Source organism: Petrotoga sp. 8T1HF07.NaAc.6.1 (genome assembly GCF_016772115.1).
Classification (GTDB): Bacteria; Thermotogota; Thermotogae; order Petrotogales; family Petrotogaceae; genus Petrotoga; species Petrotoga mobilis.
This window is the reverse complement of the sequence record NZ_AUPG01000007.1, coordinates 57672-115342: the sequence shown is the minus strand read 5'-3', so window position 1 is coordinate 115342 and position 57671 is coordinate 57672. Positions and strand designations below refer to the sequence as shown.

The window sequence follows — 57671 nt, the reverse complement described above, 5'->3', positions numbered from 1 at the left end:
TCATTATTAAAGTATTCATTCCCATTTTAGCTGAGGCTAAAGCAGCTTCAATCCCGGCATGGCCAGCTCCTACAACAATAACATCAAAACTGTTTTCTTTGTTTTCCAAAAATCATACCTCCATTTTTTATACTTTCTTTAGCGCCCCTAGGGAGTTTATCTTTTTTCTATGTTTTATTATAGCACACAATGTTTAAAATACCTTTTCACCTTCGAAGATGGTTTCTTTTACGTTCAGGTCTTTGTCTAAAATGACAAGGTTCGCATAGTAGCCAACTTCAATCCTTCCCTTATCGTAAATATGTAGGTCTTGAAGAGCGTTGTATGAGGATACCTTTGCAAGCTCTTGTAGTGTACAATTGGTAAATCTTTTAAAATTTTTGACACCTTCGTTGAAAAGTAGTGTACTCCCAGCGATCGTTCCATCGCTAAGTGTTGCTTTGTTGTTTTTTACTGTGACTGTTAAACCACCTAATTCGTATTCACCGTCTTGTAACCCTGCAGCGGCTATAGAATCGGTTATCAATATAATTTTGTCTGCTCCTTTTATTTTGTATACCAACATCACAAACTCAGGAGAAAGATGAATCCCATCACATATCATTTCTATATTAAAATCAAAATAAAAGCCAGAACCTGTTCCCCCTATGTTACGATGATGTAGCGGTGTTAATGCGTTTGAAAAATGGGTGATTCTGTTAACTCCTGATTCGAAAGCTTTTTTGAAGATATCAAAATTCGCAGAAGTATGACCTAATGAGATCACTACATTCTTTTCTTCAAGATAATTTATTGCTTCAATAAAACCGTTAACCTCCGGTGCCATGGTTATTAATTTTACTTTATCGCTAATTATCTCTTTTAGTTCCTCCAAGGAAGGATCTCTTATATACTGAGGGTTCTGAGCTCCTTTTTTTTCTACATTTATATAAGGACCTTCCAAATGAATCCCTTCGATTGAAGAATTCACATCTTCTATACTGTCCAAAACTTTTAAAATCTGTTCTTTAGTGGCTGAGACCGTTGTTGGTAAAAAAGTAGTTACACCATATGAAAAATTATTTTTTGCCCAACTTTTGAACTCTTCCTTTGTTGCATGCATCGTATCTATACCCTTTTGTGCATGAGTGTGGGGGTCTACAAAGCCAGGCATAATGATGGTATCGAAATCTTTATAACCATAATCTTTTCTTATAACTCCAGAAATCGTTTTGCCTTTTATTTCGATATCTCCGGTATATTCTCCGTTTATAGGATCCACAATTAAAACGTTTTCTAATTTCATATTTATCTCACCCCCCCAATTTGACAGATTTCGAAAGGTTCTTGGGTGAATCTGGATTGTACCCCATTTTTATCGCCTTTTTGTAACCTAAATACTGTATGGGAATGAGCCTTAGAGGAGCTTCAAATCCTTTCATGTTTGGGATTTTTACGTCTCCATCAGCAGAAATCATTAAGACTTTTCCCCCCAACCTTTCGATATCATTGATCAATTCTTTCTCTTCTTTCATACCCTTTGCGTTTATGATAACCAACGTTTTTTTTGTGAGTGTCGATATAGGCCCGTGTCTGTACTCTAACGGCTCATGATATTCAACGTACTGTAAAGCCATCTCTTGTAATTTAAGGGCGCCTTCTTTTGAAATGCCATAATTTTCATCGTACCCAAGAAAGACAAAATGTTCATACTTTTCTAAAGCTAACTGATCAATAATCTTTTCGGAATCTTCTAAGATTTTTTCACTGTAATTATAATAATCATTTTTTTCTATCCCGTTTAGCAACATTGCCAGTATAAAAACAAAAGACCCGGTCATAACAACACTGTTTTCTGCAGTAAAATCTAAAGTTATATTTTCTTCACATTGTTGAGTGATTGAAGAATTCTTTGAAGACGTTATTCCTATGGTTTTCATGCCTTTTTGACTTAATTTTTTTGCCGCTAAAACAGTTTCAGTTGATTCACCGGTTCTGGTTATTAAAATTGCAACATCACTGTCAGGAATATCATCAAAAAGCATAACATGTCCACCGGTGAGCACTTTTGCTTTATAGCCATTTTTGTTCAATATTTCTTTCATTATAAATCCAATGTTGTATGAAGAACCGCAACCAACAAAAAGATATTTTTTCTCTTTTGAAAAAGAAAAATCAAACTCATTTAACTGACTTAAGAGATTGGGGATTCTTCTTATTTCATCTAATGTATAGTGCACTTTTATACTACCTCCTCAGAAAAATCTTATGCCTTTCTGACTATCTTGAATTTGTATTTATCCCCTCTGTAAACTGATTTAACGTATTCAATACACTTTTTATCTTCTATATAGGTATATCTCGTTCTCAATGCAGCAATAGAGCCTTCACTTTGAGCCAAATATTTAGCTTGTTCTTTGTTTAAAGTTGTTACCTCGAGAGTTTCAACAGCATGAGTGAATTTTATGCCGTATTCGTTAGTTAGTATTCTATATAACGATTCTTTTGACATATCCCTTTCTATTACGTTCAATACCCTTATGTCTGCATTGGGATTCAAGTATGCTGTTTCGATTGCATAGGGATCTTCATCTAAAAATCGAATTCTTTTTAATAGTACTACCCTCCCGTCTTTTGGGACTTTAAACTCTTCTACTAACTCGGCAGGAATTTCTATTAGCCTGTTTTCTAACACAACGGATTTAGTTGAATGGCCTTGTTTAATTGCCTCATCGGTAAAACCTGTTAGCCTGGTTAATTCTTCCTCTTGTTTTTGTCCTGTATAAAATGTACCTTGCCCTCTTTTTCTTGTTATTAGGCCTTCTTTAGAGAGTTCTTCCAAGGCTCTTCTTACGGTCAAACGTGAAACTCCAAATTTATCGCATATCTCGTTCTCTGTCAACAATTTATCTCCTTTTTTATAATCTTCCTCTAATTCTCTTTTTAAGTCCAGATAAAGTTTATAATAGAGCGGAATAGGGACTTCTTCCATTTTAATATCACTCCCTTCTTATTGGTATATTCCAATTATATAATAGTTATAACAATAAGTCAAATTGAAGATTGATTTTTCTAAATTATATGTGCTAAAATATTGAATGTTAGAACTGTAGAAAAAAATAATTAAGGAGCCACGCGCAATGTACAAAGATGAACTAGAAATGCTCGTAAAATTTTTAGGGGAAGACCTGTTAAAAGAAGAAAATCAAAAAAAACTTCAAGAACTTGTTTTTAGTAAAATTAAAAGAAAAGAAGATTTTCAGTCAACACATGAATTACTCAAAACACTTGAAAGTTATGAGTTAAGGGATTTTTTATATTCAAAACTTTTAGAAAGCTATTTTTCTATCTTCAATATTATTTATGAAGAAGGTAGCCTAAAATACGGAGATGAAAATTACAAAGTTACCATAGATAACGAAACTTTCGACTCTCTTATTGAACTACTGGATGAATCAGAAATAAATGGAGAAATTCTATTTTATCTGCTCTCTGAGGATTTAAAAAAGAGAGTGGAAATTATACAACAATTGATAAGCGGAAGATCAAAAAAAGAGTGGAATGAAGAAGAATTAAAAAGCTTTGTGAAAAACTTAAAACCACTAACAACAAGGTTTTTTGAATTATTGATCGAAAAAGGAAAGATGAAGTCTGAAGAGATCATGGAAATCTTAGAATTGAAGAACAAAAAATCGGTTTCCGCCTTGGTAAGCGCTGTAATCAGAAACGCCCCGAACGATAAAGAAAAATTAATTTTTAAAGATAATGAGTACATATGTATTAATGAAAAATATAGAAACAAAATTTTTGAAATTACAAATAAATTATAAAAAACAAAAGCAGGATAAAGTTCATCCTGCTTTTTTTAGCAATATATATGAGAAAAGCTAAAAAGTTGAATAAAATTGAATGATGGTGGGTGCGGTAGGGATTGAACCTACGGCCTCTTCCGCGTCAAGGAAGCGCTCTCCCACTGAGCTACGCACCCTTTCTAATCGTATAAAGTATATCATACTTTTTTAACTCTGTCAATAAAAACTAAATTTTATAAACCATGAAAAATTTTTCATATTTTAATTATTCTGGTAATATTTGCTTTTAATTGGTCTTAATCGTTTATAATTCCTTCAGATAAGCTGTAATCGAACTTGATAAAAATCAGATTTTGTGGAATACTATTAATGCGATGATTTGCTTCAAACTTGCAAACAAGAGGCTTTTATTTTCAAATTAAAATTTATTACTTGTGTATTAAGATGAAATGTGATAAAATATAAAAGGAAATTGTTTGGGAAAGTATTGTTAGTGTGTACAAATTCTAATAAATTTGCAAAGGAGGTAGAGGTATGAAAAAAGTTTTTATTGTTCTTATGGTTACTTTGATGGGTGTTTTTGCTTTTTCACAGGTTAAAAACCCTGATATGATCTTCGATGCAACACTAAGTGAGCCAGATACTTTAGACCCTCACCATGCTTATGACACTGCCAGTGGTGAAGTTATTTTCAACGTATATGACAACTTGGTAGCATACGATGGTGAAAGTTTGTCCAAGTTTGTTCCTATGCTTTCAACCGTTGTCCCTACAGTTGAAAATGGTTATTTGAGAGATGGTGGAACAACATATGTCTTCCCAATAAGAGAAGGTGTTAAATTTCAAAACGGTAACGATTTAACCCCTGAAGATGTCGAATACACCTTGGAAAGAGCGCTGTTATACAACCCTGCTGGAGGACCAGTATGGATGTACTTAGACCCTATGTTTGGTGTATTCAGCATTAGAACACTAGTAGAAGACTATGTAGGTGCTTCATGGGATACCATATTTGATGATGATATGAATCCAACAACTCCAGAATACGAAGAAGCTTTAGTTAATTTCTATTATGATGTAATCGATCCTTCAGTAGAAGTTCAAGGTAATGAAGTACACGTCCATTTGGCAAGACCTTTTGCCCCATTTTTGAATGTACTCGCTTCAGGAAGTGGTTGGGGTGCGATATTAGACAAAGAGTACTCTATAGAAATAGGTGCATGGGATGGAAATGCAGAAGGTTGGTGGAAGTATCACGGATGGACGAAAGAACAGTCTCCTTATTTTGATCATGCTATGGGAACTGGTCCGTATAAATTAGTAGAATGGGATCACGCTCAACAAAGGATAACGCTCGAAAGATTCGACGATTACTGGAGAGGTCCCGCACCAATAAGAAGAGTAATTATTCAAGGTATAGATGAATGGTCAACAAGAAGAGCTATGCTTGAAACAGGCGATGCAGACATAGCCTATGTTCCTGCTCAGTATTTAGATGTGGTTCTTTCTATGGATGGTCTGACCGTTATTCCTGGCACACCTGAAGTTTCAATTACTTCTTTAGGATTCAATTGGCAAGTTGATCCTGAGTCCCCATACATTGGCTCTGGTCAATTGGATGGAAACGGTATTCCACCAGATTTCTTTGAAGATCATAATGTTAGATTAGGTTTCGCGTATGCCTTTGATTATGATGGTATGATAAATGAAGTCTTGAACGGTTTAGGCGAAAAAGTTCCTACCGCTTTGCCAACTGGATTCTTAGGGTATAGTGAAGATCTCCCGACATACGAATTGGATCTGCAAAAGGCTGAAAATTACTTTAAACGTGCTTACAAAGGTAGATTATGGCAAACAGGTTTCAAAATGACTATTCTTTACAATACAGGGAACGATTCAAGGAGAGTATCTGCTGAAATATTGAGAGATAATTTAGCACAAATAAATCCTAGATTCCAAGTTGAAGTTAGAGGAGTTCAATGGCCAACTTACTTAGATGAAAGAGAAAACATGATGCTTCCTGTTTACATCATTGGTTGGGTTGCTGATTTTCCTGATCCACATAACTTTATTTTCACTTATTACCACAGTGAAGGTGATTACGGAGGGTACTACGGCGATAACTTTGCGGAATTTGCAAGCTTGCCAAGACCAGAATTTGGTGGAAAATCATTGAACAAAATGATAGAAGACGCAGCCCTTGAATCTGATCCTGCTGTAAGAGAGCAAATGTATATAGATATTCAAGAATTTGTCTTTGATTATGCTCTTGTTTTGCCTCTTTATCAGCCACAAGGTTGAGAGTCCATCGTTCTTGGCTAAAAGGATGGATAAATAATCCAATTTGGCCCGGCGATTATTACTATAACTACACTAAAGTAGAGTAATAATTCTGCTAAGATAATGTAAAAAGAAGTTTTTTTGTAGTAAAATTTGAAGAGAGGGGTTTTCCCCTCTCTTTTTAAGTGATTACTTATTAAGTATAATTCACAGAGCGGAGGTGTTTACTTTTGACAACATACATCATCAGAAGGTTGTTATTACTACCTTTGATTATGTTAGGTGTTACTTTGATAGTTTTTTCTATGCAACAATTACTAGGACCTTTGAAACTTTTATCTACCTATGTTGATCCAAATACTTATGCAAAATTATCCGATCAGGATAAAATCGTTTTAATGGAGCAGTACGGTTTAACAGATCCTTGGCCAGTTAGATATGGAAAATGGATTGGGAATTTGTTCAAAGGTGATCTTGGATGGTCTGTAGTGGGCAAAGAACCTGTTTTAGATGCTTTATTACACAGGTTCCCCTATACGGTAGAATTAGCACTATATGCTATTTTTCCTATAATAGGGATTGGTATATGGTTGGGGGTTACCGCTGCAGTTCATCATAACTCATTTATAGATCAGGCTATTAGAATTTTCGCTTTAATAGGTTGGTCTTTGCCAGATTTTGTTTGGGCAATATTGGTTTTATTGATATTTTATATTGGTTTAGGTTGGTTTCCGCCAGGTAATCTAAGCTTATGGGCAGACGAAGTTGTAAAAAGTGCCTCCTTTAATAATTATACTAATCTTTTGACTATAGATGCATTACTCAACGGAAGAATTGATATATTTTGGGATGCTTTAAGGCATATTTTAGGACCCATAATTGCCATTTCTTGGTTATGGTGGGCTAATCTATTGAGAATTACCCGATCTTCAATGTTGGAAGTTCTTAGAAGAGATTATATAAGAACTGCAAGATCAAAAGGTTTACCAGAAAGAGTAGTCATAAACAAACATGCCCGAAGAAATGCTCTAATTCCAGTTGTAACAACCGCAGGTCAAATGGTTATTGGTTTATTGGCAGGCGTTGTTATAGTAGAGATGGTTTTTGTTAGAACAGGTTTGGGATCATTTGCGGCAACAGCGGCTCAGACTCTAGATTATGCTTCTATAATGGGTGTTTTATTATTTACTTCTTTCATACTTATTGTTGGAAATCTTATAATCGATATATCGTATGCATTTATTGATCCAAGAATCAGGTTAGGGTGAGGTGAAAATTGTGAATGAAGAAACAAAAAGGGCTTTAAAGCGTTTTTTTACTAATCCTTCCGCCATTATTGGCTTTTCTATATTAGTTTTTTTCATAATTGTAGCAATATTTGCACCAGTGATTGCACCTCCTCAATTACCAAATGAAAGAAACTTGGAAAGGGCCCTTGAATTAGTAAATGAAGATCCAACAGGGAATAAAGATTCTATTATTCAAGAGTTTCAAAACTATTGGGAAGATACATATTTTTTCGCTGAAATGGATTATCAAGATATATCAAGATTGATGGAAAGTGTTGAAAAGTTTGAAGATGGAGAGATTGAAAAAGAAATATTAAAATCTCAAATTGAAGAATTAGTTGATATGTACGTTCTAAATAGGTCCTACTATGAAGATTTTGATGAAGATACCAATGGAGTAATTAGAAGGTTGAGAAATGAATATGAAAGTGTTGTAGAAAGATATGAAAGGTCTTTACAACTTTCTGAAATGATCAGTGATCTCCAGTCACTCGAAGGGCAAGATTTCAAAAATGAAGCTTTAAACGTTTATGAAACCTTAAACAAAGATTTTTTGAACTCAATTGATTTTGATCCCTACATGATCCCCAATGCAGTTTCAACATTAGAACCTATACCACCATCTCCTGAACATCCCTTTGGGATAGTAAATCAAAAGGATATTTTTTATGGTGTTGTATGGGGAAGTAGAACCGCTTTTCAGATAGGGCTGGTAGTAGTTTTAATTTCAACCGCTGTTGGGCTTTTTATAGGTTCAGTAGCTGCCTATTTTGGTGGTTGGCTTGAAGAAGTTTTGATGAGAATTACAGATATTTTTATGTCCATACCTTTTATGCTTGCAGCTATGGTTTTAACAACTATTTTAGGTCTTGGAGTTAGAAATATGATGATTGCTTTGATAATTTTTGGGTGGATGGTTACGGCAAGATTGATCAGAGGGAACATACTTCAAGCCAAAAACGAACAGTATGTTATGGCCGCAAAAGCCCTTGGGGTTAGAGATGCGGCAATTATAGTCAAACATATCTTACCTAATACGATATTTCCCGTTTTGATAAACGCTACCATGAGGATCGGATCGATGGTTATCACCGCCGCAGCTTTGAGTTTCTTAGGTTTAGGTGCTCCACAAGGATACGCTGATTGGGGATCTATATTATCGTATTCAAGAGACTGGATCATTGGAGGTACAAGCCCAGGCCAATACTGGTTCACGATCTTGTATCCTGGCGTGGCTATGATTCTTTTTGTCATGGGTTGGAATTTACTGGGAGATGCCCTAAGAGATGTTTTTGATCCAAGAATGAGACGATAAAGTGAGAGGAGGAAACTTTTTGAAAGATAATAATAAAGAACCTATACTTCGTGTTAATAATTTGCATGTCCATTTTAAGACAGAGGACGGCATAATAAAGGCGGTCAATGGTGCCAGTTTTGAGCTTTATCCAGGTGAAACCTTGGCAATAGTTGGAGAATCAGGGTCAGGTAAAACAGTTACAGCGCTAAGCACTATAAGGCTATTAGACGAAAACGGATGGATCGCTGAAGGCGAAATACAGTACAAAGATATGGATGTTTTATCTTTATCGGACAATCAACTTAGAAAGATACGTGGTAATGAGATTTCCATGATCTTCCAGGAACCTATGACCGCTTTAAACCCAGTTTACACCATAGGAGAACAAATCATGGAATCTATTGAATTACATCTTAATATGAGCGAAAAAGAAGCCAAAAAACGAGCGGTAGATTTATTGAGAAAAGTTGGTATTCCTGAACCAGAAAGAAGAGTAGATCAATATCCTCATGAATTGTCTGGAGGAATGAGACAGAGAGCTATGATCGCTATGGCTTTAGCTTGCAATCCTTCCATCCTTATAGCGGATGAACCAACTACCGCATTGGATGTTACCATTCAGGCACAGATACTGGAACTTATGAAGGATTTACAAGATGAGTTTAAAATGTCGATAATCTTTATAACACATGATCTCGGAGTAATTGCAGAGATGGCTGATAGGGCTATAGTTATGTATGGTGGTGAAGTGGTTGAAAGCGGAGAAATAAAAACCATTTTTAAGAGACCACGTCATCCTTATACATGGGGATTGATGAATTCTATTCCCAGAATAGACAAAGAAGAGGAGAGGTTGCTTTCTATTCCTGGAGTAGTTCCAAACCCCCTGAACTTTCCAAAGGGTTGTAAATTTTCAAACAGGTGTTTCTTCGCTGACCAGAAATGTGTAGATGAAGATCCTAACTTGGAAGAAATTGAACCTCGCCATTTTTCCCGTTGTTGGCACATAGATAAATTATTAGACGAAATGAACAAGGTCAAAGAAGGTGAAGTATAGTGCCAAATAGTGACAAAATAATCTTAAAAGTTGAAAATTTGAAAAAATATTTTCCAGTTAGAGCCGGGGTCTTCAAAAGAACAGTCGCCCAAGTGTTAGCCGTAGACGATATCAGTTTTGAAATAAAAGAAGGCGAAACTCTCGGGCTTGTTGGTGAGTCCGGTTGCGGTAAAAGTACAACTGGTATGACAATTCTGAGATTATACGAACCAACAGATGGACGAATTATAATGGGAGAACAAGACACCACACCGTGGTTCATGAAAAATACCACCATCAACAAGTATATTAAAAAGATTTATGCAGACAGATTTGAGAAAATGAAAAAAGAATTAGGTTCAGAAGAAGAAGTAATTAAGAAATTAGATAACGAAATAGATAAAAAGTACGCACAGTTATATTTTCAAGATGGGATAAGAGAAATAAAGAAAGATTTGTTATCCAATTTGGACGAAAAAAGAAGATCCTTTAGAAAAAATGCCCAAGTCATCTTTCAAGACCCATATTCCTCTTTAAATCCAAGAATGAGAGTCTTGGATATCATAGGAGAAGGTATGAAAGTGAATAAAATGGGTACATCCTCCGAAATAAGGGATAGAGTTGCCAACTTAATGGAAACAGTTGGATTATCTAAAGACTACGTTTATAGATATCCTCACCAATTTTCTGGTGGGCAAAGACAAAGAATAGGAATAGCACGTGCTTTGGCATTGGATCCAAAATTAATCATTTCTGATGAAGCTGTTTCCGCCTTAGATGTTTCCATTCAATCTCAGATCATAAATTTAATGGTTGACTTGAAAAACGATTATGGCTTAACCTATGTTTTTATAGCTCACGATTTAGCCGTTGTGAAACACATAAGCGATAGAATAGCGGTTATGTATTTAGGAAAGATAGCTGAATTAACAACGAAAAAGGAGCTCTTTGAAGAGCCTTTGCATCCTTATACGGTTTCCTTGATGTCTGCTATTCCAATACCAGATCCGGAAGTTAAGAAGAAAAGAGTGGTTTTACAAGGTGATGTACCAAGTCCTCTAAATCCACCCTCGGGTTGTAGATTTCATCCTCGTTGTCCAATTGCTAAAGATATTTGTAGCAAAGAAGAACCACCACTTAAAGAAGTTAAGCCAGGACATTTTGTATCATGTCATTTTCCTGGTGAGTTTAAAATTTAAAAGCTTGGGTTTTACCCAAGCTTTTAAATACTTTAAATTTCTCCTTTTTCGTGCAACTTTAGATCTATTTTCTTCTCTAACTTTTGAAGTATGACTGGTAAGTATCTGTCTTTTAATTTTTTTCTATCGTATTGATGAATTAAAAAATAAGTAATTCCCAATCCTAAAATGCCAGCCAAGAAAGAGAAGATATCTGAAAAGCCCAAAGTATAGAGAATGGAAACTATAGACAAGAAAACTATTAAAGGAATCCCATAAGCTAAAAAAGAAAGTTTCACTACTGGAACTTCAGGTAATTCTACAACTACTTTATCTCCTTTTTTTACATCGACTTTTTCGGTGTTTTTAGCTTTTAAATTTAGTTCGTTTGCCCCACCTAATAGGGTACAGCCACCTTTCATTGCACAGCTCTCACATTCTTGCGTTCGTGTGGTTCTCAAATACACGTAACTTTCGTCTTTATCGATAACATCCATTACTTCCCTCATCGTTTATTACCTCCAATCCATTATGACATACGTCCAAAACCGTTACTTTATAACCTTGATCAAAGTGAGAAAGAAAACTAACCATCTCATCTTCTATATTTTTATAATCTCCATCTAAAATTCCCATGATTGTTGGCCCAGAACCACTCAAAAAATACCCCTTTGTACCTATTTTCATCAATTTAGATGTTATTTCTTCCCAGTAGGGGATAAAATCTTTACGATATGGCTGATGGATTTTATCTTTCGTGGCTTCTGACAAATTTTCAAAATGGGAGGTTACAAGAGATGCAACAAGGAGGCCAACTCTGCTTATATTAAACACCGCATCTTCAATGGGCACATTTTTTGGTAAAAGTGAACGAGCTTTTTTGGTAGAAAAATGAAAATCGGGGATAATTGCCAATAATTTCAACTGAGTTGGTAAATCCATTTTTACATACTTAACTTCGTTTTCCAACAAACTTCCTACTGTCAATCCTCCAACGAATGCAGGTAGAATATTATCCGTATGTCCATCCATTGTAGCTGCTAAATATATTATCTCTTCTTTCTTCAAAGGATTATTAAGCAGTTCGTTGGCAACTACTAAGCCTCCGACTATACAGGCTGCGCTACTTCCCAAACCTCTTGCTATGGGTATATTATTTATAAGATTTATGCGAAGACCCTTCGGATGAATATTTACTGCGTCAAACAATCGCTTCATAGCCTGATAAACTAAATTATGCTCATTAGTTTCTATATATGCTTGATCTTCTACCGGAATATTAATTTCTAGGCCAAAGTTTATTTCTTCGACTTCTATGATATTGTACAATTGTAAGGCTATCCCTAAACTGTCAAATCCTGGTCCTATGTTGGCAGTTGTGGCTGGAACTTTGACTCTTATCATTTCTTCAGCCCTTTCATTAAGTGATTATCCAAGATTAAGTTTGTTTTTAACATTGTTGATAACAGAGTTTTCGCAGGAAAAATATGTTTTTATAATGCCCCTATATATATCGATCATTTTCTTGCAATTTTCGTTCAACTCATCTTCCTTGATTTTTCCCTCAAAAAATTCATTCAACAATTCTTCTTCTTTTTCGTTCATACGAAGTTAGCCTCCTCTATCAATTGTCTCAATTTTTTCCTCGCGTAATGCAACCTACTTTTCACCGTCCCAAGAGGGATTTCCATTATCTCAGCAATTTCATTGTAACTAAGCCCATCGATATCTCTTAATTTAATCAGTAGTCTTTCTTCTTCGTCTAATTTTTCCATTATATTTAAAATCATTTGGTAATCGAGTTCTTCTAATACTTCATTTTTAACATTGGTATTGGAAATTGCTTGGATATTATGATTTTGCTCCGTTTCATCTTCAAAATCCACCGAAGTTTCTTTACTTCTTTGATATTTGCGAGAATAATTTTTTCCAACGTTGACAGCTATTCTATAAATCCAAGTAGATAACTTGGAAAGGCCTTTAAATCCATTTATCCCTCTAATAATTCTTATAAACACTTCTTGAAGGGCATCTTCTATTTCATCGTGGTTAACGTAATTTCTTAAAACCCCATAAATTTTTGGCGCATACTCTTCATATAATCTTTTAAAAGCATCAGGATCATTTTTTTTAAGATCTTCAATGAATTTTTCCTCTGTCAATTTGACTCTCTCCCATAATAAATTGTTCATTTTATTATATCATAAATTGTTGAAGAGATTCTATGAAAAAATTTTCTTTGAAATTTTTTTCATAGTTGACAAAAACCTTGATATTCGGGCATAAATTACTATAATTGCTTCTAATCGCCTAAGAATAGATTTCTTTGGATTTGAAACTTTGAGAAAAAAGGGATAAAATATTTATGTACAATAATAATGAAGTTCTATAGTAGTTTATAGAAAGAGAGAAACAATTAGAAAAAGGAGGATTCTAAAGATGGAAGAAACAAAGAAAGTAAGCTTATTTGATAACGCAGTTAAGCAATTCGACAGAGCCGCTAGAATCATGGAATTAGATAGAAATTTAAGAGAAGTATTAATCAAACCTAAGAGAGAACTTACCGTTAATTTTCCAGTACGTATGGATGATGGATCAATCAAAGTTTTTACAGGTTACAGAGTACAACACAATGTTTCTAGAGGTCCAGCAAAAGGTGGAATTAGATACCATCCAGATGTCACATTAGACGAAGTTAAAGCTTTGGCTTTTTGGATGACTTGGAAGTCTGCTGTAGTGGACATCCCCTATGGTGGAGCTAAAGGCGGCGTTACAGTGGATCCTTTTAAACTTTCGGATTCTGAATTGGAAAGATTGTCGCGAAGGTTCTTCTCTGAAATTCAAATCATAATAGGTGAAGAAAAAGATATCCCCGCCCCAGATGTAAACACTAATGGTCAAATAATGTCTTGGTTTATGGATACATATTCTATGAATATAGGACATACAACTTTAGGCATAGTTACAGGGAAGCCTTTAGAGATTGGAGGTTCTGAAGGAAGAACAGAAGCTACTGGAAGAGGAGTAAATATATGTATCGAGGAAGCTGTAAAATATTTGAGAGACAGGGGAAGACTAAATAAAAAAGATGAAGCGATAACCGTCGCCATTCAAGGTTTTGGTAATGTCGGTTCTTACTTAGCTTTGACTCTAACAGAAGAAAGTAGATATAGGTTGGTTGCAATATCTGATTATAGTGGTGGTTTTTATAAAGAATCCGGTTTCACCGCAGAAGAGATTCGTTATCTGATGGATAAAACTAGAGATAGAAAAGCCTTGTTATTGGATGTTAACGAAGAAGGTTATAAAGAGATAACCAACGAAGAGTTATTGAAGTTAGATGTAGATGTTTTTGCACCTTGCGCAATGGAAAATGCAATTAACGAAGATAATGCGGATGATATAAGGGCAAAACTCATCGTTGAAGGAGCTAACGGTCCACTAACTCCAGAAGCTGACGATATCTTGTTGTCCAAAAATGTCTTCATAGTACCAGATTTCTTGGCAAATGCTGGTGGCGTGACGGTTTCGTACTTCGAGTGGGTACAAGGACTTCAATGGAATTTTTGGGAACTTGAGGACATTAGAAAAGCTCTACAAAAAAAGATGAAGAACGCATTTTGTGACGTTGCTCAAACAATGGATAAGTATGAGGTCGACATGAGAACAGCTGCATATGTGAGAGCCATAGAACGTGTGGCAAACGCTACAAAGTTAAGAGGCATTTATCCGTGATGATAAAATAACAAAAATTACCCCTTTCTTAACTATTTAGAAAGGGGTAATTTTTTGGTTACTTAAGTCGAGTAAAATAGAACGAGTTTATTTGAAAAAGGGGTGGAAAAATGGCTTTTACTTTAATTTCAACATTCATAAACGCTACAATTGGTTTTTTTCTAGCTGATATGCTGTTTTGGATTTTGTCACTAGTAATCTTAGGTATTATATTGTACATTTCCTGGAAAAAAAGTATGTACAGCAAATTGGGCAACTTTATTTTGTTAGTAGGGATTTTATTTTCTTTTTTTGGGTATTTAAATAATTTTAATCCGTCTTATTTTTATTTGTTGATTAACCTGTCTGCCTTTTTTGCTGTTCTTTATACAGCGTATAACAAAAAATTGTTAATTATTCTATCTTGGATGTTAAATGGTTTTTCCCTGGGGTACATTATAGCATCATTGAGGGACTTAAATTTAGGCATCGTGTTTGGGATAATTATTTTCCTTATAGGATTAAGAGATGCATTTTTGCCTAAAAAGTTTGACGAACATTTAAACGACTAATTCGTGTATTGTAGAAGCTAACCTTTTTATACCTTCTTCAATACTTTCTTCATTTGAACAGGAATAATTTAATCTCAAGGTATTTACATTTTTCTTGTCGATGTAAAAAGGGTCTCCGGGGACGAAGGCAACCTTTTTTTCTATAGCTTTGTCAAACAACTCAAGAGCAGAAATATTGTTAGGCAAAGTTACCCAAAGAAACATTCCTCCCTGTGGATTCGTATATTCTACATCTTTGGGGAAATATTTTTTAATACTTTTTATCATCGCATTTTTTTGAGCACCATATCTCATTTTTATGTTCATTATATGTTTGTCTAGGTCGTTCTCTTTCAAGAACTGGTATAGTATTCTTTGCCCTACATAATTAGAATGTAGATCAGCCCCTTGCTTAGCAGTCACAAGATTTTCCAGTACATCTTTGGGAGCAACTACCCAACCCAGCCTAAATCCTGGGGCAACAATTTTTGAGAAAGATCCTAAAAGTATCGTTTGTTCAGGAATCAATTTTTTGAATGAAACACTATCTTCCCCTTCAAATCTTAACTCTCCATATGGGTCATCCTCTATTAGGTAAATATTGTGTTTTTTCAACATCTCAGCTATCTTTTCTCTATTTTTATTTGTATAAGTAATTCCTGAAGGGTTTTGAAAATTTGGGACGGTGTAAAGTAATTTTGGTGAAAATTCTTCCAAAACATCTTTTAATTCTTCTAAATCAAGACCCTCTTGGGATAGTTTTACGGTTTTAAAGTTTTTTGTGTATACTGCTAATGCTTGTATAGCTCCCAAGTATCCAGGTTCTTCAATTGCAATGAAATCATCTTCATTTAAAAAAAGTTTTCCGAGTAAGTCGAGGGCTTGTTGAGAACCATGAGTTATTAAAACATCATCTTTTGTTATGTTTAAACCTTTTTTTTCGTTGTACCTATTGGCGATGAATTCTCTTAAAGGTGGATATCCTTCTGTGGAACTGTATTGAAGTATCTCTTTACCGTGATTATCAAACTGAGAAACAGCGGCATTTTTTATCTCGTTGACTGGAAACAAATCAGGATTTGGTAAACCACCTGCAAATGAAATTATTTCGGGGTCATCAACTACTTTAAGTATCTCTCTTATAAAAGAACGTGGAACGTTTTTCATACGATTAGCGTATATATTTTCCATTTTTTATCTCCTCCTGAAAAGTTTTATAGCCTTTAGCGCCCCTTCGCCCCGCAGCCCACCCATAAGGATAAAAAAGTATACCTCTCGATACTACCTTTTTAAAATCTTTTATTTTAAAAGTTATGTTAGTTTTCTTTTACGGGGAACAGATTATCCACAAACAATCCGTATTCCACGCTGTCTAACAATGCTTTCCAGCTGGCTTGAATTATGTTAGTTGAAACACCCACAGTAGTCCAAGTTTTATCTGTGTCTGAAGTTTCTATTAAGACTCGTACCTTAGCAGCGGTTCCAGAAGCACTGTCAAGCACCCTTACTTTGTAGTCTATCAATTTCATGCTTTTCAGGGATGGGAAAAAGTCTTCTAGAGCCTTTCGCAACGCCATATCTAAAGCATTCACAGGGCCATCACCTTCAGCAACGGCATGGACGGTTTCATCGTTTATTTTTAATTTGACAATAGCTTCGGTTCCCGTACCTTCGCCAAAATTGTAATGAAGAATGTTGAAATTTTCCACTTGAAAATTCGGTGTGTAATCAAAAAATTCTCTTAATACTAAGAGTTTCAAAGAAGCATCTGCACCTTCAAATTGATATCCATCATGCTCATATTCCTTGATCTTCAATGTTAACTTTTTGAACTGTTCTTCAGAAAATTGTGTAATATCAAAGCCCAATTCTTCCAACTTTGATTTCAAATTGCTTTTTCCTGATAACTCAGAAACTAATATTCTTCTAGTGTTCCCAACCCATTCCGGAGATATGTGTTCATAAGTGAGTGGATTTTTAAGAATGGCGCTAACATGGACACCACCTTTATGTGTGAAGGCACTTCTTCCCACGTAAGGGATCCTGTTGTCAGGAGTTAAGTTAGCAACTTCAAATACGTAATTATAAAGTGAAGTCGTTTTTTCTACATTTATTTTCGGTAATCTAAATCCGTATTTAAACTTCAAGTTAGGTATTATAATACAGAGGTCTGCATTACCACATCTTTCCCCTAAGCCTCCAACCGTTCCTTGTATTTGTTCAACTCCTTCTTGTAAGGCTGTAAGAGAATTCGCCACAGCTAGGCCAGAATCGTTGTGAGCATGAATGCCCAAAGGTATTTTTATTCTCGCTTTTACCTCTTCTATTGCCTCTTTGATCTTTGAAGGGGTTTGTCCTCCGTTTGTGTCACATAAAACAGCGATCGAAGCGCCAGAGTTTTGTGCAACTTCTAATGTTTTAATGGCATATTGTTGATTATGGTAAAAACCATCAAAAAAGTGTTCGGCATCAAAAAATACTTCTATACCTTTTCTTTTTAAGAAGGTTATCGTATCTTCTATAAGTTTCAGGTTGTCATCAAGAGAAATGCCCAAGGCTTGAGATACATGGAAGTCCCAACTTTTTGCAAATATAGTAACGATTTTTGCCCCAGAAGAAACCAATTTTAAAATATTCGGATCATCTTCTGCCTTTATTCCGTATCTTTTTGTAGAGCTAAATGCAACTATCTCACTGTTTTTGAATGACATACTTTGAACCTTTTTAAAAAACTCTTCATCTTTAGGATTGGATCCTGGCCAACCACCTTCGATGTAGTCTATTCCGTACTCATCCAATTTTTTTGCTATCTTTAATTTATCTTCTACAGTTAGAGAAACATTCTCTCCTTGGGTTCCATCTCTTAAAGTGGTATCAAACAATTTAGGTTCTTTCAATTTGGTTCACCCTCTTTTTAAAATTTTGACAATTTCGTCTCCTACTTCACTGGTGCTTAAATTTCCCCCCATGTCTTGAGAAAGTAAGTTTTCATCGATCGATGTTTTAATCGCACCTTCAACTTTTTCAGCTAAATCTTTTCTTCCAAAATATTCTAACATCATTGCTGCAGCTAAAATAGCAGCTATAGGATTGGCAATACCTTTACCAGCAATATCGGGAGCTGAACCATGAACGGGTTCAAACATGGAAACACTGTTGGGATTAATATTTCCTGAGGCAGCCAACCCCATCCCCCCCTGAAGTTCTGCACCCAAATCTGTGATGATGTCCCCAAACATGTTACAGGTTACTATCACATCAAATATTTCGGGATTTCGTACCATTTTCATCGTTATAGCATCTACGTAGTAATGATCAGTCTGAACGTCTGGGTATTCCTTCTTTAACTCTTCAAATACCCTCAACCATAAGCCGTGAGAATAAGTTAGTACGTTACTTTTATCACAGAGTGTTAGTTTCCCATTGAGATTTTTTGCATACTCAAAAGCGTACCGGATGATACGCTCTACACCTTTTCTAGTTGAAATCATCTCTTGTATTGCTACTTCGTCTTGAGTATCTTTTTTTAAAATTCCACCAACACCTGCATAGAGTCCTTCAGTATTTTCTCTTATTACTGTAAAATTGATCTCATTAACGCCTTTCTTTTTCAAAGGCGAAAACCTGTCGTTTAGTAGTTTTATTGGTCTTAAATTGACGTATTGATCAAAATGAAATCGTAATTTTAATAGTATCCCATGCTCTAAGACACCTGCTGGTACTCTTGGATCCCCTACTGCACCCAAATATATGGCATCGAAGGTTTCTAATCGTTTCAATAGAGAGTCTGGGATTAATTCTCCAGATTTTAGATACCGTTCGGCTCCAACCTCGAACTCTTCAAATTTGAGATTCAAATTATACTTTTCTCCCATAAAATTTAATATTTTAAGACCTTCGTTGATTACTTCCTTCCCAATTCCATCCCCTGGTAGAACAGCTATCGACGGCATCTATTGAGCGACCTCCTTTTTGATCTTCTCTATCAATCCCCCGGAAGATATTATTTCTTGAAGAAATTTAGGATATTTCTCTGAATAGTATTCTTTCTTGTTTTTTAGATCTTTGATGATTCCATTGTCTAAGTCTACCTCTATTTCCGAACCATCTTGGATATTATGAGAAGCCTCTTTAGAAATAAGTATAGGTAATCCAATATTGATGGCGTTTCGATAAAAAATCCTTGCAAAACTTTCTGCTATGACACAAGAAACACCTGCCGCCTTAATCGATAATGGAGCATGTTCACGAGAACTTCCAGAACCGAAATTCCTTCCGGCTACTATAATGTCTCCTTTTTGAACTTTTTTTACGAAATCTTTATCTATATCTTCCATACAATGTTGTGCCAATATCTCTGGTTCAGGGTTGTTTAGATATCTAGCTGGTATAATAACATCGGTATCAACGTTGTCACCGTATTTGAAAACTCTCCCTCTGAATTTCACCTTATAACCTCCTCAGGATGAGTGATGTATCCAGTAATAGCAGAAGCTGCCGCCACCGCAGGATTGGATAAATAAACTTCACTTTCTGGATGACCCATCCTTCCAACAAAATTCCTGTTAGTTGTAGATATCGCCTTCTCACCTTTTGCCAAAACTCCCATGTGTCCACCTAGGCAAGGTCCGCACGTTGGTGTACTTACGGCGGCTCCCGCTTCGATGAATATTTCAATTAAACCTTCTTTTAGTGCCTGCATGTATATATCTTGGGTGCCAGGAAAAATAATGCATCTTACATCAGAGTTAACTTTGTGTCCCTTAAGTACGTGAGCAGCGATTCTTAAGTCTTCTATTCTTCCATTGGTGCAAGAACCAATTACCGATTGATCAATTTTTATCCTCTTTGCTTCAGTAACAGGTTTGGTGTTTTCTGGCAAATGTGGGAAAGCCACCTGTGGTTCAATATTTGATACATCATATTCGATAACTTCTTCATATGAAGCATCGGGATCGCTACTTACCGGTGTATAATCTCTTACTGCCCTTTCTTTTAAGTACTCTTTGGTTTTTTCATCGTATTCAAATAATCCACATTTAGCCCCTGCTTCTATCGCCATGTTCGCCATAGTCATTCTCGAATCCATAGAAAGGTCTTCGATCGTTTCTCCAGTAAACTCAATAGATTTATACAGGGCTCCATCCACTCCTATATCTCCTATCGTGTAAAGTATCAAATCCTTTCCACTTACCCATGGGTTTAACTTTCCTTTGTATACGATTTTTATACTTTCTGGGACTCGGAACCATAAGTAACCGGTAGCCATTGCCGCAGCCATATCGGTGCTTCCAACACCTGTACCTAAACAGTTAAGAGCACCATAGGTACACGTATGGGAATCTGCTCCTACAACGATTTCACCTGGTAAGGCTAGTCCTTTTTCAGGTATTAGACAGTGTTCTATTCCCATTTTACCTATCTCAAAATAATTAAGAATATTCATCTCTTTTGCAAAATTTCTTATAAGTAGAGCATTTTGCGCGGATTTTATATCTTTGTTTGGGGTAAAGTGGTCTGGAACTATTGCAATTCTTTCATTATCAAATACTTTGGATAATCCTATTTTTCTAAATTCTTTGATGGCAACAGGAGTTGTTACATCGTTCCCAAGTACAAGATCCACTCTCGCATTAACAATCTCTCCGGGTTTAACTTCACTTTTATTTGAATGAGATGCAAGGATCTTCTCTACAATTGTCATTTCTTTATTTCCTCACTTTATTATTTTATTTTTTTGTAGTTTGGAGTTTCTTAGTCATATATTTATTCAAGGCATTTAGATAAGCCAAAGTACTCGCTTGGGTAATATCTGTTTCAACAGAATGCCCAACGTACACATCTTCTCCAATTTTGAGTTTAACGGTTGTTTCTCCTAAGGCATCGGTCCCCTCTGTAACCCCTTCAATCTTATACGAAATCAAAGTGATATTTTCTTCTTCAGCGATTTCGTTTATGGCTTTAAATATTGCATCTATTGGCCCGTCTCCACTGCAAGCTGCTTTTTCTATCAAATCTTCTCCTCTTGCTATCTTTATAGTCGCTGTCGGTAGTGTAGTGTTTCCAGTAGTAACGGATAAATATTTGAGTTTGAAATAATCCTCGGTTTTATATAGTTCGTCGTTTATCAATGCTTCAACATCAAGCGGATTTAAATTCTTTTTTTTACTGGCTAGATCTTTGAATTTAATGAATAACTTTTCAAAGGTTTCTTCATTCACGGTGTAACCAGATGATGTTAAGAACTCCTTTAAGGCATGTCTTCCCGAATGCTTCCCTAAAATTAGTTTATTTGAATTCAACCCTATACTTTCTGCTTTCATTATTTCGTAAGTAGTTCTCTCTTTGATAACACCATCTTGATGAATACCAGATTCATGTGCAAAGGCATTTTTACCTACTATTGCTTTATTAGGTTGAACAACCATTCCAGTAAATTGTGAAACCATGTTGCTTAATTTTAAAATCTTAGTTGTATCCTGGGTTACGACTAAATCTTCAAAATAATCTTTTCTGGTAACTAACGCCATTAAAACTTCTTCTAAGGCAGCGTTGCCTGCCCTTTCTCCTATTCCATTGACTGCAACCTCTGCCTGATCGGCACCCTCTTTCAGAGCAACGAGTGTGTTAGCAGTTGCCATCCCTAAATCGTTATGGCAATGTACACTTAATTCAATCTTGTCTAAGTTCCTTGTGTTTTCTTTTATCTTTTTAATAAATTCACCAAATTCTTGAGGAATTGCATATCCCACCGTATCAGGCACGTTAATTACCCATGCACCAGCTTCGATGACTTTTTCAAAGAGTTTGTACAAAAACTCTAACTCGCTTCTTGAAGCATCTTCTGCTGAAAATTCAACGTTATTAGTATACTTTGCTGCATACTTTACGGCCTCAACTGCTCTTTCCAAAACTTGATCTTCATTCATTTGCAGCTTATATTTCATGTGAATAGGAGAAGTGGCAATGAACACATGAATTCTTGGTTGTTCTGCTTCCTGAAGTGCTTCCCAAGCACAATCGATATCTTTGTAATTCGCCCTTGCTAAAGCGGCAATCTCAACATCTCTGATTTTTTGGGCGATGTTTTTCACACTTTCAAAATCACTACTTGAAGAAATAGGAAAACCAGCCTCTATTACATCAACTTTTAACAAGGAAAGCTGTTCGGCTATTGCCAACTTCTCCTCCATTGTCAAACTTACTCCTGGAGATTGTTCACCATCCCTCAACGTAGTATCAAAAATTTTTATTTTTCTCAAATTTGATCACTCTCCCACTTGCCTATATTTTTTAGCTTTCTATCCAAGGCATCATCGCTCTCAACTGCTCTCCCACTTGCTCTAATAAAGAATTATTATCTTTTTCAGTTAAAGCATTGAATACAGGCCTATTGGCTTTGTTTTCTAATATCCAGTCCTTTGCGAAATTCCCATTCTGTATGTTTAAAAGTACATCTTTCATGGTTTCTTTAACCCTATCATCGATAATTTTGGGACCGATGGTAATATCTCCGTATTGTGCAGTGTCACTTATGGAGTATCTCATCTTTTTTAATCCGCCTTCATACAAGAGATCTACGATTAATTTTAGTTCGTTCAAACATTCAAAATAGGCTATTTCTGGTTGATACCCCGCTTCAACGAGTGTTTCAAAACCTGCCTTGATAAGTGATGTAGTTCCACCACATAAGACCGCTTGTTCTCCAAATAGGTCTGTTTCTGTTTCCTCTTTAAAAGTTGTTTTGATGACACCTGCTCGTGTACAACCTATTCCTTTGGCGTAAGATAAACCCAACTCTTTTGATTTTCCTGAAAAATCTTGATGAACAGCTAATAATCCTGGAACCCCTTTACCTTCTAAATACATCCTTCTAACTAAATGGCCAGGACTTTTGGGAGCAACCATGAATACATCTACGTTTTTTGGAGGCACAATTTGTCCAAAATGGATATTAAAACCATGAGAAAATCCAAGTGCATTACCCTCGTCTAAGTTGGGTTCTATGTCTTTTTTGTACACCTCACTTTGAACTTCATCAGGGATCAATACTTGAATAATATCTCCTTTTTTAACGGCTTCAGATGTCTCGTACACTTCAAAGCCATCTTTTTGAGCGGTTTCTTTGCTTTTACTATCTTTCTTCAGACCTATAATTACTTTTAACCCGCTATCTTTAAGATTTTGTGCCTGAGCGTGACCTTGACTCCCGTAACCCAAAACCGCTATAGTTTTATCCTTCAATAAACCTAAGTCGGCATCTTTTTCATAAAATGTTTCCACCATGAACTATCACTCCTTTATTTTTTGATTTTTATGAATTTGTCAAAGCGTTGTTGTTCATTTCTCTATCTATAGCTACGATCCCTGTTCTCACGACTTCTTTAATGCCAAAATCCTTCATTATTTCGATAAAGGCATTTATTTTATTTTCATCCCCCGTAATTTCAACTGTTATTGTGTCAAGGGAAAAATCGACAACCTTACCCCTAAAAACGTCTACCACCTGAATAACTTGGCTTCTTTGATTTTTTCCACAATTTACCTTAATTATCGCCATATCCCTCTCTATCATATTGCTTTGATTCAATTCAGTGATCTTTATAACATCTATAAGTTTGTAAAGCTGTTTTTTCACTTGTTCGAGTGTGTCTGTGTTTCCTTCGACAACTATGGTCATTCTTGAATACTCAGGAAATTCTGTCTCCCCTACATTTAAACTCAGTATGTTGAAATTTCTCCTACTGAATAGACCAGATATTCTTGCCAAAACTGCAGGTTGATTATTCACCGTTACTGATAAGATGTGTCTCATGCAACCTCCCCCTGTTTTTCCTTTTCTCTCTTTTTCTTTTTTAGTTCCAACATCTCATTGATCGATGCCCCTTCTGGAACCATTGGGAATACGTTCTCATCTTGAGGAATAATGACGTCAAGTAAAACTGGGCCATCATAATTTAGAACCTCTTTCAAAGCCATCTCTACATCGTTTGTTTGATCGATTCTTAACGATTTTATTCCATAAGCCTGAGCCAATTTAACAAAATCAGGATTTTCAAGTATAGTGGCAGAATATCTTTCATCAAAAAATAACTCTTGCCACTGTCTTACCATCCCTAAGGTTCCATTGTTTAAAATAATTATTTTCACGGGGAGCCTGTTAGAACTTATTGTAGCCAACTCCTGGAGATTCATTTGAAAACTTCCGTCACCAGATATGTTGATAACCGTTTTATTGGGATTTCCTACCTGAACACCTACACTGGCTGGTAAACCGTATCCCATAGTTCCAAGACCTCCAGAGGTTATAAATGACCTAGGTTTCGAAAAACGAAAGTATTGGGCTGCCCACATTTGATTTTGGCCAACTTCTGTTACTATTACCGTATTTTCATCAGTTAACTCATCCAATTTTTCAATCAAGTATTGTGGTTTAATACTGTTATCATCGTATTCGTAGTTAAGTGGAAATCGTCTTTTCCATTCTTTTATTTGTTCAAGCCATTCTTTTCTTTCGATCGTCTTTATTAGTGGAATTAATTTATCTAAAACGTTTTTCGCATTACCAACAATGGGGATATCCACTTTAACATTTTTATTTACTTCAGCTGGATCGATATCTATATGGATGATCTTTGCATGTGGAGCAAACGTTTCCAACTTCCCCGTTACCCTGTCATCAAAGCGTACTCCAATTCCTATTATCAAATCTGCTTCAGATATAGCGTAGTTGGCATACATTGTACCGTGCATACCTAACATCTTTAAAGAAAGCTCATGATCTTCTGGAAAAACACCAAGCCCCATGAGAGACGTAACTACTGGTATTCTTCCCTTTGTTGCCATATTTGTTAGTTCTTCTGAGGCATTAGAATTTATAACCCCTCCACCGGCAAAGATGACAGGCCTTTGCGAAGAGTTAATTGCCTCGGCAGCTGATTTTATTTGCATATAGTTTCCTTCGTATGTTGGTTGATATCCTGGGAGATGAACACTTTCAGGATACATGAAATCAGCATGAGATTTAAGAACATCCACCGGTAAATCAATTAAAACGGGACCTGGTCTGCCGGTTCTTGCTATGTAAAAAGCTTCTTTTATTGTCTTGGCTAAATCCTTCACATTTGTCACCATGTAATTGTGCTTAGTTACAGGCAAGGTTATTCCTCTTATATCTATTTCTTGGAATGAATCCGTACCTATTAGGCTCGTCGGAGCTTGACCTGTAAAAGCAACAACTGGAACGGAATCCATGTATGCTGTTGCTAACCCTGTAACTAGGTTCGTAGCTCCAGGCCCAGAAGTGGCTATACACACCCCAACCTTCCCTGTACTCCTTGCATAACCATCTGCAGCATGTGCTGCCCCTTGTTCATGACGAACTAATATATGTTTTATAGGTGCGTCGTACAGTTCATCATAAAGGGGAATAACCTTCCCTCCTGGATATCCAAATACAACTTCAACCTTTTCCCTCAAAAGTGATTCAACGAATATTCTTGCCCCGGAAAGAATCGGCATAAAATCACCTCTCTAATTTTTTTATTCTAAAAACGCCCCTTTATCCGCTGATTGTACAAACCTACTGTACCTGTCTAAATACCCACTAGTTTTTGGAAGTATCGGTTTAAAAGTATTCAATCTTGCTTGTAATTCTTCTTCTGATATTTTTAAATTTAGAGTCTTTTGTGGTATGTTTATCGATACCATATCCCCATCCCTTACAACCCCTATTGGACCTCCTGCCGCAGCTTCGGGAGACACATGACCTATGGCAGAGCCGCGTGTTGCTCCTGAGAATCTACCATCGGTGATCAGCGCAACCTTCTTATCCAATCCCATACCAGCTAATGCAGAAGTAGGTGCTAACATCTCTCTCATACCTGGTCCTCCCTTTGGCCCTTCGTACAGGATAACTACTACATCTCCTTCTTTAATTTTTCCCCCATAAATAGCTTTGATGGCTTCTTCTTCCTTGTTGAAGACCTTTGCAGGTCCTTCATGTACCAACATCTCATCCGATACAGCTATCTGTTTAACGATTGCCCCGTTAGGAGCTATATTACCTTTTAACACCGCTAGTCCTCCATCTTTATGGTACGGATTATCTATAGGCCTTATCACTTCCTGGTTGACATAACCAACGGTTTTGAGATTCTCACCTAATGTTTCCCCAGTTACGGTCAAACAGTCTAGATGGAGCAAATTCTTCTTGGACAATTCTTTTAGTACAGCAGGAATACCACCGGCATAATGTAAATCTTCAATGTGATGAATCCCTGCAGGGGATAAACTACATAGGTGTGGGGTTTTTGAGCTAATTTTATTTATAATATCTATGTCAAAATCGATTCCAGCTTCGTGAACAATTGCCGGCAAATGTAAAGCCGTGTTGGTAGAACAACCTAAAGCCATATCTAAAGTAAAGGCATTTTCTACTGTTTTTTCGGTGAATATATCCAACGGTTTAATATCTTTAGCTACTAACTCCATTATCTTTTCTCCACTTTTTGTTGCCAAAGCCCTCCTACTAGAAAAAACTGCCGGAATCGTCCCATTTCCCGGCAGCGCAAGTCCTAAAACCTCTGTTAGGCAGTTCATTGAATTGGCAGTAAACATCCCAGCACAAGATCCATACCCAGGACAGGCGTTCATTTCCATTTCATTTAACTCTTCATCAGAAATCTTATTGGCAACTCTCGCACCAACCGCTTCAAACATATCGTGTAAATCGATTTTTCTTCCTCTGTAATTCCCCGCAAGCATTGGACCTCCACTTACAACAATGGCAGGAATATTTAGCCTCAAAGCGGCCATTAGCATCCCTGGAACGATCTTATCGCAGTTGGGAATAAGAACCAATCCATCGAATTTGTAGGCTCTAGCTACAGATTCTATAGAATCGGCAATTAATTCTCTACTCGGTAATGAATAGTTCATACCGCTGTGTCCCATAGCGATACCATCACAGATTCCTATTGTTGAAAAAGCTAAAGGCAAACCTCCAGCAGCGTATACTCCATTTTTTACACTTTCGCATATTTCATTCAAATGTTTATGTCCTGGTATTATATCGTTCGCAGAGTTAGCTATCCCTATTATAGGTTTATCGATCTCATCTTTTGTCAACCCTAAGGCATAAAGCAAAGAACGATGTGGAGCTTTTGATACTCCTTTTTTAATTTCGTCGCTTCTTTGTTTATTATCGCTCATATAATCCTCCCTTTTCATAATGTTTAAAAATGTTGAAAAAATCCCCGGTAGAATTCATTCCCGTTCTTTCCATTTTGGATAACTTCCAAGAATTTTAAAGAAAGAACTCATTTTTTCTAATTTAACTAATGCTGTTATTACATCTTTATCTTCTGTATAACCTTCAAAATCTATATAAAAAGAATATTCACCTAATTGCTTTTTGGTTGGTCGAGACTCAATCCTTGTTAGATTGATGTTCTTTTCTTTGAAAGCTTTTAACATATTGTATAGAACACCAGGTTTATTTTGCTTGGGAGAACATATTATCGAGGTTTTGTAATTTTGTTCTGGATCTTTAATATTTGTAAAGCCATCACGATTTGCAATCACAAAAAAACGGGTTGAATTACTTTTTGAGTCTTGAATATCTTTAGCTAAGACCTTTAAATTATAGATATTAACAATATTTTCCGAACCTATAGCCGCACTTTTTGGCACATCTTTTATTATTTCGCATGCATTTGCGGTACTTGCGGTAAATATAACTTCAGGATTATTCAATCTATTTTTTATAAACTTACCACATTGTCCAATAGCTTGTTGATGGGAAAAAAGCTTTTTAATCTCTGCCAAGTCTAAATTTTCATAAGATAGAAGAAAATGTTTTATTGGAACAACACACTCTCCTACTACCTGAATATCTGATTTCTCGAATAAAAGATCCATTGTAATATTCACTGAACCTTCCACGGAATTTTCAATAGGTACAACTCCAAAATCTACTTCTTTACTTTGAACCATCTCAAAAACATCTGAAATAGATTGTAATGGAATCAAAGAAACATTTTCACCAAAATATTTCCCCACGGCAATTTCACTATAAGTCCCTTTGGGTCCCAAATAACCACATTTTTTTAATGCCTGATCTTTATCCAAAGCATCTAACTCCTTAATTCAAAAAAATTACGAAAATATTTTCAGAGTTGTAAGAAAATGAAAAAAATTTCATTTTTCCTAATTATTGGTAACTATTTAAGATTAGCGTAAATTATTAGCGATTATACTCTAAAATCTCTGTTTTTGCAAGATTTGAAAAAAATTTCATTAAAAGCCTTTCTAATTCCTTCTTTTGAGGGTTTAGGAAAATAAGATTAAAACTGTCGTGTTTAATTTTAATCTAAAATTTACTTAAAACAAATAAAAAATTTACTAATTCGTTTTCTAAAAAAATTGTACAGGAGGAAATGAAAGGTGGCAAAAATGGTACAATTTAATATAGTGGTTCTACCAGTTGATAAATTAAATTTTTCAATTACATCTTAAATCGCAGATAGTGGCAATAATCCTTTTAAAACACTATATCTTCTTTATGGTGGATTTGGTAATTATACTAGCTGGGTGTCAGAAACAAGCATTCAAAGATTAGCTGAGGGAAGGAACCTGGCTGTTGTGATGCCTTCTGGGAATAATTCTTTTTATCTGGATCAACCAGAATCTGGAAATTTTGGGATACTTATATTGAAAAAGTTCTTGACTGGCTTCCATTGAAAAATTGATCGCCAGCCGTTGAATGTAATTTAATTCAAGGAGAGGAAACTAAAATTACCTTTTAAAAATCATAAAATCGTATTCAATATAACACCATACGAAATAAAACCCTTTAAAGTGTGATTAAAATGAAAAAAATAATTTTTGTAATGGGAATTACTTAGAAGGTGTAAAAAATGAAAGTGTTGGGGATAGATTTTGGGACAACTTCTTACAGTGCATGCTTATACGACAGTAAAAGTAAAGAAATTGCCTTCGCAAATAAACAAAATACAAGTTTAATTTTCGATGGTTTAAAAAGTGAATTTGACATAAAAAAATTAGAAAGTGATTTTGATTCTTTTATAAAATATCTAACTAAAGTTTTTGATTTAAAAGGAACCAAAGCTATTTCGGTCACCGGAAATATGCATAGTTTTTTTCTTGTGAAAGATAACACCCCAATAACAAATATAATTACTTGGCAAGATCAAAGAGCTTTAGAGAAAAATGAAAATGGAATTACATATGTAGATTATATTAATAAAAATTATAAATCGCTATTTTCAAAATTTCAATACTTTCTAAGCCCAGGGTATGCTGTCACAACTTTACTCCCTTTACAAAAATTTCTACGTACTTCGGGGTTTTCTCTCCATTTTGCTCCAGATTTCATTGTAAAAAAGCTCACTGGAGATACTACATACGATTCAATACCTATAGATCCTACTATAGCGCATAGCAGTGGATTTTACGCATTAGAAAACAAAGATTGGAATTGGAAACTAATCAATGCATTGGGATACAGCGAAATTCACCTTCCCAAAATTGCTGAACCTGGAACTTTTGTTGGGAATGTTGGAAAGTACATCCCTCAATTAACTGGTACCCCGATTTTTTTAGGGATGGGTGACAATCAAGCGTCAGTTTTAGGCGCAATTTTTGAAAAGAAACTTGAAACTTCTTACAATAAAATAAATTCGATGGTTATAAGCATAGGAACAAGTGGGCAAATATCTGCTGTAGTTAAGGAAATAAAAAGGATTTCAAAATACATAGATTATCGACCTTTTTTAAATAATTATTATTTATTAGTTGGAGCTAGTTTATCCGCTGGTAAGACTATTGACACTATTAAAGATTTTATAAAAAGCTTTATAAGCTTGGCTTGTAAAAAAAACGTTGAAGACGATTATGTTTACGAATTCATCAAGAATTCAATGTTACCTGTTTCACCTTTAAAATTTCGCACTACATTAAACGGTACACGTTATAATCCTCAATTGAGAGGAGCCATTGATAACATAAGTTTAAACAACTTTACAATTCAGAATCTAGTTACAGCAGCTGCATATGGAATAGTGGAAGAACTCTACAAATATTATAGAGAAATGAATATTGATTATGAAGATATCTTAGGGGTGGGGAATGGTCTACAGAAAAATAAATATTTTATAAGCATCATAAAAAAAGTCTTTAATAAAAATTTTTACCTAAGTAAATTGGAAGAAACTACAAGTTTTGGCGCTGCTGTGTGCGCAATGGAAGGAAAAACGAAAGGGGAGGTCGACATTCAAGGATGAATAAAGAGAAAATTCAAGAACAACTAAAGAAACCGTTGATAATTAAAGAAACAAGGTACACTTACTAATCAAAACGTTGTTCTTTCCACTGATTGTTGAACCCTATCAATTATTCTCAAGAAAAAGAATTTCTTGTCTCAACATCTCAAATCTATTTCTTCCATACATTATCCTCTTAATAACTTTCAATTTATTCACAGAACCATCTGCTAATCTTTCGATGTATAAAATTTCTAACCGCTTGCATATCCCGTTTTAAACTGTTCACAAATTGATCTATCTTTTGAAATAAGTGGTTCTGCTTCTTTGAACAGTATCGTATGCACTGTAATATTTTTTGTGTATTCCTTCCTCTAAGGTTAAAGTTATTACAAAATGATTTGTAATTGCCGGACTGATAAAAATCAAGAAACTTCTAAATATGTATTTCTCAAAACATTATTTGAAAACTCTTGGTTCTACTAAACTGTGTGACTATTTCAATTTAAATTCAGTATGTTTAGTAGACGAAATCGAAATACAGTTGAGAAGAATTACCATATAATGAGCTTTGTATGGTAAATGATAAAAACGTGGTATCAAATAAATTATAATATAAAGAAGGTAAACCTTTAATATTGAATGTATAAAATGTATAAAAGGTAGTTAAAGTACGTGTTTTAGAATTTCTATAGACAATAAAAATTATAAAGAGGAGAAGTGTTAAAATGTTAAAAAGAGGGGTAATCCTTGAGCCTAATAAAATTGTTATAAAAGAATATTCACTAGATCGTGATCCAAAAAATGACGAAAGCCTTTTAAAAATCTTATATTGCGGAATCTGTGGCTCAGATGTTCACGTTTTCAAAGGGAAACATCCTTTTGTAGAATTTCCAGTTTCGACTGGGCATGAAGTTATTGTAATCATTGAAAAGTCTGATATATTTAAAAAAGGCCAATATGTTGCTATTAGGCCCTCCATTTGGGATAATGAATGTTACTATTGTAAACATGGAATGCCTCATATATGTGAGAACTTAAAAGTTAGAGGATTTCAAGAAGAGGGTTTATTAGCAGAAAAAGTTATAATACCAAACGAAGCGATTTTCCCAATTAATCCTAAAAACGATGAAGTTGAAGCCTTCACATTAACTGAACCATTGTCAACAGCTGTTCATGCCGCAAAGCTATCGTGTCTAGCTGGAAAAAGAGTAGCCGTAGTTGGTTTGGGAACAATTGGAATTCTTACGGCTGCAGTTGCTAAGGTCTATGGTGCAAAAGAGGTAATAGGTTTTGATGTTAATTCTTGGAAGGTGCAAAAAGCAAAAGAATTCAACTTCGTTTCAGATGCATTGAGCCCTCAAGAAACTAATGCCTATAAAGATTTTGATGTTGTTTTTGAAGCTGTAGGGATACAATCGTCAATTGATACAGCTTTTAACTTAGTTAGAAAACATGGTACAATTATTGTAATAGGTGTTTTCGCTGGTCCTGGTACTGTTCCACTACATTTAATTCAAGATAGAGAGTTTATTATAAGGGGGGCCCTAATGTATACTGATGATGATTTTTCAGAATCAATAAACTTAATTTCTCAAAAGAGAATTAATACTCAATTATTAATATCAAAAATTTTCGATGGAATAGATCAAGTACCTGATGCATTTCACTACGCAAGTAATGAAAAAAACTCATTTAAAACTTTGATTAAATTATAAAGAAGGTGTGCTTATGGAAGCTATTTATATAAAGCAACCTCATCAAATTGAAGTAATTAATAAAGAGGAACCATCTACAAAGGAAAATGAGTCATTGATAAGGGTATTAGGTTGTGGGGTTTGTGGGACGGATTTAAAAATCTTTAAGGGGGAAACTTTGGCTACTTATCCTCTTATACCAGGACATGAAATCGTTGGAGAAATAGTAAAATCTAAGATATTTGAGAAAGGAACCAAAGTTACCATTGATCCAAATAGACCTTGTGGTGTTTGTCAGTATTGTAGGGAAGGTAAAATTCATCTTTGTGAGAATCTAAACGCAGTTGGGGTAAATAGAGATGGTGGTTTTGCTGAATTTCTTTCGGTTCCAAATGAACAGATCTATACATTAAACGAAAATATACAAGTAAAAGATGCGATATTTGCAGAGCCTCTTTCCTGTATAATCCATGGAATAGACCTTTCTAATTTCTCTTACACTGATGATATAGCAATAACAGAAGGAGGAGCAATAGGTTTGATTTTCGCTATGCTGTTAAACAGATTTTCAGTAGGAAAAACTGTTATATTTGAGATTTCTCAAGAAAAAATAGAATTTATAAAAAACGAGTTTCGCTTGGAAGTAGAGCATCCTAACAATAATCGTCAATCTAAAAAATTTGATATAGTATTTGAATGTTCTGGGACTGTTTCAGGTTTTGAAACAGCTTATAACTTAGTAAAAAAAGGTGGAAAAATTATAGATTTTGGAGTCACACCAAAGGGATTGAAATCAAAGGAAGTAGAGCCTTTTAAAATATACAGTGAGGAAATTTCGATCACCGGCTCTTATGTAAATCCTTTCACCATGCAAAGAGCTGTGAAAATTCTTAATAGCAATGAATTCCTTTTTCAAAAATTATTAACCGATGTTGGTGATCTTTCAGAGCTAAAAAAGTATATATCTTCAGACAAAAAGCCTTTCTTAAAAGCAGCATATATAAATCAATAGAATCAAAAAATCATAACCTATCCCATCTAAAATTTAGATGGGATTTTTATTTACACAAAATTTACAATACATATTTCTTGGTTCCCTTCCAAAAAGTATGGATAGAAAAAATTAAATATGAATAAATGATCAAATAATCTGGTATCATGTAAAAAAACACAAAATAGGTAAGAGTATCTTTTTTCTTTATTTCCGTTGGTAAGCTTGATTTAATTCCAGGTTATTTACCCAATATTTTCGTGATATAATTTAAGCTTTTTACCAAATAAAATTCGAAAGGACATTATACAATGAATACAAATTATATTGAAATAATACCTAAGATCATACCGGTTTTCATCTTGTTAGGTGTTGGTTATTTTTTAAAAATCAAGAAGTTCATCTCTAACAATTCCGTCGGTGAAATCAAGAAATTGATCGTTAACATTTCACTTCCTGCACTATTATTCATATCGTTTCTGGATGTTAATTTAACTATAGAGTTCTTTTTTGTCATTCTAATTGTTTTTTTGATCAATCTTTTGATGTTATTAATAGGTAAGGGTTTTGCATTTTTTACAAAGTTAAAGGATCCTCACTTACCTTTGCTTTTCACCGGTTTTGAAGTTGGTATGCTTGGCATACCCCTCTTTGGAGCAATATACGGTACGGAAAGCATTAAATATATGGCTGTGGTTGATCTTGGCCAGGAGATATACGTTTGGTTTGTATTATTTGCTATGTTATTGAGCCTTCAACAAAAAGAAAAGCGACTGCATTTTGTAGGGTTATTTAAATCTTTTATCACTTCTCCGATAATTATAGCTATTTTACTTGGGATCATTATCAATTCTAGCGGGATAAAATCTTTAATTAGTGAAAATTTCCTATTTCAAGGTGTTATTAACAGTATCGATATGCTTGGGAGTTTAACAGTGCCTTTAATACTATTAGTGATAGGATACGAAATTAATTTTAAAACCAGTAATATGAGTTTACCTGTAAAAATTATTGGCGTTAGACTGTTAATATTAGTACCTATTGCTCTTTTAGTTGGGAACTTTGTTTTTAATAAATTTCTTCAATTAGAACCTCTTTACAGCGTTGCTCTACTGTCGGTTGTAATATTACCTCCGCCATTTATTATTCCTCTCTTTTTTAATCAAGAAAACGAACAAGCGGGTGAAAAAAGTTACGTATATAATACGTTGTCAATAAGTACGGTTATATCTATAATAGCTTTTTTAATCACGGCCGTATTTTTCACGCCTACTCTTTGAAAAATCTGAAAAAAATGAAAGTAACAAAAGAAGAATCAGTCTGTCAAATATTACCCAATTCAGAAATAGCTAAAATAATTATTAAAGAAAATGAGATCGATCACTGGCTCCAATGTAAATCCTTTCACCATGCAAAGAGCCGTGAAAATTCTTAATAGTGCTGGCGATCTTTCAGAGATAATAAAATATATATCTTCTGACCCAAAGTCTTTCTTAAAAGCTGCATATATAATTCAATAGAATCAAAAAATCATAAACTATCCCATCTAAATTTTAATGGGATTTTTATTTACACAAAATTTACAATAGATATTTCTTTGATAAATAGAGAGTTTCTGGTAGTTTTGTCTAAAATCCGCCAATTTAGTCCAAAATTTGGAATTATTGCCAAATAAAGCCAATTATTATCAAAAATCTTCGATTTACTCGTCGAGAGTTAATTTTGATTTTATTATTTATTAATTTATAATAAGAATTAGTAACGCAATCGATTGCTTACTAAATGCTTATGGAGGGTAATCCCATGCAAAAACCAACAATAAAGGACATCGCAAAGGTTTTGAATATCTCTCCCTCTACAGTTTCAAGGGCGTTGTCTGGTAAACCTGGTGCAAGTGAAGAATTAAGAAAAAAAGTTATAGATACCGCTCAAAAATTAGGATATATGAAAAATCTATCCGCAGGTACCCTTAAAAATTCAAAATCAAAGATTATTGGGGTTATAGCGTTTGATATAAGGAACCCTTTCTTTTTGGAATTTTTAAAAGGAGTAGAAGATGTTTTATTCCCACGTGAATATAAGATTTTGTTAAGTAACGTCGACGAGAATGTGGATAAAGAAAAGATCTATTTAAACTGGATGATCGGTCATGGAGTTGAAGGTATTTTAGCCTCACCAGTTACAGAAAGTACTGGTAGAAGCAATTTGAGAATATATCAAGACTTTTTCAAAATTGGTATACCAATAGTTTTCTACGATAGAATGTTTTATAATCAGAATCAGTTTGATCATGTGATTGTAGATAACCAAGATGCAATTATTCAAGCCTTAATGTATTTAAAAGAAAATGGCCATGAAAAGATAGGCATTTTTTTATCTAAAAAAGGAATTTTTACCATAGAAGAAAGGCTCAAAGGATTTTTAAAGGGTTGTAAACTGTTGAATATTCCCGTTAAAAATGAGTGGATATGTGAAGATATATACCCTCACGAAAAAACAATAGAAGTTTTAAAAGATCTAAAGAGAAAAAATAATTTACCCACGGCGATAATAGCTACAAACAACAATATAACTAAGTATATAGTCTACGCAGCTAAAAAAAATAACATAAAAATTCCTGAAGAACTGTCTTTAGTTGGATTTGATGATTTACCAGAAAATGAACTGATAGATCCACCTTTAACGACTATAAAACAACCAATATTAGAAGAAGGTAAAATAGCTGCCACATCTTTGCTGTCAAGGATAGAAGATAGATATGCCAGACCTATGAGAGTAATATTAAAAGGAGAATTAATAAAAAGAAAATCAGTAAAGAATTATGTATAAGAGATAAATTTTCTAATTTCTTATAAGTATCCTATAACTTTAATATGGAGGTGGTATTATGAGGTTTAAAAAGTTTTTACTGTTTGGTTTGCTGATAGTTGGATTAACGATTGCTTTTGCTGCTGAAAAAACCACTCTTTATTACACTACTCTTTTTCATAGTGGTGATGCACAAGCTATGGAAAAGATCGTTCAAAGAATCAACCAAGAATCAGAAGACATGTATGTTATATTGGTGCAAGGAGCATGGGAAAATTACTACGCTCAACTTATAAATCAAGTAGTTGCAGGGAATGCTCCTCAGGTTGGTATTGTACATTCAAATATGTTTCCATCTATGAAAGATGCACTTACCCCACTGAATGCTTCCCCGGCAGGTGATTTATTAGCAAAAGCTGGATTTTCCAGAGAAGATTTCTATATTGATGTATGGGACTCTTCAACTTTTGACGGTCAACATTATGGTATTCCATTAGATACCCATATGTGGGCAATGTGGTATAACAAAGATATCTTTGAAGAAGCTGGGTTGGATCCTGATGATCCCCCAACTAATGCTGCAGAACTGGAATATGCAGCCCAAAAAATAAAAGAAGCCGGATATTATGCAGTTCATTTCGCAGAAGATGGGGTTGCTCGAAAGCTGATGAGAGCTTGGTATATTTTCTATTGGCAATTAGGCGGAGAATTATTTGATGGAAATTATACAAAAGCCACTTTCAACAATGAAAAGGGACTCCAAGCTTTGGAGTATTTGGTAAACAGTGTTCAAGAATGGAATTGGAATATTCCCGGTTCAGATGGATTTAAGCAGTTTGCTGCTGGAGAATTAGGGATACTATTTGCTGGGAATTGGTACTATTATTCAGCTGAAAACGCTCAGATAAATTATGGAGTAGCAAAAATACCAACCATATTTAACAGTCCCGCAACTTGGGGGAACAGCCATAATCTTGTTATTCCTAAACAAGCAACCTCAAATCCTCAAATTTATGAGCAATCCATGGAATTAATTAGAAGAATAACGGAACTAAGTTATATGTGGGGTATGTTTGGTGGACATTCTCCAGCTTACAACGAATCAAGAAATTCTCCCGAATTGTTAAATTCACCTGTATGGAGAAAAAGTTTAAATGTGTTTAGTCTAATGGCAGAGGAAGGTTATTTACATTATCCCCCAAACCACCCTAAAGCAGCAGAGTTAGAAAATGCTATTCAAGTTCATGTTCAACAGGCTTATAACGGAACATTGACACCTGAAGAAGCCTTAGCAAAAGCAGAAGAAGAATGTAACAGAATTCTATCAGAAGAATGAATACTAATAGAGGGGGATTTTCCCCCTCTATTAATATAGATATTGAGGTGATAAGTTTTGAAGCAAAGGGCTAGAGATCAATGGAGTGGAATTTTATTTGCTCTACCGTTTGTAATAGTATGGAGTGTTTTTACCTTATGGCCTGTTATTTCAGGTTTTATAATTAGCTTACACAATTGGGACCCTTTAAGAGGATCAGAATATATAGGCTTTGAAAATTATAAGTATCTTTTTACAAGTGAACGTTTTTGGAATGCTTTTTTTAATACTTTTGAGTTTGCCCTTATTATGATTCCTTTAACTTTAATCTTTGGATTACTATTTGCATTCTTCCTATATTTTTCAAAAAGTAAAGCCAAAGGTTTTGTAGAAGGTGCTCTCTTTTTCCCATATCTTTTGAATGTTTCTATAATTAGTCTTGTTTGGAAATGGCTTTTTGATCCTGACTTTGGATTAATTAATGAATCATTAAAGATGATCGGGATTTCTAACGCACCACAATTTCTGAATCATCCTGTGTGGGTTATTCCAGCCATAGCTTTTGCAAGTGCCTGGTGGTTAATGGGTTATAGGATGACAATTTTTCGGGCAGCGTTAGAAAGTCAACCTGTTGAAATAGTGGAGGCTGCAATAATTGATGGAGCTAACAAATGGCAAATAATGTTTAAAATCTTATTCCCTCTAATAAGACCTCAATTTCTTTTTGCAATGGTTTTAACAATAATTTCTGGATTTAACGTATTGGGACAAGTGATGATAATGACTGAAGGTGGGCCCGGTAGATCTTCCGAAGTTTTAGCTTTATATTTATATAGAGAAGCATTTTCATATTTCCGAATGGGGAGGGCTGCTGCAATCGGATTTATTTTATTTGTAATTATTTTTATTTTCACTTTGATTGCTATGAGATACATGGGAAACGAAAACAAAGGATAGAGTAGGAGGGGTTTTTTTGAAAAAGCGCGGAAACACAAAATTTTTTGATATTATAATGATAATAATAGCCATATTATGGTTGATACCAGTTTTTTGGATGGTTGATACTGCTTTTAAGCCAACACCAGAAATCTTCACTAGACCTCCCAAATGGATCCCAGAAAGCTTTACATTAGAACACATTAGAGGTGTAATTAATAATTGGCCATTTGGAAGATGGTTATTAAATAGTGTAGTTGTCTCTGGTTTTTCAACGTTAATCTCACTTTTCTTATCAATATTTGCAGCATACTCCTTTGCTAGAATTCAGTGGAAAGGAAGAGATTTTTTGTTTGTTGTTTTACTCGCAAGTATGCTAATCCCTTGGCAAATAAATGGAGTCCCACTATATTTTTTAATGAATAATTTAAACTTGTTAAATAAATTAATTGCAGTTATTTTACCTATTTCTGCTATGCCAATAGGAGTTTTTTTATTGAGACAATTTTTTATAGGAATACCAACTGAATTAGAGGATTCAGCTAGAATTGATGGTTGTAATAGATTAGACATTCTTTTTAGAATAATTATTCCTGTCTCAGCTCCTGCTTTATCTGCATTAGGGATTTACATGTTTATCTTTAGTTGGAATGAATATTTTTGGAGCTTAATAGCACTACAAAGAATTAATAAGTTCACATTACCAATAGGTTTGAATACATTGCAAGGAGCATATGATATTGAATATGGTTTACTTATGGCCGCCGCATTTTTGGCTTCGATTCCTGTAATGATTGTTTTTCTAATTTTAAGAAGGCAAATAATTAAAGGAATGAGTTGGTCAGGTGTGACTAAATAATTTACTTCATTCAAAATATTAGCTAAAGAGGTGTTATATATGAATTTAGAAGGAATAATCACAGCACTTGTAACTCCTTTTGATGAAAAAGGAAATATAAATGAAGAGTTATTAAGAAGTTTATGTGAATATCAAGCTAATAAGCAAGTTAATGGGATTTTGGTTCTAGGAACAACTGGGGAAGGAATTTCATTAAGTATGGATGAAAGAAAATTAATTGCCGAAATTGTTGTCGATGAATTAAAAGGAACTGTTCCTGTGATAGTACACGTTGGTAGTAGCAACATAAAAGTAGTATTTTCTCTTGCTCAACATGCTGTAGATATTGGTGCTAATGCAATTACCTCAATTGCACCATATTTTTTCAAAATGAGTGATAAGGAGATTTTAGACTTTTACGTTGGACTATCCAACAACGTTCCAAAAGATTATCCGATATTTGTCTACAATTTTCCTGAAGCAGCTGGTAATGATGTAAATCCTGATATTTTAGGAAAATTGTTAGATAAAGTTGAAAATATAGCAGGTATTAAATATAGTTCAAGCAATATGATGAGAACGCAAGAATACCTAAAATTAAAAAAGAATAATTTTAAAATTTTTACAGGAGCAGATCAACTTTTTTATCCAGCGTTGTGTTTAGGGTGCGATGGGTTAGTTTCAGGAAATGCAAATGTTCTTCCCGAATTGTATTTAGCTATTTTTAGAAGTTTTAAAGAAAATAATCTTAAAGCAGCAAATAAACTTCATTATTTTGGTAATGAGATTGCTAAACTCTTTAAATATGGAAATATTCCTGCTTTAAAAGCAGGAATGAAACTCAGAGGGATTGATGGAGGTTACGTGAGACAACCTTTTAGAGAATTAGGCATACATGAAACCAACAAACTTCAAGTAGAATTTAGTCAAATTCTTAAGCAAATTAGAAAAATATTACCTCAGATTTAAATAGTTAATTGGTGTATATAGATAGAATAAAAATATTTTTGCTAGGAAAGGAGATATTTTATATTTTTTGGAATTTTTAAAGATAGTAAATATAGTAGAATGAGGAGGTTATTTTTATATGCAAAAAAGGAAAGTAGGAATAATCACATTTTCAGACGGTAGAGATTTTGTTCATAAGGAAACCTTGGAGATGAACAAAAAATTTGAAGACAGGCTGGTAAAAGCGTTAGAAAATACTGGTGAAGTAGAAGTAGTGAGAGCTTCAGACATTGTAAACAAACCATCCAAAGCCAAAAAAGCTGGAAAAGAAATGCTAAAGGCAGAAGTGGAAATGACGATCTTCAATTATTCTATATGGTGTTGGCCTCACTTAAGTGTTATGGCTTCACTTTATGCCCCTGGACCGTATTTAACTTATGGCCAAATAAATCCAAAGTATCCTGGAATGGTAGGATTGTTAGCTGCAGCTGGTGCTTTAGAGCAAATAGGAATATTCCCAGAAAGAGTTTGGGGTGAGCCAGAAGATCCGACGGTTTTAGAAAAATTACTAAAATACATACGTGCTGCCAGTGCTGCACATAGGTTAAAAGGAGAAAGGTATGGAATGTTTGGTGGAAGACCCATGGGAATGTACACTGCTTCTGCCAACGGAGATCAATGGATGAAAGAATTTGGAATCGATGTTGAACAAGTAGACCAATATGCATTAGTTTTAAAAGCTGAACAAGTACCATCCCAGAAAAAAAAGAAAGCAAGAGAATGGCTTGAAAAATTGGCAACCGTTAAATATGACGGCAAAAGACTCACCCCTGAAATTTTAGAAAAACAGATAGGACTATATTACGCTGCACTTGAAATTATAAAAGAAGAAGAGCTTGATTTTGTTGGATTCAAGGGCCAACCTGAAATGACAAATAATTATACAACATTAGATATCGCAGAAGCTTTTTTGAACGATCCATACGATTTTGATGGTGCAAAGGAACCTATTGTTGCAGCAACCGAAACAGATATGGATGGAGCTTTAACGATGGAAATCTTTAAACATATAGCCCAAACCCCTGTACTGTTTGCTGATGTGAGGCATTACTTCAAAGAAGAGAATTTATTGGATTTAGCAAACTCTGGACAGCATGCGACATATTTTGCAGGAAAATCTAACAAACCTGAAGAAAATTTGAAAAACGTGATTATACACCCTGAAGATTTTTATTTTCCAGCGGGTGGTGGTGCTGTTAAACACTTTGCAGCCCCTGGAAGAGTCACATTAGCAAGACTTGCAAGACAAGATGGAAATTATGTAATGACGATAGTTCCCGCTGAGTTTGTCGAACTTTCTGAGGAAGAAAAGAAAAGATTGAGCGAACAAGTGCAAATCGAATGGCCACATGCATATGCTAAACTAGATACTGATATGGAAACTTTTTTGGAATATTATCCTTGCAACCATACACATGGGGTATATGGAAATTATTTAGATGAGTTGGTACATTTTTGTAAGATTAAAAATATCGGTTATCAGATTTTGGATTGAAAAAAATTTATATGGAAGTGAAAAAATGGATGTTATTAGAAAATCTTTTATATTTGACAAAATCCCAGGTAAACTGAGTTCTCATTCAGTAAGTCTGTGTAAAATCAATGAAAAAGAAATATTAGCCTTTTGGTTTGCGGGAACCTGGGAAGGTAATAAAGATGTTGATTTATTTACTTCCCGGTACAATATTCTTGAAGGAAGTTGGGAATCTCCAAAACTTTTTGTGCAGGATCCTGTGAGATCTCTGGGGAATACCTGCCCAGTATTATTTGATAATAAAATAAGGGTTTATTATGTTGCCATGGAAGGTAAAAATTGGACTGAAACGTCATTGTGGTATAAAGAGTCTTATGATCAAGGAACAACTTGGACTCAAGAAAAACCTTTTTCTCTAGTTAACAATAACCTTTTGTTTGGAACTAAATTATTGAAATTAAGAGATAACAGATATGTTTTTCCTATATATAATGAAAAGATGTGGATTAGTACCCCCTATATATCAAATGATATTCAAAGAAACAAATGGAAAAAATTTGGTGAGATTCAGACGGAAAAGGGAAATATTCAACAAGACATGGTCGAAATTAAAAATCACATTTTTTCGTTGCTAAGAACTAGAGATGGTTATATTTATAAAACAACTTATGACTTAGAAAGGAAAGAATGGGATAAACCCAAATCTACAGGAATACCAAATCCAAATTCAAGAGTGGCTTTAGAAAAGATAGGAAATTTATTAGTTTGTTGTTGTAATCCGTTGGGTTTAGAGAAAGGAGAAATTATTGAAGATCCTAGAAAGTTATCTAATTTGGAGGATCCGTTTTGGGGTAAAAGAGAAAAGTTGTCTATTTTTACTTCATATGACTTTGGAAATACGTGGCATGAAGAAATTATTTTAGAAAATTCAAAAAACAAAGAATATTCATATCCATGGATTCAGATAATCAGTGAATCTGAATTAATGGTTGCATATACTTATGAAAGAAGAAATATTGCTTATACTATAATAAAAATATAAAGTACACCGGGAGGAACTAAAAATGTATTTAGTGGGAGTGGATATCGGAACTCAAAGCACTAAATCAGTTATCACGGATGAAAATGGAAAAGTCATTGCAGAAGCTTCTAAAGAATATTCTGTTTTGACACCTCAACCCAATTGGGCTGAACAATGGCCTAATGTGTGGTTTGATGCTGTGATTGATACTCTGAAACTAGCAATAGAAAAAGGGAAAATAGATCCAAAAACTGTTGCAGGAATTGCTATCAGTGGATTATATGGAGGTTCGGGAATCCCGGTTGATAAAGATTTCAACCCTCTGAGGCCCTGCTTGATCTGGATGGATAGGAGAGCAACAAAAGAAACAGATTGGGTTAAAAATAATGTTCCCAAAGAAACTTTATTTGGGATAACAGGTAATTATGTTGATAGTTACTTTGGTTTCACAAAAATCATTTGGATAAAAAATAATGAGAAGGATATTTGGAACAAAACTTATAAATTTATAACACCAAAAGATTTCGTCATTCACAAATTAACAGGTGAAGTAATAATAGATTTCTCTTCTGCAGGTAATATCGGAGGGATTTTCGACATTCATAAAAAATATTGGTCAGAAGAGATGTGCAAAATGCTTGGAATAGATTCAGATAAATTGCCTGAAAAGATAGTTAAATCTTCTGAGATTGTAGGAGCCCTTAATAAAACATATGCTCAAGAGATCGGACTTTTAGAGGGCACCCCGATAATCGCTGGAGGAATAGATGCTCCCGTTGCTCAATTAAGTGCGGGATCTGTCAACGAAGGTGAACACGTAGCTATGGTTGGAACTTCGACATGTTGGGGCAATATTCACGATGGCAAATACCTAACCCCTGAATTGGTTAGTTTTCCATATGTTGTAGATGATTTAGCAAAGATATACACGTTTGGGGGAGGAGCCACTTCGGGAGCCATAGTGAGATGGTTTCGAGAAGAGTTCGGGGAATATGAAAAAGAATTTGAAAGAAAAAGAGGTATTTCTGCTTATTCACTTCTTGAATTGGAATCAAAAGATATTCCTCCTGGAAGTGATGGGATTATAGTTTTGCCATATTTTATGGGTGAAAGATCACCTGTTTGGGAATCAAGTGCTAAAGGAACTATTATAGGACTTAACTTGTACCACAAAAGAAGACATCTTTACAAAGCTTTTATGGAGTCTGTAGCCTATTCCCTGAGACATAATATGGAATATGCAGAAAATACTGGAATGAAATTGAATTCCGAATGTTACTTAGTAGGAGGAGCTGCTAAGAGTGATATTTGGACTCAAATATTTGCAGATGTGACAGGATATATTATGAAAAGAACGGATCAAGATGTTGAAGCACCTTTAGGAGATGCATTTTTAGCTGGCTTAGGAACAGGTGTATTTCACGATTCACAAGATATTAAGAAATGGATAAAGTTCAAAGAAAATACTTCTCCAGACGTTAATAACAAAAGTGTTTATGATAAATACTTCAATTTATACAAAAAGTTGTATGAAAATACCAAAGAAATAATGAAACAATTATAGTCTCATTGATTGAAAAAATTTACCGGTATGGAGTAGCAAAAATCAAGAAAAGGCAACGGATAGAATTTATAGCCCCTTAATGGGGCTTAATTTTTTTTGTTTGTTATAAGATCTTAAGAAACTTGATTATGATTGTAAAAAGGTATATCATAATAGTGAGAAGAAAATGGATAAGGCGGGCTGTGGGGCAAAGGGATGCTAAAGTAGTTTTTAGGGTTTCAAAAAAAAGAGAATTTTTTTGGTTTTAAGGGGAGAAAAGATATGTATTACGTTGGGTTTGATATTGGCTCATCGAGTATTCATGTAGCGGTCATTGATGAAGAAGGAAAACTAAAATACGTTAAAGAAAGTATTCCACATTTTGGTGTGCCGTTAAAAAGGTTACCCGAGATTTGGGAATCGATAAAGCCTGAATTGGATGGGGAGATACTTTCCACTTCTTTTACCGGAATAGGGGCACAACTTTTCAACAAAGTGTTTCCCGAACTCTTGTTTGATTACGAGAGCGTTACTATCCCCAAAGGTGCTTCTTTTCTTGAACCAAATGTTTCCTATGTATTCCACATTGGAGCAAAAGACTCCTATTTTTTAAGACTTGGACATCTTAAAGAAAAGGTGAACCTTTTGGAATGGTCAGCTAACAGCAAATGTGGTGGTGGTTCGGGAATCTTAGTAGAAAAACAATTGAAAAGATTATACTTAAAAAACGATTCAGAGTTTTTTCAGATAGATGATTACTCACAAAAAATTGAACTAATGAGAAAATTGTATGCCCAAGCAGAAAACGAGGTGAAAGATTACAGCGATATTCAGGGCTTCAATGCTAGATGTGGTGTTGTAATTCAATCAGATTTGATCCACGAACAAAATGAAGGTGCTCAAAGGCCCTTTTTAGTTGCAAAATTGTACTCTACAGTAGCTAGGAATTTTAAAAATGACGTGATTGGAGCGAGGGAACTTGATCCATCTCTCTCAGCCATAGCTACAGGAGGAGTCTTTTCAAGTGATTATATCCTCAAAAGTTTCAATATGTTAACTAATTTAAATGTAAAAAGGCCTAAGTACCATACCGCTGTTGCAGCTATTGGGATAGCTCTGGAAGCGTTAGAAAAGAAAAACAAATTTGTGATAGATTTTAACCGACTTTCTGAGATCTCTAATTTTACGAAGAGTAAACGTCCCTATGCTAAGCCTCTTTATGCCTTTCTTGATAAAGTCCACAGCTACGAAGGAAAAATTGAGAAAGTGCAACCTGATGTGGTTAGAGATGTAACCATAGGAGTAGATGGAGGCTCAACCACCACAAAAGCTGCGATTGTGGACGTTGAAACGGGTGCCCTTTTAGACAAAATTTACATCAGCACCCATGGTGATCCAGAAAGAGCTCTTAAAGAAGTGTTTAGACACTTAGCCAAAAAATCCAATAATTATAATGTTCTTGGTGTATGTACCACAGGATCAGCCAGAAAATTGTACGAGAGAATTTTAGTAAGTCAAAAGAAAAAAGAAACTTTAGAAGAAGAAGGATACGCAGTTTTAGATGGAGCCGTTGATGAAGTCACATGTCACGCCAAGGGAATTAAATTTCACGATGAAGAGATCGATACGATATTTGAAATCGGTGGACAAGATATGAAGTTCACTTCTTTCAAACTTAATGGAGAAGAAGCTACAGATCAGATAAAAGAGGCTAGGATGAATTACTCATGTCAAGCCGGAGCTGGTCAAACATTGGAGAACATGGCTCAACTGTTAGGCTTGGATGTCAAATCGACACTTCAAGAAGCAGCGTTGAAAGCAGAAAAAGTACCCATTATAGATTCTACCTGTGGCGTTTTCATGGAAATGGAAGAAAACCGTTTAATTTCCGAGGGTTTTTCACAAGAAGAGATAGCTGCAGCGATAGTCAGATCCACCGCAGCTAGCTATTTTAATAAATTTGTTGGAGGTCCACAACATATTCAAAACAAATGCTCTTGTCAAGGGGGACCAGCCTTGGGGAAAGCATTTTTGGCTGCAATGGCACAAGTTACAAACAAAGATATCTACGCTTATCCCCACAGAGAATTGTTTGGAGCATGGGGAGCGGGTCTTTTTCTAAGAGAAGAGATATTGAAGGTGAAAAAAGAAGGAAAAGAAGTGCGCTCAGCTTTCAGAGGCTTTGAAGTAGTAGATATGAAATTTGAAAAAGAAGAGGTAATGTGTTCAGATTACTTCGGCAAATTGTCCTGTAAGGTAAGAAATTGCAGATTAAAAATCTTTAGTATAGCAGGCGAAAAAGTTATAACAGGTGGTTTTTGTCCAAGAGGGAACAGTGAAGGGGCAGAGAAGGTAAAAGTAGATTATGTTGAAATTTTCCATAGATTGTTTGAAAAACATTTTGAAGGCATAAAATACGAAAAGTTGGACGAAATAAATGTCGATAATGAAAAAACGGTAGGTATTCACAGAGCTGGAGTAACCTTAGGAGAAATAGGTATTTGGTCTGCCGCATTGTTTAGTAAAATTGGATTTTTACCAGTATTATCTCCAGTCTCAGATGAAGAAATTGCACAAAGAGGTATTAATATTGCTCCTACAGAGTTTTGTATAGCTATGAAACTTGTTATAGGTCACGGGGATCTGCTGGCAAAAGATAAAAGGATAAAACATCTGTTTAACCCTTCGGTTATTGAAGAAGTAAGAGATAAAAAACCTATGAGAAAATTCTGCATATATACAGAGGCTGAAGGTTACTTGTTACAAGACATATTGGGATTAGAAGAAGATAGAGAGATTCTGCCTGTTCTTTACTGGAAAGATAAAGAAAGGTCAGCTCAAGCGATATACGATGAATTAAAAAGAATTGGTTACAATATTTCCAAAGAAAAGATATTGGAAGCCATAGAATATGCAGATCAAAAATTAAAAGCATTCAAAAGCGATTTACACAAACAAGGGGAAAGATTCTTAAACAAATTAGAAAAAAAGTGAAGAGGTGGGGTATGTAGGATTGGGAAGAGATTATGTTGTATTAGACCCTCAGGCTTCCTCACAATCAGGTTCTATGTTCACCAACCAAAGAGGTATGAATTATATTCCACAAACTTTTTTGGAAGAGTACTACAAGGATATTCCGATAGATGAACTTTCTTTCAACGAATACTGGTATCAAAATGCACATATTCTCCAAGCTTCTATATTCGTTGCACAACATCCAAAACTATTTCCAATAAGACAGATGAATTTTGCTTGCGGACCTGACTCAGTCAAATTTTATCATGAAGATGAGATATTCAAAAGAGCAGACAAACCGTTTTTGCATTTAGTGACAGATGCACAAACCAACAACGCCCCCTTTGTTACAAGGGCTGAGGCACACGATCGAGTTGTAAAAAAGAGTAAACCAAAAACTGATTTGGAGTTCAAAGATTTTGTTTTATTCCCAGATGGTCATAAGGACAAATTAAAATTGGGGCAGAGGCAGTGGCTCATTCCCTACATGGGTGAGGCAAGTAACCTAGGAAAAGCTATACTTAAACATTACGGGATAGAAGCAAAGGTCTTACCAACAGCCACAGTTCAAGCCAAAGAAGCGGCAGATAGGTTTATCACAACGGAAGTTTGTTTCCCGTTAAGAGGCGTCGTTGGTGATGCAATGGCAACCTTGGAAGAAATAGCCAGAGATAAAGGAAAGGACTGGATAAATGACAATACAGTTATATTCTTACCGACCACTTCTGGCCCATGTCGTTTTGGTAAGTATGGAGAAGTTCTGAAGATTTTTTTACATAAAGAAGGACTTGACAATATCCCTATAATCAGCCCTTCTGTTGATACAGGTTACCTACAGATAGAGGCACCAGAACAGTTTAAAACTCTTTATCAGAAAGCCGATGCATTAATAAACGTTTTCAGGGCAATAAAAATGGCGGATATGACAGATGATTTAATCAGAAGATTCAGACCATATGCAGATGATTTTTCCGATTTCGATGAAACTACACAAAAACTATGGGAAAACCTACAACAATTACTGATGGAAAAAGGCGGTTCTATAAAATATCTAAAAAGATGGGTGAAAAACGCTATAGATACTTTCACAAAGTTATCCCCAAGTGCAAAAGAACATTCACTTCCTTTAGTATTGTACATAGGGGAAATATATTCAAGACAACATGATCCTTACACAGATTATGTAATGGAAAGGATAGAAGAGGAAAGGTTAGAAATAATCAGAGGGACAATAGCTGAATGGTTAGAATATGTAATTTACATTAACGAAAGAAGAAACCCTAATTTTCTTTTCCGTTTTGTGGATAATTACATGGGCTTCACCGATTGGCGTTTCAAAAAAATTTTTGGGGCGTATTCTAAAGACCACGCTGTTTTACCCAAACCTCAAAAAATCATCGATGACATGCAAAATAGTAGAAAGTACCACGGTGATATTGTAGGAGAATCACCTTTGGTAATTGGGATATTTCTAAAATTTTTAAATGGTGAATTGGCAAACGGTAGACAAAAAGTTTCTGGGATATTCCATGTAGGACCTTTCACTTGCATGCAAGAAGGCGTGGCGATGGCAAAAATGGATGCCATCGCCAAAGAAGTATCAAAACGAGATCCTTCATTGGTTGTTCCAATGATTCATGCATTTTTTGGAGATTCTGCAAATACAAATCTCGAAGCTGAAATAGCAGCCTTCAGAGAACAATGCTATCTAAAGCAAAAATTGACAAAATAGGAGATTATTCAACTCTAGAAATTTCTAAATTTACCTCTTTTATACCGTTAGTAGTGTTAGTTTTAAATAATTCATTTAAAGCTGAAAGCAATTTGTTCTCAATTTCGGCAATTTTCTCATTATTTCTAAAATCTTCAGGTTTATAAGTTGAGAAAATGAGTCTAAGAGTGTCAAACACTTGCGAAAAGGAATTTTCTACAGTTTCTTTCATTTCTGCGTTGGCAACTAAAAGGGAATATTCTGTAACAAAAACACGGTTGTTAAGGTTGACTCTAACCGGGTACTCGCCTTTGATAATTTCGACTTTTAAGTCTTGCTGAGTTTGAATATATCTTATTTCAGGTTCTAGGGCACCATAGAATTTGATGTCAGTGTATCCTAGAAATTCTGGATTACGTGGATTATCTTTAATTGAATAGACACTAACTTGTCCATTTTCAAATCTAGCGTATAAATAACCATTGGCGATTTTAATTCCGTTAATACCTTCTAAATTCAAGTTTTCTTGTAGTCTGGGAGAGTTAGGATTACTTATTTCTGCGATGCTTAATCCTTCCATATATCTGAGTATATATAGATAGTTATCGTGATTGATTACATCTGTGACGTTTCCTGGCGTGTCTATTGTAGCGATTTCTTGGGGTTTACTTGGATCTGTAACTTCATATATAGTTACCCCCATTTCGCCACTTGGTGAGTAGAGATAAACTTTTTCTTCGGGCACTACTTTTGTGGAAAAGCGTATTTGAGAGGTAGATTCTCCGCCTTTTTGATCCTTTGCAACAATTCTTAAGGTGTAATTTTTTCCCATTTCCAAAGAATTAAATCGATAAAAATATGTATCGATATTTTCTGCTATGAGTTGCTCTTGTCCTGAGTCCGCAGTTAAATATAAATCAAAAACCAATGAATCTCTATCGGGATCTTCAGCTTGCCATACGAAGTACACACTAGACTCGCTTAATTGTTGATTTTCAGATGGTGATAAGATTATTGGACTTATGGGAGAACTGTTTTTTTGAAAATAATAATTTTCAGAGAAATTATAAACCATGTTGTTTCTAACAACAGCAAATTTCAGATCCAATCCTTCCGAAGGCACTGAACTTAAAATAAGTGTATTCTGGGCGGAGGTCCTATAAGGTTCGTACATTCCATCACTGTTTCTTCTATAAATTAAATATTGGTCATAATCTTGTGGGAGTGTTATGTACAAATCGTTATCATCCATTCATAATCTATTTGATATCTTAGGGGTAATTTTTCGAGATTTATGTCGCTTAGGGTTTTATCTTCATTCACAAACAATTCTGGGTTGTTATAATAGTAATATGCAAGTCCTGTATCATCGACTGCATGATATTTAGCTCATAAGTCCCTTCTTCTATGGACGTTAATTCTATACTTTCTCCAACAGGAAAAGATGCTTCGTAAGTATTGGCTCCAATCAATTCAACTTTTATTTCGTTGTAAGGTTCTTTTAGACCTTCTGACGCAACTATTTCGTAGTTGATCGTTACATTATACTTTCCACCAAAAAACAACAGAGAAAATATAATCACAATACCCAAGACAACTATTGCAATAATAGTTGTAATAATAATTAATCTCTCTCTGTTTTGTGGTGGTTTCTTTTCTTCTTGGTTGATTAAACTTTCGTATTCTAATTTATTTTCATTCTTATTTTCTGAATAGTTCTCTTCAGCCATTTCTATCCCTCCAAAGATAAATTTACTATTGCCTTTAGAAACCTTTGTTAGCGCCCCTTCGCCCCAACAATTTTTTGTATAGTTGTATGTATGTTTCTATGGGAATATCTTCTGGTCGAGATGAGGGGTCAATTTGTACCTCAGTTAAATATTTTTCTGTATCAGGTATAATCTCCTTTAGATTGTTTTTTATTGTTTTTCTTCTTTTAGAAAAACATATGTGAACAAATTTCATGAAATCTTTTGGATCTATTTCTTCTACATACTTGTACACAGGGTTGAATTTCAATATTACTGAATCTACTTTTGGAATTGGTATGAAATTGTTTTTAGATACATCCATGATTCTTTCAACAGTACAATAAGTCTGAACGAATATACTTAAAGGGCTGTAACTTTTTTTTGATTTTGCCATCAACCGTTGTCCAAACTCTTTTTGAAACATAAAAATAGCGTATTCGAATTTTGGTGATTCTTCAAATATCTTTTCTAATATTTTTGAAGAGATATAATATGGGATGTTTGCTATATATTTCAGTTTTGGAATATCTTTGAATTTAGAAAGGTCTACGTTTAGGAAATCTTCAAAATGTATTTCAACATTTTTGGAAACTTCAAACCTTTCTTCTAATAGTGGTTTGAGCCTTTCATCAATTTCAAACGTTATTACTTTTTTGGCTTTCTTTGCTATCTCTTCTGTGAGAATTCCGTTGCCGGTTCCAATTTCTATTATTACGTCATTTTCATCGATTTCACTTTTTTTTACTATTTCATGAGACACAGTCGAGTTAGACAAAAAATTTTGACCCAACCCTTTTTTTAATCTTATATCGTACTTCTTAAGCCATTCAGAGGTTTTCAAACAAATTTCACCTTTCTTATTTTATCAAAACAGACCAGATACATTAGCGTATGTGTCAAAGCCAGCGTTAATAAAACTCATGAATGTTTGTACCGTACTCATAACTTCTACGATGTTGGTGAGTGTGTTTTTTGGAATATAGATAATATCTTTTGGTTTTACTTCTGGGTTCATCCCGGTTTTTACAGGGGCTGCGTTTATTATTCCAGATAAGTCCAAAGTTACAGGTGGATTTTCCGGGCCATCTTTGAATAAGTATACCGTTGTTAATTGAGCTGATTGAGAAGCGTTTCCTGCTTTGAGTATTGCGTCTAGCACTGTCATGCCTGCATTGTATGGGATAATACCGGGTTTTGTTACTTCTCCAAAGATGTAAACAACTTGCTCTTCTGCCGGTGGTACGTAGACTATGGATCCAGGGTTAACAAGTACATTTCTTAGTGATTCAACGTCTTTTATATCGACTTTTATTTCCTCGTTGTTTTTTGTGTAGATGAAGATGCTCTCTTGGTTTTTCCAGTCGATAGCGGAGCTTGTAAGATCATAGCTCGAGAGAATCTCAACTAAACTCATTGGAACATCTGTTCTTAGACTTTTTGGAGAGATATTTCCCAAAACAGCTATGTATGAACCACTCACTTCTGGTTGAACAACGACGTAGGAACCTTTAGGAACTTCCATCATTAAATTGTTCAATAATTCTTCAGAATTGATCGTTTTTATAACTTCATTATTTTGGTAGATTGCTATTGTTCCAGTATCTACTGGGGAGAACCCATTTACAGACGAGAAGACATCTATTAACCTTACATTTTTTTGTTGAATAACTTGTGTTTCTCCTGCCTTGTAGACGATAATTTGGTCTGGAGCAATTTTTGAAATCTCTACAAAGGCCTTGCCTTCGAGTAGAATATTTTTTAAACTGTCAAATTCATTCGCTATTGAAGTTCCGGTTTTTTCACCGATTTGATATCTAACTTGGTAGGATTCATCTAAGTTTAATGGGAGCAGTAGTTCATACAAACTTTCTCCTTGATTGTAGGCCATAACATTAGAGAATTCTCCGAATATATAAGCCATTCTTAATTCTGTGTCGGCTATTATCGTTGAGCCAGAACTTACTAAGACATCTTTCAACATAGTTAAGTTATTCGGATCAACGGTTAAACTTTTTGTACTTCCAGAATTATCCACGATAACCAAGTTTCCTGAAAAATTATTACTGAAACCACCTGCTAATCCAACTATCTTATCCATACTTATTTTTTCGTTTGGCAAAAATTCAACCTTTCCCGTTGTGTTGAATGCTCCACTTAGATAAACATAGTTTCTTTTAAGTGTAATTTGAACAAAATCACCTTTTTTTAGCTCAGTATTCGAATTTACGGGTTGGTTGTTTACTCGAACTTCTTCCACATTTTCTTCACTTATACCAACTTTAGTTAAGAGTGTTCTGATGTTCATTCTTTCTTGTTTTTCAAAGTCAACTCTTTGTGAATTTTCTTGTGAACTTAAGTATACATAATTTTCAAATCTGTTTATTATTACTGTATCGCCAGGTTGAAGAAAAAAATCTTCATTGTTGGTTGTTTTCTGTAAAGATAAAGTAGTAGTTTCTCCTTCTCTAACAACTGTTACAGAGTCTTCTACTTCGCTTAGACTAACGTTAAGTAACGTTATTACAGATTTTATTCCCATGCCTTCAAAATAATCTAAAGAAGCTGATCCAAAATCAGAAAAAACAAGAACATTATTAGTATAGTTGTAAGGGATTATTACTGTGTCACCTGGTTGTAAGGAATAATCTTCTTTTTTTACTATTTCATCAAATGGGACTTCTTGAATTTTTCCCTCTCGAACAATCATAATTTCAGCAGGCATCTTGTTAGTAGGTATATTCATGGAAGAGATGACGGTTTTCAACGTCAAACCTTCATAGTAATCTAAAGATGACGTGCCGAAGTCTGAAAAAACAGTGACCTTATTGGTATAATCGTAAGGGAAGAGAACAAAGTAATTTTCATATATATAAGGATCTTCACCAGGTTCTCCACTTTTGATCCATTCGATATTAACTTTTTGTTCCTTTCCATCGGGAGATTTGATCAACGCATAAGAGGAGTTAGTGATATCTTTTATCCCACCAGCTAATCCAATTAGATCTGAAAGTTTAATCTTTTCGTTTTTTATGTTAATGACCCCGTTTATGTTGGTGTTTCCTAAAACCGTTACCGAAAAAGGGGCATACTGGGTGATTCCTACTGTAACTTTATTAGTTTTTATGTAACTTTCCATTTTAGTGGATATCTCGTTTTCAATTTCTTCTAAAGTTCTACCTTCTGCTTTTATTCTGCCAATAGGAGGTACCGTGACGTCTCCTTCTGGCCCCACAATTGCATTGGTTATTGAATATTCAGGATATCCTAAGACCCAAATTCCTAAGATGTCACCCATCCTTACGTTATATGAGAATGTAATAATTGGTAAAGCCAAAAGAATTAAAAGAATGATAATAAAGCTACCTTTTTTCATTTTTTATCCTCCCCACTAAAATTTTTTGTTATATCATTTTTTCTATTAGTTCCAATTCTTGAGAATTGTAACCCGAGATTTTTAAATGACTTACTATCTTTTTTGCAACTTCGTTGTTTCCACTTTTCAACGCGGCTTTTGATTTTATGATCAAAAAGTTTATTTTGTTTTGGCCATCCTGAGGTTCTTTTAAATGTAATATGTCTTCATACTTTTCTATTTCGTATAATGAATGGGCAAGGTAAAGGTTTGTCTCGTCTAAGTCTATGCCTTTTTCTAAAGCAATCTCTAAAAATTTACTAGCTTTTTCGTAATCTTCACTTAGCATATAACAGACCCCAATGTTATGATAGAACATAGGATCTTCAGGAAGTAAAGATATCGCTTTTTTATAATATGAAGCAGCATTTAGATAATTCCCTTTTTCTAACATGGTGTTTGCTTTTTGGTTGTAATAATATGCCAGTTCTTTACTCATTTATATCCCCTTCAGTATAGTAAAAAAGAGTATCAACTAAAGTTTTATCTTCTAATAACAGAGAAACACCGGCTGGATTTATCCCACTGATTATTGGAGGAAATAAGTTGTATTCTATGTAATCAATAGGTTTGTATGAAACTTTCAAATAACTTTTCAGATATTCTTCTTGGCTTTGATCTATAATACCTCCTCCGCTCATGAAGGCAAGGTTTTCTAAGTTTGCGTTTACTTCTTTTCCATTAGTCAGGTGGAATAAAGAACTACTTGAAAGGATAAAAGGTATCGTCTTTTCAGGGGTTAGTTCTGTGTCGATCTCACCATGTGTTAATATCTTCGAATCGGTGTTAATTTGGGGTACATGAACTTGGAAGAGATCGTTAATTTCATATTCATAAGTATCTGATAACGAATAAGTACGATGGTAATTAAAAGGCACTCTACCCCCTGAATCCATTACGTATATATTTTTGGTCAAAAAATCCATTTTTTCGCCTGAGATATCGTTGACATTAATTTTTAGGGTCACTGTTCGATCGTTTTTACTATACTTCAACCCGTACAAATTCAAAATATACAGGTTACTTTCAGTATTTGAATCTATTCTTTCCAAGTAAACTTTGTTATCTTCTAAATCCGAAAGGATAAGCACACCATTTTCAATTTTGACTTTTCCCCTGAATTGACTAGTATTTTTACCATTAAAACTATCATCGATTGGGTTGAGTTCTCCATCTTCTTCTAAAATTTCTATGCCATCTTCAACTGATGAAACTAAAATTTTATTCCATGGAAGAACATCAAGAGAAATATAAGTTTTATTTGGTAGTTTTGTTGTGTTCACCACTTCATTTTTTAATATATCGAAATTAAAAACTGATGAACTTGCATAATCAATTAAGTATAAATTGTTGTGCCATAAGGCTCCATCGAGAAACGTTATTGAATGATCAAATTTCTTTTGTTGAAGTATCTCACCGTTGTAACCTATGATTTTTATTTCATTGTTGTATGGATCGTATCCGACTAATCTTCCAGCGTTATCGATGTCGTAAATCACAAATGGAAAACCTTCTGTCAAAACTTCTATTTGGTTTTCTATTTCGTTTGTTAATACCGTACTTTCCACCGTTGAATTGGTTTTAATTTCCTTTCTAACAATTGGAGAATAACTTTCAAAGTAATAAATCCCTTTATCCGAGCCTAGGTAAACTCTATTTAGATTTTCGTCAGCGTTTATAGAATAATAATTTTTGCCTTTGTCCAATCTTATCCAAGTTTCTTCGTAGTTATTTGTTTTAAATATCAAGTGATTTTGAGAATCTAAAACGTACAAATTTGAATTGATGATTTCGCAATCTACTGGATTATAAAATCTTTCAAAAGAATCTTTAACGCCTGCTGTTTGGCTAATTTCAAGAAATACAGGTGTGGCATAGTTGGAAAGTGAAAAATTTTTGATACTGTTTATAAAGTTCAACAATGTATTAGCTTCTTCATTTACTGTTGAGAATAACAAAGAATTTTCCAAGTCCTGAATGGCTTTGTCTATCATTCCTAACTGTAAATCCAATTTTGCTGCATAGTACCAAAGTTTGGGTATATCTGTTATATATATTTCTCCACTCATTGCTTGATTTAATTGAACACGTGCCTCGTATTTTTCCCCTTCAAATAACAACTGGAGACTATCTGAAAATAGTTCTCTAGAGTTTAATTCACTTTCTGATAATTCTTGAGAGAATATCCAAACGTTAGTCAGCAAAAGATAAATAAAAAGGGTGATAAGTGCTTTTTTCATTGAATCTTTTCTTCCTTTTTTAGGATTTTTATAATGTCTGCTTTATTTTCAGAATTCGATAGTAACCTTTTGATATTCGATCTATGTCTATACAAGCTCAGAAAAAATAAAAGTGTGTAGGTAATACCCAATTTTAAATTCCAAAAATAACTTAAAATAGCGGTTACAAGCAAACCTAAAAGGGACGATACAGAAACATATTTGGTCAATAATACGACAGATATCCAAACTAACAGAAATATTACACCTAACATCGGGCTCAAAGCAAAGTAACCACCTAATGTAGAAGCCACTCCTTTTCCACCTTCGAATTTTAAAAAAATTGGATAGTCGTGACCTAAGACAAGTACAATTAAAGATAAATAAGGAACCCACGAATCAACACCAAAAATAAGTCTTATTATTAAAATGGGAATGAATGCTTTCAAAAAATCAAGTGTTATTGAAAGGAGTCCCCATTTTGGCCCCAAAGCCCTTAAAACATTGGTTCCTCCAACGTTTCCGCTTCCAGTTTTTCTTATGTCTATCCCCTTACTCCATGGAATCAAGAAGCTGAAAGGAATAGATCCACATAGATAACTGATGATCAAAGCAGCAATGGACATATGTTTTCCTCCCTGAAATAGGATTTATAATTTAGTCAAAGTTTAACAACAAATTTTATAGTGTTTTTTGCTTGGTTTTTGAAGTTTCTTCATTTTTTCTTGCTTCGAATTTTAGAAATATAGGCGAACCAATGAAAGGATCAATGTAATTTCTTATCATGTTTCTCAAACCTTGTTGATAGTATTTTGGTATGTCGTATGGTAAATTTGAATAGAATACGAAAACAGGTGGTTTGGTCCCAACTTGTGTAGCATAGTAAAATTTGATTCTTTTTCCTTTTTTAATTGGTGGTGGAGTAACCAATGTGTATTTTTCTAAAGCTGCATTCAACGCACTTGTTGGGATTTTTTTGTTTCTTGATTTTTCGACTTCTTTTATAGCGGTTATTAATTCTTGAATCCCCCATCTTTTAGGTGCCGATGTGAAAACTAATGGACTATAATTTACAAAGTAGAGTTCTTTTTCAAAATAGTTAAAAAACTCTTCCTTTCTTTGATGGTTGTTACTAACTAAATCCCACTTGTTAAATGCTATAATCGTTCCCTTTCCTCTTTTTTCTGCAATACCTATGATGCTTTTGTCTTGGTGGGTTATTCCTTCTGTTGAATCAACTACTAAAATTACTACATCTGACTTTTCAATTGCGTTGATTGTTCTTGATATTGAAAACATTTCAATACTTGCATAATGAATGGTACTTTTTTTTCTCATTCCAGCAGTATCTATAAATCTGAAGGTGTTATCGCCCATTGTAACTAGATGATCAATGGCGTCTCGGGTTGTTCCAGGTATTTCTGAAACGATAGCCCTTTCTGAACCAATTATGCTATTAAAAAGAGAAGATTTCCCAACGTTAGGACGCCCGACGATAGATACTTTTATTTC

General features: G+C 34.6%; 47 protein-coding genes, 1 tRNA gene and 4 pseudogenes (2 of these 52 cut by a window edge). 24 read left to right on the top strand and 28 right to left on the bottom strand.

Annotated features, from left to right (window positions below; all coding sequences use genetic code 11):
- The 4 genes from mnmG to NAAC61_RS06330 form a co-directional block, all read right to left on the bottom strand.
- Positions 1 to 109, bottom strand: the start of a protein-coding gene (gene mnmG, locus NAAC61_RS06345; RefSeq protein WP_202695528.1) for a tRNA uridine-5-carboxymethylaminomethyl(34) synthesis enzyme MnmG. The gene continues 1769 nt to the left of window position 1, outside the view; only the first 109 of its 1878 coding nucleotides appear in the window; the start codon lies at positions 107 to 109; its stop codon lies beyond the left edge, outside the window.
- An 84-nt stretch (positions 110 to 193) separates the two neighbouring features.
- Entirely contained in the window at positions 194 to 1285 is a 1092-nt protein-coding gene (nagA, locus tag NAAC61_RS06340; protein WP_202695527.1) for an N-acetylglucosamine-6-phosphate deacetylase, read from the bottom strand.
- 7 nt (positions 1286 to 1292) lie between these two features.
- Positions 1293 to 2219 carry an SIS domain-containing protein gene (locus tag NAAC61_RS11210; protein ID WP_337919832.1) on the bottom strand — a complete coding sequence of 309 codons (927 nt, stop codon included), beginning with the start codon at positions 2217 to 2219 and terminating at the stop codon, positions 1293 to 1295.
- A 26-nt stretch (positions 2220 to 2245) separates the two neighbouring features.
- A complete protein-coding gene (locus tag NAAC61_RS06330) occupies positions 2246 to 2971 on the bottom strand; it encodes a GntR family transcriptional regulator (RefSeq protein ID WP_202695526.1) in 726 nt (241 codons plus the stop codon).
- A gap of 148 nt (positions 2972 to 3119) precedes the next feature.
- On the opposite strand from NAAC61_RS06330, the gene NAAC61_RS06325 reads away from it, so the two are divergent.
- On the top strand, positions 3120 to 3809 hold the full coding sequence (locus NAAC61_RS06325) for a hypothetical protein (RefSeq protein WP_121515310.1): 690 nt from the start codon (positions 3120 to 3122) through the stop codon (positions 3807 to 3809).
- A gap of 83 nt (positions 3810 to 3892) precedes the next feature.
- Here NAAC61_RS06325 and NAAC61_RS06320 read toward each other — a convergent pair.
- Positions 3893 to 3967 (bottom strand) — tRNA-Val (locus NAAC61_RS06320).
- A gap of 358 nt (positions 3968 to 4325) precedes the next feature.
- Between NAAC61_RS06320 and NAAC61_RS06315 the strand changes: the two are divergent.
- The 6 genes and pseudogenes from NAAC61_RS06315 to NAAC61_RS06295 all read left to right on the top strand — a co-directional run bounded on the left by NAAC61_RS06315 (position 4326) and on the right by NAAC61_RS06295 (position 10892).
- Positions 4326 to 6178 (top strand): annotated as a pseudogene (locus tag NAAC61_RS06315) (ABC transporter substrate-binding protein).
- A gap of 123 nt (positions 6179 to 6301) precedes the next feature.
- The gene (locus NAAC61_RS06310; protein ID WP_103064673.1) at positions 6302 to 7339 is read left to right on the top strand and encodes an ABC transporter permease; all 1038 of its coding nucleotides are present in this window, start codon (positions 6302 to 6304) and stop codon (positions 7337 to 7339) included.
- 1 nt (position 7340) lies between these two features.
- Positions 7341 to 7481 (top strand): annotated as a pseudogene (locus NAAC61_RS11345) (ABC transporter permease); the annotation flags it as partial.
- 450 nt (positions 7482 to 7931) lie between these two features.
- Positions 7932 to 8675, top strand: a pseudogene (locus tag NAAC61_RS11340) (ABC transporter permease); the annotation flags it as partial.
- Positions 8676 to 8694: 19 nt separating this feature from the next.
- Entirely contained in the window at positions 8695 to 9714 is a 1020-nt protein-coding gene (locus NAAC61_RS06300; RefSeq protein WP_202695525.1) for an ABC transporter ATP-binding protein, read from the top strand.
- Positions 9714 to 10892: an oligopeptide/dipeptide ABC transporter ATP-binding protein gene (locus tag NAAC61_RS06295; RefSeq protein WP_202695524.1), complete on the top strand. Its 1179-nt coding sequence runs from the start codon at positions 9714 to 9716 to the stop codon at positions 10890 to 10892. Before NAAC61_RS06300 ends, NAAC61_RS06295 begins: the two co-directional genes overlap by 1 nt.
- A 32-nt stretch (positions 10893 to 10924) precedes the next feature.
- Here the strand turns inward: NAAC61_RS06295 and NAAC61_RS06290 are convergent, their stop codons facing one another.
- From NAAC61_RS06290 to NAAC61_RS06275, 4 genes are read right to left on the bottom strand one after another with little or no spacing between them, the layout of a single operon-like run.
- Positions 10925 to 11380 carry a SoxR reducing system RseC family protein gene (locus NAAC61_RS06290; RefSeq protein ID WP_121959212.1) on the bottom strand — a complete coding sequence of 152 codons (456 nt, stop codon included), beginning with the start codon at positions 11378 to 11380 and terminating at the stop codon, positions 10925 to 10927.
- A complete protein-coding gene (thrB, locus tag NAAC61_RS06285; protein ID WP_202695523.1) occupies positions 11352 to 12275 on the bottom strand; it encodes a homoserine kinase in 924 nt (307 codons plus the stop codon). The genes NAAC61_RS06290 and thrB overlap by 29 nt, the downstream gene beginning before the upstream one ends.
- 24 nt (positions 12276 to 12299) lie before the next feature.
- A complete protein-coding gene (locus NAAC61_RS06280) occupies positions 12300 to 12476 on the bottom strand; it encodes a hypothetical protein (protein WP_158584805.1) in 177 nt (58 codons plus the stop codon).
- Positions 12473 to 13033: an RNA polymerase sigma factor gene (locus NAAC61_RS06275; RefSeq protein ID WP_202695522.1), complete on the bottom strand. Its 561-nt coding sequence runs from the start codon at positions 13031 to 13033 to the stop codon at positions 12473 to 12475. Before NAAC61_RS06275 ends, NAAC61_RS06280 begins: the two co-directional genes overlap by 4 nt.
- A gap of 277 nt (positions 13034 to 13310) precedes the next feature.
- Between NAAC61_RS06275 and NAAC61_RS06270 the strand changes: the two genes are divergently transcribed.
- Both NAAC61_RS06270 and NAAC61_RS06265 read left to right on the top strand, forming a co-directional pair.
- A complete protein-coding gene (locus tag NAAC61_RS06270) occupies positions 13311 to 14606 on the top strand; it encodes a Glu/Leu/Phe/Val family dehydrogenase (RefSeq protein ID WP_103064680.1) in 1296 nt (431 codons plus the stop codon).
- A gap of 110 nt (positions 14607 to 14716) precedes the next feature.
- Positions 14717 to 15157, top strand: a complete 441-nt coding sequence (locus NAAC61_RS06265) for a hypothetical protein (RefSeq protein ID WP_202695521.1) — start codon at positions 14717 to 14719, stop codon at positions 15155 to 15157.
- Here NAAC61_RS06265 and NAAC61_RS06260 read toward each other — a convergent pair.
- The 11 genes from NAAC61_RS06260 to pheA all read right to left on the bottom strand — a co-directional run bounded on the left by NAAC61_RS06260 (position 15146) and on the right by pheA (position 28267).
- The gene (locus NAAC61_RS06260; protein ID WP_121959217.1) at positions 15146 to 16327 is read right to left on the bottom strand and encodes an aminotransferase-like domain-containing protein; all 1182 of its coding nucleotides are present in this window, start codon (positions 16325 to 16327) and stop codon (positions 15146 to 15148) included. The genes NAAC61_RS06265 and NAAC61_RS06260 overlap by 12 nt on opposite strands.
- A gap of 125 nt (positions 16328 to 16452) precedes the next feature.
- Entirely contained in the window at positions 16453 to 18033 is a 1581-nt protein-coding gene (gene cimA, locus NAAC61_RS06255) for a citramalate synthase (protein ID WP_103064683.1), read from the bottom strand.
- 6 nt (positions 18034 to 18039) lie between these two features.
- Positions 18040 to 19089: a 3-isopropylmalate dehydrogenase gene (locus tag NAAC61_RS06250; RefSeq protein ID WP_103064684.1), complete on the bottom strand. Its 1050-nt coding sequence runs from the start codon at positions 19087 to 19089 to the stop codon at positions 18040 to 18042.
- On the bottom strand, positions 19090 to 19584 hold the full coding sequence (gene leuD, locus NAAC61_RS06245; protein ID WP_012209380.1) for a 3-isopropylmalate dehydratase small subunit: 495 nt from the start codon (positions 19582 to 19584) through the stop codon (positions 19090 to 19092).
- Entirely contained in the window at positions 19581 to 20840 is a 1260-nt protein-coding gene (gene leuC / locus NAAC61_RS06240; protein WP_012209381.1) for a 3-isopropylmalate dehydratase large subunit, read from the bottom strand. The genes leuD and leuC overlap by 4 nt, the downstream gene beginning before the upstream one ends.
- 25 nt (positions 20841 to 20865) lie before the next feature.
- A complete protein-coding gene (locus NAAC61_RS06235; protein ID WP_012209382.1) occupies positions 20866 to 22398 on the bottom strand; it encodes a 2-isopropylmalate synthase in 1533 nt (510 codons plus the stop codon).
- Between the two features lie 31 nt (positions 22399 to 22429).
- Complete coding sequence (gene ilvC, locus NAAC61_RS06230) at positions 22430 to 23422, bottom strand: ketol-acid reductoisomerase (protein ID WP_237729795.1); 993 nt, start codon at positions 23420 to 23422, stop codon at positions 22430 to 22432.
- Between the two features lie 28 nt (positions 23423 to 23450).
- Positions 23451 to 23951, bottom strand: coding sequence for an acetolactate synthase small subunit (gene ilvN, locus NAAC61_RS06225; protein WP_202695520.1), 501 nt, complete (start codon positions 23949 to 23951; stop codon positions 23451 to 23453).
- The gene (gene ilvB / locus NAAC61_RS06220; protein ID WP_202695519.1) at positions 23948 to 25657 is read right to left on the bottom strand and encodes a biosynthetic-type acetolactate synthase large subunit; all 1710 of its coding nucleotides are present in this window, start codon (positions 25655 to 25657) and stop codon (positions 23948 to 23950) included. Before ilvB ends, ilvN begins: the two co-directional genes overlap by 4 nt.
- A 21-nt stretch (positions 25658 to 25678) precedes the next feature.
- Entirely contained in the window at positions 25679 to 27349 is a 1671-nt protein-coding gene (gene ilvD / locus NAAC61_RS06215; RefSeq protein ID WP_121515328.1) for a dihydroxy-acid dehydratase, read from the bottom strand.
- A gap of 54 nt (positions 27350 to 27403) precedes the next feature.
- Positions 27404 to 28267 (bottom strand): prephenate dehydratase, encoded by an 864-nt coding sequence (gene pheA / locus NAAC61_RS06210; protein WP_202695518.1) that lies wholly within the window; start codon positions 28265 to 28267, stop codon positions 27404 to 27406.
- A 324-nt stretch (positions 28268 to 28591) separates the two neighbouring features.
- Between pheA and NAAC61_RS11335 the strand changes: the two are divergent.
- The 15 genes and pseudogenes from NAAC61_RS11335 to NAAC61_RS06140 all read left to right on the top strand — a co-directional run.
- A pseudogene (locus NAAC61_RS11335) lies at positions 28592 to 28837 on the top strand (acetylesterase); the annotation flags it as partial.
- Positions 28838 to 29055: 218 nt separating this feature from the next.
- Positions 29056 to 30441: a sedoheptulokinase gene (locus NAAC61_RS06205; protein WP_012209389.1), complete on the top strand. Its 1386-nt coding sequence runs from the start codon at positions 29056 to 29058 to the stop codon at positions 30439 to 30441.
- Positions 30442 to 31148: 707 nt separating this feature from the next.
- The gene (locus NAAC61_RS06200; RefSeq protein WP_103079289.1) at positions 31149 to 32138 is read left to right on the top strand and encodes a zinc-dependent alcohol dehydrogenase; all 990 of its coding nucleotides are present in this window, start codon (positions 31149 to 31151) and stop codon (positions 32136 to 32138) included.
- 13 nt (positions 32139 to 32151) lie between these two features.
- Positions 32152 to 33129, top strand: a complete 978-nt coding sequence (locus NAAC61_RS06195; RefSeq protein WP_202695517.1) for an alcohol dehydrogenase catalytic domain-containing protein — start codon at positions 32152 to 32154, stop codon at positions 33127 to 33129.
- Between the two features lie 290 nt (positions 33130 to 33419).
- Positions 33420 to 34388, top strand: a complete 969-nt coding sequence (locus NAAC61_RS06190) for an AEC family transporter (RefSeq protein ID WP_202695516.1) — start codon at positions 33420 to 33422, stop codon at positions 34386 to 34388.
- A gap of 523 nt (positions 34389 to 34911) precedes the next feature.
- A complete protein-coding gene (locus tag NAAC61_RS06185) occupies positions 34912 to 35937 on the top strand; it encodes a LacI family DNA-binding transcriptional regulator (RefSeq protein ID WP_202695515.1) in 1026 nt (341 codons plus the stop codon).
- 58 nt (positions 35938 to 35995) lie between these two features.
- On the top strand, positions 35996 to 37252 hold the full coding sequence (locus NAAC61_RS06180) for an extracellular solute-binding protein (RefSeq protein WP_202695514.1): 1257 nt from the start codon (positions 35996 to 35998) through the stop codon (positions 37250 to 37252).
- Positions 37253 to 37309: 57 nt separating this feature from the next.
- Complete coding sequence (locus NAAC61_RS06175; RefSeq protein WP_103079294.1) at positions 37310 to 38188, top strand: carbohydrate ABC transporter permease; 879 nt, start codon at positions 37310 to 37312, stop codon at positions 38186 to 38188.
- 16 nt (positions 38189 to 38204) lie between these two features.
- Complete coding sequence (locus tag NAAC61_RS06170; protein WP_103079295.1) at positions 38205 to 39026, top strand: carbohydrate ABC transporter permease; 822 nt, start codon at positions 38205 to 38207, stop codon at positions 39024 to 39026.
- A gap of 39 nt (positions 39027 to 39065) precedes the next feature.
- A complete protein-coding gene (locus tag NAAC61_RS06165; RefSeq protein ID WP_202695513.1) occupies positions 39066 to 39974 on the top strand; it encodes a dihydrodipicolinate synthase family protein in 909 nt (302 codons plus the stop codon).
- Between the two features lie 118 nt (positions 39975 to 40092).
- The gene (locus tag NAAC61_RS06160) at positions 40093 to 41508 is read left to right on the top strand and encodes an L-fucose/L-arabinose isomerase family protein (protein ID WP_202695512.1); all 1416 of its coding nucleotides are present in this window, start codon (positions 40093 to 40095) and stop codon (positions 41506 to 41508) included.
- Positions 41453 to 42529: an exo-alpha-sialidase gene (locus tag NAAC61_RS06155; protein ID WP_103079298.1), complete on the top strand. Its 1077-nt coding sequence runs from the start codon at positions 41453 to 41455 to the stop codon at positions 42527 to 42529. The genes NAAC61_RS06160 and NAAC61_RS06155 overlap by 56 nt, the downstream gene beginning before the upstream one ends.
- A gap of 22 nt (positions 42530 to 42551) precedes the next feature.
- Complete coding sequence (locus tag NAAC61_RS06150) at positions 42552 to 44072, top strand: FGGY-family carbohydrate kinase (RefSeq protein WP_202695511.1); 1521 nt, start codon at positions 42552 to 42554, stop codon at positions 44070 to 44072.
- 261 nt (positions 44073 to 44333) lie between these two features.
- Positions 44334 to 47045, top strand: coding sequence for a BadF/BadG/BcrA/BcrD ATPase family protein (locus NAAC61_RS06145; protein ID WP_202695510.1), 2712 nt, complete (start codon positions 44334 to 44336; stop codon positions 47043 to 47045).
- 19 nt (positions 47046 to 47064) lie between these two features.
- Positions 47065 to 48798, top strand: a complete 1734-nt coding sequence (locus tag NAAC61_RS06140; protein ID WP_202695509.1) for a 2-hydroxyacyl-CoA dehydratase — start codon at positions 47065 to 47067, stop codon at positions 48796 to 48798.
- Between the two features lie 4 nt (positions 48799 to 48802).
- On the opposite strand, the gene NAAC61_RS06135 is transcribed toward NAAC61_RS06140, so the two are convergent.
- The 8 genes from NAAC61_RS06135 to der all read right to left on the bottom strand — a co-directional run.
- On the bottom strand, positions 48803 to 50014 hold the full coding sequence (locus NAAC61_RS06135) for a flagellar basal body-associated FliL family protein (protein WP_202695508.1): 1212 nt from the start codon (positions 50012 to 50014) through the stop codon (positions 48803 to 48805).
- An 82-nt stretch (positions 50015 to 50096) separates the two neighbouring features.
- Positions 50097 to 50507 carry a hypothetical protein gene (locus NAAC61_RS06130; RefSeq protein ID WP_202695507.1) on the bottom strand — a complete coding sequence of 137 codons (411 nt, stop codon included), beginning with the start codon at positions 50505 to 50507 and terminating at the stop codon, positions 50097 to 50099.
- A 34-nt stretch (positions 50508 to 50541) separates the two neighbouring features.
- A complete protein-coding gene (gene rsmA, locus NAAC61_RS06125; protein WP_202695506.1) occupies positions 50542 to 51369 on the bottom strand; it encodes a 16S rRNA (adenine(1518)-N(6)/adenine(1519)-N(6))-dimethyltransferase RsmA in 828 nt (275 codons plus the stop codon).
- A gap of 24 nt (positions 51370 to 51393) precedes the next feature.
- Positions 51394 to 53901: a polysaccharide biosynthesis/export family protein gene (locus NAAC61_RS06120; protein ID WP_202695505.1), complete on the bottom strand. Its 2508-nt coding sequence runs from the start codon at positions 53899 to 53901 to the stop codon at positions 51394 to 51396.
- A 28-nt stretch (positions 53902 to 53929) separates the two neighbouring features.
- The gene (locus NAAC61_RS06115) at positions 53930 to 54379 is read right to left on the bottom strand and encodes a tetratricopeptide repeat protein (protein ID WP_012209405.1); all 450 of its coding nucleotides are present in this window, start codon (positions 54377 to 54379) and stop codon (positions 53930 to 53932) included.
- Positions 54372 to 56180: a hypothetical protein gene (locus NAAC61_RS06110; protein ID WP_202695504.1), complete on the bottom strand. Its 1809-nt coding sequence runs from the start codon at positions 56178 to 56180 to the stop codon at positions 54372 to 54374. The genes NAAC61_RS06115 and NAAC61_RS06110 overlap by 8 nt, the downstream gene beginning before the upstream one ends.
- A complete protein-coding gene (plsY, locus tag NAAC61_RS06105) occupies positions 56177 to 56785 on the bottom strand; it encodes a glycerol-3-phosphate 1-O-acyltransferase PlsY (RefSeq protein ID WP_012209407.1) in 609 nt (202 codons plus the stop codon). The genes NAAC61_RS06110 and plsY overlap by 4 nt, the downstream gene beginning before the upstream one ends.
- A 55-nt stretch (positions 56786 to 56840) precedes the next feature.
- Positions 56841 to 57671, bottom strand: partial view of a ribosome biogenesis GTPase Der gene (der, locus tag NAAC61_RS06100; RefSeq protein WP_012209408.1) — the 3' portion only. Its footprint extends 552 nt past the window's final position; the window shows 831 of its 1383 coding nt (coding positions 553-1383); the start codon falls outside the window, past its right edge; it ends in the stop codon at positions 56841 to 56843.

Excerpts from the sequence above, each read along its gene's own strand:
- nagA (WP_202695527.1), bottom strand. The coding sequence starts at position 1,285 with ATGAAATTAGAAAACGTTTTAATTGTGGATCCTATAAACGGAGAATAT.
- NAAC61_RS06330 (WP_202695526.1), bottom strand. The coding sequence starts at position 2,971 with ATGGAAGAAGTCCCTATTCCGCTCTATTATAAACTTTATCTGGACTTA.
- NAAC61_RS06325 (WP_121515310.1), top strand. The coding sequence starts at position 3,120 with ATGTACAAAGATGAACTAGAAATGCTCGTAAAATTTTTAGGGGAAGAC.
- NAAC61_RS06290 (WP_121959212.1), bottom strand. The coding sequence starts at position 11,380 with ATGAGGGAAGTAATGGATGTTATCGATAAAGACGAAAGTTACGTGTAT.
- thrB (WP_202695523.1), bottom strand. The coding sequence starts at position 12,275 with ATGATAAGAGTCAAAGTTCCAGCCACAACTGCCAACATAGGACCAGGA.
- NAAC61_RS06280 (WP_158584805.1), bottom strand. The coding sequence starts at position 12,476 with ATGAACGAAAAAGAAGAAGAATTGTTGAATGAATTTTTTGAGGGAAAA.
- NAAC61_RS06270 (WP_103064680.1), top strand. The coding sequence starts at position 13,311 with ATGGAAGAAACAAAGAAAGTAAGCTTATTTGATAACGCAGTTAAGCAA.
- NAAC61_RS06265 (WP_202695521.1), top strand. The coding sequence starts at position 14,717 with ATGGCTTTTACTTTAATTTCAACATTCATAAACGCTACAATTGGTTTT.
- NAAC61_RS06260 (WP_121959217.1), bottom strand. The coding sequence starts at position 16,327 with ATGGAAAATATATACGCTAATCGTATGAAAAACGTTCCACGTTCTTTT.
- NAAC61_RS06250 (WP_103064684.1), bottom strand. The coding sequence starts at position 19,089 with ATGCCGTCGATAGCTGTTCTACCAGGGGATGGAATTGGGAAGGAAGTA.
- leuC (WP_012209381.1), bottom strand. The coding sequence starts at position 20,840 with ATGACAATTGTAGAGAAGATCCTTGCATCTCATTCAAATAAAAGTGAA.
- ilvC (WP_237729795.1), bottom strand. The coding sequence starts at position 23,422 with ATGGTGGAAACATTTTATGAAAAAGATGCCGACTTAGGTTTATTGAAG.
- ilvN (WP_202695520.1), bottom strand. The coding sequence starts at position 23,951 with ATGAGACACATCTTATCAGTAACGGTGAATAATCAACCTGCAGTTTTG.
- ilvB (WP_202695519.1), bottom strand. The coding sequence starts at position 25,657 with ATGCCGATTCTTTCCGGGGCAAGAATATTCGTTGAATCACTTTTGAGG.
- ilvD (WP_121515328.1), bottom strand. The coding sequence starts at position 27,349 with ATGAGCGATAATAAACAAAGAAGCGACGAAATTAAAAAAGGAGTATCA.
- NAAC61_RS06205 (WP_012209389.1), top strand. The coding sequence starts at position 29,056 with ATGAAAGTGTTGGGGATAGATTTTGGGACAACTTCTTACAGTGCATGC.
- NAAC61_RS06200 (WP_103079289.1), top strand. The coding sequence starts at position 31,149 with ATGTTAAAAAGAGGGGTAATCCTTGAGCCTAATAAAATTGTTATAAAA.
- NAAC61_RS06195 (WP_202695517.1), top strand. The coding sequence starts at position 32,152 with ATGGAAGCTATTTATATAAAGCAACCTCATCAAATTGAAGTAATTAAT.
- NAAC61_RS06190 (WP_202695516.1), top strand. The coding sequence starts at position 33,420 with ATGAATACAAATTATATTGAAATAATACCTAAGATCATACCGGTTTTC.
- NAAC61_RS06185 (WP_202695515.1), top strand. The coding sequence starts at position 34,912 with ATGCAAAAACCAACAATAAAGGACATCGCAAAGGTTTTGAATATCTCT.
- NAAC61_RS06180 (WP_202695514.1), top strand. The coding sequence starts at position 35,996 with ATGAGGTTTAAAAAGTTTTTACTGTTTGGTTTGCTGATAGTTGGATTA.
- NAAC61_RS06165 (WP_202695513.1), top strand. The coding sequence starts at position 39,066 with ATGAATTTAGAAGGAATAATCACAGCACTTGTAACTCCTTTTGATGAA.
- NAAC61_RS06160 (WP_202695512.1), top strand. The coding sequence starts at position 40,093 with ATGCAAAAAAGGAAAGTAGGAATAATCACATTTTCAGACGGTAGAGAT.
- NAAC61_RS06155 (WP_103079298.1), top strand. The coding sequence starts at position 41,453 with ATGAGTTGGTACATTTTTGTAAGATTAAAAATATCGGTTATCAGATTT.
- NAAC61_RS06150 (WP_202695511.1), top strand. The coding sequence starts at position 42,552 with ATGTATTTAGTGGGAGTGGATATCGGAACTCAAAGCACTAAATCAGTT.
- NAAC61_RS06145 (WP_202695510.1), top strand. The coding sequence starts at position 44,334 with ATGTATTACGTTGGGTTTGATATTGGCTCATCGAGTATTCATGTAGCG.
- NAAC61_RS06130 (WP_202695507.1), bottom strand. The coding sequence starts at position 50,507 with ATGGCTGAAGAGAACTATTCAGAAAATAAGAATGAAAATAAATTAGAA.
- NAAC61_RS06120 (WP_202695505.1), bottom strand. The coding sequence starts at position 53,901 with ATGAAAAAAGGTAGCTTTATTATCATTCTTTTAATTCTTTTGGCTTTA.
- NAAC61_RS06115 (WP_012209405.1), bottom strand. The coding sequence starts at position 54,379 with ATGAGTAAAGAACTGGCATATTATTACAACCAAAAAGCAAACACCATG.
- NAAC61_RS06110 (WP_202695504.1), bottom strand. The coding sequence starts at position 56,180 with ATGAAAAAAGCACTTATCACCCTTTTTATTTATCTTTTGCTGACTAAC.
- plsY (WP_012209407.1), bottom strand. The coding sequence starts at position 56,785 with ATGTCCATTGCTGCTTTGATCATCAGTTATCTATGTGGATCTATTCCT.